Origin of the sequence: Litoribacter ruber (genome assembly GCF_018449405.1) — a bacterium.
Lineage (GTDB): Bacteria > Bacteroidota > Bacteroidia > Cytophagales > Cyclobacteriaceae > Litoribacter > Litoribacter ruber.
In genome coordinates this window covers 1-57,269 of sequence record NZ_JAHCMY010000003.1, presented here as the reverse complement: position 1 = coordinate 57,269, position 57,269 = coordinate 1, and the positions used below count along the sequence as shown (strand labels likewise).

Annotated in this window: 52 protein-coding genes and 5 tRNA genes (1 of these 57 running past the window's edge); 22 read left to right on the top strand and 35 right to left on the bottom strand. The window is 45.8% G+C overall.

The window, feature by feature from the left end:
• The 3 genes in view from KI659_RS07325 to KI659_RS07315 are tightly spaced (at most 55 nt apart) and all read left to right on the top strand, a layout consistent with a single transcriptional unit that may run on beyond the window.
• Positions 1–345 carry the 3' portion of a dihydrofolate reductase family protein gene (locus KI659_RS07325; protein WP_214162290.1) on the top strand. 183 nt of this gene lie to the left of the window's left edge, so the window shows 345 of its 528 coding nt (coding positions 184–528); its start codon lies off the left edge, out of view; its stop codon occupies positions 343–345.
• 49 nt (positions 346–394) lie between these two features.
• Entirely contained in the window at positions 395–1,249 is an 855-nt protein-coding gene (locus tag KI659_RS07320; protein WP_213944707.1) for a carboxypeptidase-like regulatory domain-containing protein, read from the top strand.
• Positions 1,250–1,304: 55 nt separating this feature from the next.
• The gene (locus KI659_RS07315; protein ID WP_213944706.1) at positions 1,305–3,233 is read left to right on the top strand and encodes a glycoside hydrolase family 13 protein; all 1,929 of its coding nucleotides are present in this window, start codon (positions 1,305–1,307) and stop codon (positions 3,231–3,233) included.
• A gap of 95 nt (positions 3,234–3,328) precedes the next feature.
• Here the strand turns inward: KI659_RS07315 and KI659_RS07310 are convergent, their stop codons facing one another.
• Entirely contained in the window at positions 3,329–4,636 is a 1,308-nt protein-coding gene (locus KI659_RS07310) for a M20/M25/M40 family metallo-hydrolase (RefSeq protein ID WP_246535319.1), read from the bottom strand.
• 82 nt (positions 4,637–4,718) lie between these two features.
• On the opposite strand from KI659_RS07310, the gene KI659_RS07305 reads away from it, so the two are divergent.
• Complete coding sequence (locus KI659_RS07305) at positions 4,719–5,531, top strand: cyclase family protein (protein ID WP_213944705.1); 813 nt, start codon at positions 4,719–4,721, stop codon at positions 5,529–5,531.
• Between the two features lie 228 nt (positions 5,532–5,759).
• On the opposite strand, the gene KI659_RS07300 is transcribed toward KI659_RS07305, so the two are convergent.
• Positions 5,760–5,951: a cold-shock protein gene (locus KI659_RS07300; RefSeq protein ID WP_213944704.1), complete on the bottom strand. Its 192-nt coding sequence runs from the start codon at positions 5,949–5,951 to the stop codon at positions 5,760–5,762.
• Positions 5,952–6,126: 175 nt separating this feature from the next.
• On the opposite strand from KI659_RS07300, the gene KI659_RS07295 reads away from it, so the two are divergent.
• The 3 genes from KI659_RS07295 to KI659_RS07285 all read left to right on the top strand — a co-directional run bounded on the left by KI659_RS07295 (position 6,127) and on the right by KI659_RS07285 (position 9,480).
• Positions 6,127–6,777 (top strand): DUF2306 domain-containing protein, encoded by a 651-nt coding sequence (locus KI659_RS07295; RefSeq protein ID WP_213944703.1) that lies wholly within the window; start codon positions 6,127–6,129, stop codon positions 6,775–6,777.
• Positions 6,778–6,854: 77 nt separating this feature from the next.
• Positions 6,855–8,663, top strand: a complete 1,809-nt coding sequence (locus KI659_RS07290) for a DUF885 domain-containing protein (protein WP_213944702.1) — start codon at positions 6,855–6,857, stop codon at positions 8,661–8,663.
• 43 nt (positions 8,664–8,706) lie between these two features.
• Complete coding sequence (locus KI659_RS07285; RefSeq protein WP_213944701.1) at positions 8,707–9,480, top strand: Ig-like domain-containing protein; 774 nt, start codon at positions 8,707–8,709, stop codon at positions 9,478–9,480.
• Positions 9,481–9,510: 30 nt separating this feature from the next.
• On the opposite strand, the gene KI659_RS07280 is transcribed toward KI659_RS07285, so the two are convergent.
• A complete protein-coding gene (locus KI659_RS07280) occupies positions 9,511–10,563 on the bottom strand; it encodes an MBL fold metallo-hydrolase (RefSeq protein WP_213944700.1) in 1,053 nt (350 codons plus the stop codon).
• A 169-nt stretch (positions 10,564–10,732) separates the two neighbouring features.
• On the opposite strand from KI659_RS07280, the gene KI659_RS07275 reads away from it, so the two are divergent.
• Positions 10,733–11,599 (top strand): SH3 domain-containing protein, encoded by an 867-nt coding sequence (locus KI659_RS07275; RefSeq protein ID WP_213944699.1) that lies wholly within the window; start codon positions 10,733–10,735, stop codon positions 11,597–11,599.
• Positions 11,600–11,926: 327 nt separating this feature from the next.
• Here KI659_RS07275 and KI659_RS07270 read toward each other — a convergent pair whose 3' ends face one another.
• Genes KI659_RS07270 through KI659_RS07260 form a run of 3 tightly spaced genes read right to left on the bottom strand, consistent with a single transcriptional unit; the run spans position 11,927 to position 17,716 of the window.
• Positions 11,927–13,156, bottom strand: coding sequence for a PepSY-associated TM helix domain-containing protein (locus tag KI659_RS07270; protein ID WP_213944698.1), 1,230 nt, complete (start codon positions 13,154–13,156; stop codon positions 11,927–11,929).
• Between the two features lie 5 nt (positions 13,157–13,161).
• Positions 13,162–14,649, bottom strand: a complete 1,488-nt coding sequence (locus tag KI659_RS07265; protein ID WP_213944697.1) for a SusD/RagB family nutrient-binding outer membrane lipoprotein — start codon at positions 14,647–14,649, stop codon at positions 13,162–13,164.
• A 10-nt stretch (positions 14,650–14,659) separates the two neighbouring features.
• Positions 14,660–17,716: a SusC/RagA family TonB-linked outer membrane protein gene (locus tag KI659_RS07260; RefSeq protein ID WP_213944696.1), complete on the bottom strand. Its 3,057-nt coding sequence runs from the start codon at positions 17,714–17,716 to the stop codon at positions 14,660–14,662.
• Between the two features lie 102 nt (positions 17,717–17,818).
• Here KI659_RS07260 and KI659_RS07255 point away from each other — a divergent pair, with 102 nt between their 5' ends.
• Positions 17,819–18,793 carry a helix-turn-helix domain-containing protein gene (locus KI659_RS07255; protein WP_213944695.1) on the top strand — a complete coding sequence of 325 codons (975 nt, stop codon included), beginning with the start codon at positions 17,819–17,821 and terminating at the stop codon, positions 18,791–18,793.
• A gap of 334 nt (positions 18,794–19,127) precedes the next feature.
• Here KI659_RS07255 and KI659_RS07250 read toward each other — a convergent pair whose 3' ends face one another.
• Complete coding sequence (locus KI659_RS07250) at positions 19,128–20,219, bottom strand: quinone-dependent dihydroorotate dehydrogenase (RefSeq protein WP_213944694.1); 1,092 nt, start codon at positions 20,217–20,219, stop codon at positions 19,128–19,130.
• A gap of 178 nt (positions 20,220–20,397) precedes the next feature.
• On the opposite strand from KI659_RS07250, the gene KI659_RS07245 reads away from it, so the two are divergent.
• A complete protein-coding gene (locus KI659_RS07245; protein ID WP_213944693.1) occupies positions 20,398–21,780 on the top strand; it encodes a hypothetical protein in 1,383 nt (460 codons plus the stop codon).
• Here the strand turns inward: KI659_RS07245 and KI659_RS07240 are convergent.
• Genes KI659_RS07240 through KI659_RS07225 form a run of 4 tightly spaced genes read right to left on the bottom strand, consistent with a single transcriptional unit; the run spans position 21,777 to position 25,243 of the window.
• On the bottom strand, positions 21,777–22,358 hold the full coding sequence (locus KI659_RS07240) for a uracil-DNA glycosylase family protein (RefSeq protein ID WP_213944692.1): 582 nt from the start codon (positions 22,356–22,358) through the stop codon (positions 21,777–21,779). The two genes, KI659_RS07245 and KI659_RS07240, sit on opposite strands and share 4 nt — an antisense overlap.
• Positions 22,359–22,401: 43 nt before the next feature.
• A complete protein-coding gene (locus KI659_RS07235; RefSeq protein ID WP_213944972.1) occupies positions 22,402–23,799 on the bottom strand; it encodes an NAD(P)(+) transhydrogenase (Re/Si-specific) subunit beta in 1,398 nt (465 codons plus the stop codon).
• Positions 23,799–24,116, bottom strand: a complete 318-nt coding sequence (locus tag KI659_RS07230; protein WP_213944691.1) for an NAD(P) transhydrogenase subunit alpha — start codon at positions 24,114–24,116, stop codon at positions 23,799–23,801. The genes KI659_RS07235 and KI659_RS07230 overlap by 1 nt, the downstream gene beginning before the upstream one ends.
• A 2-nt stretch (positions 24,117–24,118) precedes the next feature.
• Positions 24,119–25,243, bottom strand: coding sequence for a Re/Si-specific NAD(P)(+) transhydrogenase subunit alpha (locus tag KI659_RS07225; protein ID WP_213944690.1), 1,125 nt, complete (start codon positions 25,241–25,243; stop codon positions 24,119–24,121).
• Between the two features lie 218 nt (positions 25,244–25,461).
• On the opposite strand from KI659_RS07225, the gene KI659_RS07220 reads away from it, so the two are divergent.
• Positions 25,462–25,917: a ferritin-like domain-containing protein gene (locus tag KI659_RS07220; RefSeq protein WP_213944689.1), complete on the top strand. Its 456-nt coding sequence runs from the start codon at positions 25,462–25,464 to the stop codon at positions 25,915–25,917.
• Positions 25,918–25,990: 73 nt separating this feature from the next.
• On the opposite strand, the gene KI659_RS07215 is transcribed toward KI659_RS07220, so the two are convergent.
• The 3 genes from KI659_RS07215 to KI659_RS07205 form a co-directional block, all read right to left on the bottom strand.
• Positions 25,991–26,833, bottom strand: a complete 843-nt coding sequence (locus tag KI659_RS07215) for a hypothetical protein (protein ID WP_213944688.1) — start codon at positions 26,831–26,833, stop codon at positions 25,991–25,993.
• A 221-nt stretch (positions 26,834–27,054) separates the two neighbouring features.
• The gene (locus KI659_RS07210; RefSeq protein WP_213944687.1) at positions 27,055–27,867 is read right to left on the bottom strand and encodes a DnaB-like helicase C-terminal domain-containing protein; all 813 of its coding nucleotides are present in this window, start codon (positions 27,865–27,867) and stop codon (positions 27,055–27,057) included.
• Positions 27,868–27,998: 131 nt separating this feature from the next.
• Entirely contained in the window at positions 27,999–29,498 is a 1,500-nt protein-coding gene (locus tag KI659_RS07205) for a glycoside hydrolase family 32 protein (protein WP_213944686.1), read from the bottom strand.
• 172 nt (positions 29,499–29,670) lie between these two features.
• On the opposite strand from KI659_RS07205, the gene KI659_RS07200 reads away from it, so the two are divergent.
• Positions 29,671–31,215, top strand: coding sequence for a M20/M25/M40 family metallo-hydrolase (locus KI659_RS07200; protein WP_213944685.1), 1,545 nt, complete (start codon positions 29,671–29,673; stop codon positions 31,213–31,215).
• Here the strand turns inward: KI659_RS07200 and KI659_RS07195 are convergent.
• The 4 genes from KI659_RS07195 to KI659_RS07180 all read right to left on the bottom strand — a co-directional run bounded on the left by KI659_RS07195 (position 31,181) and on the right by KI659_RS07180 (position 33,303).
• A complete protein-coding gene (locus tag KI659_RS07195) occupies positions 31,181–31,936 on the bottom strand; it encodes a hypothetical protein (protein WP_213944684.1) in 756 nt (251 codons plus the stop codon). The two genes, KI659_RS07200 and KI659_RS07195, sit on opposite strands and share 35 nt — an antisense overlap.
• A gap of 77 nt (positions 31,937–32,013) precedes the next feature.
• A complete protein-coding gene (locus tag KI659_RS07190; RefSeq protein ID WP_213944683.1) occupies positions 32,014–32,385 on the bottom strand; it encodes a SpoIIAA family protein in 372 nt (123 codons plus the stop codon).
• A 101-nt stretch (positions 32,386–32,486) separates the two neighbouring features.
• A complete protein-coding gene (locus tag KI659_RS07185) occupies positions 32,487–32,906 on the bottom strand; it encodes a VOC family protein (RefSeq protein ID WP_213944682.1) in 420 nt (139 codons plus the stop codon).
• A gap of 1 nt (position 32,907) precedes the next feature.
• Positions 32,908–33,303, bottom strand: coding sequence for a nuclear transport factor 2 family protein (locus KI659_RS07180; protein ID WP_213944681.1), 396 nt, complete (start codon positions 33,301–33,303; stop codon positions 32,908–32,910).
• Positions 33,304–33,565: 262 nt separating this feature from the next.
• Here KI659_RS07180 and KI659_RS07175 point away from each other — a divergent pair, with 262 nt between their 5' ends.
• Complete coding sequence (locus KI659_RS07175; RefSeq protein ID WP_213944680.1) at positions 33,566–34,201, top strand: HAD family hydrolase; 636 nt, start codon at positions 33,566–33,568, stop codon at positions 34,199–34,201.
• 90 nt (positions 34,202–34,291) lie between these two features.
• Here KI659_RS07175 and KI659_RS07170 read toward each other — a convergent pair whose 3' ends face one another.
• On the bottom strand, positions 34,292–35,983 hold the full coding sequence (locus tag KI659_RS07170; RefSeq protein ID WP_213944679.1) for a DUF885 family protein: 1,692 nt from the start codon (positions 35,981–35,983) through the stop codon (positions 34,292–34,294).
• A 105-nt stretch (positions 35,984–36,088) separates the two neighbouring features.
• On the opposite strand from KI659_RS07170, the gene KI659_RS07165 reads away from it, so the two are divergent.
• The 3 genes from KI659_RS07165 (at position 36,089) to KI659_RS07155 (ending at position 39,423) form a co-directional block, all read left to right on the top strand.
• Positions 36,089–37,171 carry a Gfo/Idh/MocA family protein gene (locus tag KI659_RS07165; protein ID WP_213944678.1) on the top strand — a complete coding sequence of 361 codons (1,083 nt, stop codon included), beginning with the start codon at positions 36,089–36,091 and terminating at the stop codon, positions 37,169–37,171.
• Between the two features lie 170 nt (positions 37,172–37,341).
• Positions 37,342–38,301 carry a UDP-glucuronic acid decarboxylase family protein gene (locus KI659_RS07160; protein ID WP_213944677.1) on the top strand — a complete coding sequence of 320 codons (960 nt, stop codon included), beginning with the start codon at positions 37,342–37,344 and terminating at the stop codon, positions 38,299–38,301.
• A 6-nt stretch (positions 38,302–38,307) separates the two neighbouring features.
• Positions 38,308–39,423, top strand: a complete 1,116-nt coding sequence (locus KI659_RS07155; RefSeq protein ID WP_213944676.1) for a hypothetical protein — start codon at positions 38,308–38,310, stop codon at positions 39,421–39,423.
• Positions 39,424–39,451: 28 nt separating this feature from the next.
• Here the strand turns inward: KI659_RS07155 and KI659_RS07150 are convergent, their stop codons facing one another.
• Positions 39,452–39,865 carry a CBS domain-containing protein gene (locus KI659_RS07150; RefSeq protein WP_213944675.1) on the bottom strand — a complete coding sequence of 138 codons (414 nt, stop codon included), beginning with the start codon at positions 39,863–39,865 and terminating at the stop codon, positions 39,452–39,454.
• Between the two features lie 217 nt (positions 39,866–40,082).
• On the opposite strand from KI659_RS07150, the gene KI659_RS07145 reads away from it, so the two are divergent.
• Positions 40,083–41,072, top strand: a complete 990-nt coding sequence (locus tag KI659_RS07145) for a UDP-glucuronic acid decarboxylase family protein (RefSeq protein ID WP_213944674.1) — start codon at positions 40,083–40,085, stop codon at positions 41,070–41,072.
• A gap of 180 nt (positions 41,073–41,252) precedes the next feature.
• Here KI659_RS07145 and KI659_RS07140 read toward each other — a convergent pair whose 3' ends face one another.
• From KI659_RS07140 to KI659_RS07110, 7 genes are all read right to left on the bottom strand, one after another.
• A complete protein-coding gene (locus KI659_RS07140) occupies positions 41,253–41,498 on the bottom strand; it encodes a GIY-YIG nuclease family protein (protein WP_213944673.1) in 246 nt (81 codons plus the stop codon).
• 60 nt (positions 41,499–41,558) lie between these two features.
• Positions 41,559–41,631: transfer RNA gene (locus KI659_RS07135), tRNA-Lys, on the bottom strand.
• A 668-nt stretch (positions 41,632–42,299) separates the two neighbouring features.
• Positions 42,300–42,545, bottom strand: coding sequence for a GIY-YIG nuclease family protein (locus KI659_RS07130; RefSeq protein WP_213944672.1), 246 nt, complete (start codon positions 42,543–42,545; stop codon positions 42,300–42,302).
• 60 nt (positions 42,546–42,605) lie between these two features.
• Positions 42,606–42,678, bottom strand: a tRNA-Lys gene (locus KI659_RS07125).
• A gap of 56 nt (positions 42,679–42,734) precedes the next feature.
• Positions 42,735–42,808 (bottom strand) — tRNA-Arg (locus tag KI659_RS07120).
• Positions 42,809–42,898: 90 nt separating this feature from the next.
• Positions 42,899–42,972: transfer RNA gene (locus KI659_RS07115), tRNA-Pro, on the bottom strand.
• Between the two features lie 50 nt (positions 42,973–43,022).
• A tRNA-Lys gene (locus tag KI659_RS07110) sits at positions 43,023–43,095 on the bottom strand.
• A 222-nt stretch (positions 43,096–43,317) separates the two neighbouring features.
• Here KI659_RS07110 and KI659_RS07105 point away from each other — a divergent pair.
• Positions 43,318–43,935 (top strand): hypothetical protein, encoded by a 618-nt coding sequence (locus KI659_RS07105; protein WP_246535318.1) that lies wholly within the window; start codon positions 43,318–43,320, stop codon positions 43,933–43,935.
• Here KI659_RS07105 and KI659_RS07100 read toward each other — a convergent pair.
• Complete coding sequence (locus KI659_RS07100) at positions 43,932–44,558, bottom strand: LON peptidase substrate-binding domain-containing protein (protein WP_213944670.1); 627 nt, start codon at positions 44,556–44,558, stop codon at positions 43,932–43,934. The two genes, KI659_RS07105 and KI659_RS07100, sit on opposite strands and share 4 nt — an antisense overlap.
• A 73-nt stretch (positions 44,559–44,631) precedes the next feature.
• On the opposite strand from KI659_RS07100, the gene KI659_RS07095 reads away from it, so the two are divergent.
• A complete protein-coding gene (locus tag KI659_RS07095; RefSeq protein ID WP_213944669.1) occupies positions 44,632–45,423 on the top strand; it encodes a dienelactone hydrolase family protein in 792 nt (263 codons plus the stop codon).
• A 68-nt stretch (positions 45,424–45,491) separates the two neighbouring features.
• Here the strand turns inward: KI659_RS07095 and KI659_RS07090 are convergent, their stop codons facing one another.
• The 6 genes from KI659_RS07090 to KI659_RS07065 form a co-directional block, all read right to left on the bottom strand.
• Positions 45,492–46,175, bottom strand: a complete 684-nt coding sequence (locus tag KI659_RS07090; protein ID WP_246535317.1) for a hypothetical protein — start codon at positions 46,173–46,175, stop codon at positions 45,492–45,494.
• A gap of 137 nt (positions 46,176–46,312) precedes the next feature.
• Positions 46,313–47,200: a sugar phosphate isomerase/epimerase family protein gene (locus tag KI659_RS07085; protein WP_213944668.1), complete on the bottom strand. Its 888-nt coding sequence runs from the start codon at positions 47,198–47,200 to the stop codon at positions 46,313–46,315.
• An 11-nt stretch (positions 47,201–47,211) separates the two neighbouring features.
• On the bottom strand, positions 47,212–47,772 hold the full coding sequence (locus tag KI659_RS07080; RefSeq protein WP_213944667.1) for a gluconate 2-dehydrogenase subunit 3 family protein: 561 nt from the start codon (positions 47,770–47,772) through the stop codon (positions 47,212–47,214).
• Between the two features lie 12 nt (positions 47,773–47,784).
• Positions 47,785–49,464: a GMC oxidoreductase gene (locus KI659_RS07075; RefSeq protein ID WP_213944666.1), complete on the bottom strand. Its 1,680-nt coding sequence runs from the start codon at positions 49,462–49,464 to the stop codon at positions 47,785–47,787.
• A gap of 241 nt (positions 49,465–49,705) precedes the next feature.
• A complete protein-coding gene (locus KI659_RS07070; RefSeq protein ID WP_213944665.1) occupies positions 49,706–50,572 on the bottom strand; it encodes a hydroxypyruvate isomerase family protein in 867 nt (288 codons plus the stop codon).
• The gene (locus tag KI659_RS07065; protein ID WP_213944664.1) at positions 50,572–51,816 is read right to left on the bottom strand and encodes a nucleoside permease; all 1,245 of its coding nucleotides are present in this window, start codon (positions 51,814–51,816) and stop codon (positions 50,572–50,574) included. Before KI659_RS07065 ends, KI659_RS07070 begins: the two co-directional genes overlap by 1 nt.
• A 350-nt stretch (positions 51,817–52,166) precedes the next feature.
• Between KI659_RS07065 and KI659_RS07060 the strand changes: the two genes are divergently transcribed.
• From KI659_RS07060 to KI659_RS07050, 3 genes are all read left to right on the top strand, one after another.
• Positions 52,167–53,327, top strand: coding sequence for a Gfo/Idh/MocA family protein (locus KI659_RS07060; RefSeq protein ID WP_213944663.1), 1,161 nt, complete (start codon positions 52,167–52,169; stop codon positions 53,325–53,327).
• A gap of 148 nt (positions 53,328–53,475) precedes the next feature.
• Positions 53,476–53,904, top strand: a complete 429-nt coding sequence (locus tag KI659_RS07055) for a c-type cytochrome (protein ID WP_213944662.1) — start codon at positions 53,476–53,478, stop codon at positions 53,902–53,904.
• Position 53,905: 1 nt separating this feature from the next.
• Positions 53,906–54,634: a 3-keto-disaccharide hydrolase gene (locus KI659_RS07050; RefSeq protein WP_213944661.1), complete on the top strand. Its 729-nt coding sequence runs from the start codon at positions 53,906–53,908 to the stop codon at positions 54,632–54,634.
• A gap of 136 nt (positions 54,635–54,770) precedes the next feature.
• On the opposite strand, the gene KI659_RS07045 is transcribed toward KI659_RS07050, so the two are convergent.
• Positions 54,771–56,996, bottom strand: a complete 2,226-nt coding sequence (locus KI659_RS07045) for an NADP-dependent isocitrate dehydrogenase (RefSeq protein WP_213944660.1) — start codon at positions 56,994–56,996, stop codon at positions 54,771–54,773.
• Positions 56,997–57,269: the final 273 nt, after the last annotated feature.

Below are 57,269 nucleotides of genomic sequence, written 5' to 3'. Positions count from 1 at the left end.
GAGGGTAAGGTGCCGCATGTGGACAAAAAGATCTTTGTGGTTTCCAAGTCCGAAACGGGAAAGCGGGAGCATGCAGAATACCATCCCGACGCGGTCGGCCTGGTCCATTATCTCCAGAGCCAGCCCGGCAAGGATATCTATTGCGACGGGGGCGCACAGCTCGTGACCGAGCTACTCCGCCACCAACTCATCGACCGCCTCATCATCAGCATAATCCCCCACCTGCTCGGTGATGGCATCCGATTATTTAAAGAAGGCAATTTGGAGCAGAAGCTGATATTTAAAAGAAGTATAACCTATCCCTCTGGGTTGGTGCAGGTGTGGTATGATGTTAAAAAAGAATAATTAAACCCAGACTAATTTAACCTGGCTTTTATTATTTGTATGTTCAGGCATGAGATCTTGGATTACAATTGGCTTTTTGAGTTTTTTCACTTTTTCTGCATACTCACAAACTACGGAAATTGCGGGAATAATTTTTGACCGACATTCGGAAGAACCTATTCCTTTTGTGAACATTGCGCTACACAACTTCCTTCTTGGAACTGTCTCAGACTCTTCTGGCCAATTTACTTTAAACATTCAAAATGCTTCAGCATATGATTCCATTGAGGTCAGCAAACTTGGTTTTAAACCAAAAAAGGTTTTAATTCAGTCATTTTTGACCAATGAAGAAAGCGGAGTTACAGCTATCTTCTTGGACCAGCAAGCATTGGAAATGAATGAATTTGTAGTTACTGCCAAACCTGGAACCAAGCTTAGACAAATAGGTAGGCTCAAATCAAAATCCAGATTTGGATTCGCTTTTAACCCTATGAAAACAAATGCAACTGAGAATTTGGGAAGAGAGGCAGGAATCAAAGTGGATAGCAAAAACCTTCCCTTTACAATACGTCAAGTCAAGTTTAATCTAGCCAATAATCAATTAGATCATGTGGTTTTTAGACTGAATATCTATAGGGAAAGTTTAGAAGAAATGGGACTTCCTGGCGAAAAAGTATTTGAGAAATTATTTGATGTAATCAACCAGGAGAAAGGTGAAATTACCGTGAAACCCAATGACCTTCAGTTTTCAGAGACAATATGGGTAACCATTGAATTTGTAGGTTTTAATAATGATCAAAAAGCTGGCATCCTCACTATGCCAGTAGCCTTTCCATTTGGCAAGACAATCACTCGTCAAAATAGTCTAGGGGAATGGGCACTAATTAGTGGAGCTCCCAGTATAATGGTCGAAATTGAAGGCTAGATCGAGTTTTATTATAGAAATCTTTATCTTCACTTTTCAAACCAAACCTATTGACATGATAAAGATTTCCCGATTATTCCCCTTATTCCTAATCCCCTTGCTTGCGGCATGTGCTATTGACAGCAGCAAAAAGGAAATTGTAGAATCTCCCTCCACCCCCTTTGACGCGCCTCCCGCATGGGCCAAGGAAGTAGTCTGGTACCAGATTTTTGTGGAGCGATTTCGCAATGGGGATCCGGATAATGATCCCACTCCGGAGGATATGGAGGGGGCATATCCGGGGTTTGTGCCCGAAGGGTGGAAGATTACACCCTGGACGCAGGACTGGTTTAGGCCCGACGATTATTTTGCCAATATGGATGGCAAGCAGGGCATAGGGGGCCACCCCATCACCGGGTTTGACCAGAAACTTCAGGCGCGTAGATATGGCGGTGACCTTCAGGGAGTGCTCGACCAGATGGATTACCTGCAGGAGCTTGGGGTGACGGCCATATATTTCAACCCGCTAAATGACGCCCCTTCATTGCATAAGTATGATGCAAGGCATTGGAGACACATAGACCGCAACTTTGGCCCCAACCCAGCAAAGGACAGGGAAACAATGGCCAATGAAGACCCTACTGACCCCGATACCTGGGAATTTACGGAGGCCGATAAAATGTTTCTCAAAGTGATTGAAGAATTTCACAAAAGGGGCATCAAGGTCATTCTGGATTATTCCTGGAACCATACCGGCCACACTTTTTGGGCCTGGAAGGATGTGTTGAAAAACCAGGAGAAATCGCCTTTCGCCGAGTGGTATGAGGTCAAACAATTTGATGACCCAAATACACCTGAAGATGAATTTGAGTTCAGCGGCTGGGCGGGTGTTCCTGACCTGCCGGAAATCAAGAAAACACAGTACATGGACCATGCTGATGGTATCCGCGCCTATGAGGGCAATCTTTACAGCCAGGAAGTGAAGGAGCACATTTTTGCCATCACCCGCCGTTGGATGGACCCTAACGGTGACGGCGACCCGTCTGATGGGGTGGATGGTTTCCGGTTGGATGTGGCAGCCGAAGTTCCTTTGGGCTTTTGGAGGGAATATAGAAAAGTAGTGCGCGAGGTCAATCCGGATGCCTTGCTGCTCGGTGAGGTCTGGTGGGAACAGTGGCCAGAAACCATGATAGACCCGGAGCCTTTCCTGAGAGGGGACATCTTCGACTCCAACATGAATTACCGCTGGTACCGTGCGGCTAGGCATTTCTTCAACGCAGCGCCGGATGAACTACCTGCATCTGCATTTGTGGACAGTTTGGAGTTCTTTCGCCATAATTTACGGGAGGAAAGCAATTATGCCCTGATGAACCTGACAGCCAGCCATGATGTGCCCAGAACCCTGACTTCGCTTTTCAATAAAACCAAAAACAAGTACCAGGCAAAACCTGAAGACAATCCTGATTATAAAATCCACAAGCCGGATGAAGCCACCTATGCAACTTTGAGAATGCTGTTGGCACAACAGTTTACCTATATTGGTGCACCACACATTTACGCCGGGGATGAAATGGGCATGTGGGGCCCGGATGATCCTGGAAACAGGAAACCACTGATTTGGAAAGACTACGATTTTGAACCGGAATCCACCCATCCACTTGGTAAAGACAGGCCAACTGACGAAGTAAAGTTTGATGAGGAACTGTTTTCATATTATCAAAAACTGATCGGCATCCGGGCGGACAACCCTGCGTTGGTGCATGGCTCAATTGATTTCATTCTGACTGATGATGGCCACAAACTTTTGGCCTACAGCCGAAAGCATGACTCAGAGGAAGTCATTGCTGTATTCAATGCCGGCAATGAAACACAAATCATTAATCTCCCTACGAAAAATGAAGGTTCCTATGAAGATGTTCTTGGAGGTATAGAAGTTAGAAGGGAAGGAGAAAATCTTGTTTTGGAATTGCCCGGCAGGACCGCCGCGGTGCTAGTTGGAGAGTGATTTTTTAATACAGATTACACAGTTAAACACAGATTGGGATATACTTCTGTGGCCATCTGTGTAATCTGTTTTTATTTTTTATGCTCTTTTCCCCTCTAATTCTCTGTCAATCTATAGAGCAAAATTGCCGTGCGCTTCACGATATCTTCAACCGTACTCAAATCGACTGTCTCTCCCGGAGCGTGGGCTTTGGTGCCCATGACCCCCAGGCCATCCAGTCCGTCCACATATTCTGCAATGAAGGAAATATCCGCAGCTCCACGCCTTCCGGGATCGTAGGCCTTCACTTCCCCCTGTTCCAATTCTTGGCTTATTTGGCTCAGTGTGGCCAGCAAGGCCTTATTCCCCTCTGTAGGAGGCATGGCTGGGTAACCATCCTCAAATGTGATCTCCGCCTGGGTCTGAGGCAGGTTTTCTGCTACGATTGCTTTCATTTTCTCCCTAGCCCGCTCTTTTTGTTCTTCTGATAGAAACCTGAGATCACCTTTCACTATGGTGGTGTTGGCCACCAAATTGGTTTTCCCAGAAGCCACCCCGGCTGTCCCCCCATCTTTTAGCTCCACTTGGGTGCCGCCCAGAATAAGCCCTGGATTGTAGGTCAGGTTTTCCTCCTGCAGTTCCTCATAAAAACGGTTCAATATCCTTGAAGCTTCATAAACGGCTCCTGCCCCACTGCCTTCCCTAAAAATCCCCGAGGAATGGGCTTGTTGCCCTTTCACCTGAAGCTCCCAGCTACTGCTGCCCCTTCTGGCAACGGTAGCATAATTGAACCCAGTGCCGGTCTCAAAACCCAAGCCTATATCACTCCTTTGGGCCAGCTCTACAATATCCTTTCTAGTTATATCCAATGGCCGCCCAGGTGCTTCTTCATCTCCGTGAAAAATCACGATGATGTTGCGGTTTTTCAGTTCATCGGCCTCCTTCATGGCTTTTAGGGCATATAATATAACCATGTTTCCACCTTTCATATCGTTTACTCCGGGGCCAGTAGCCGTGTTTCCTTCCCTCGACCATTTCTGAAAGGGGCTATCAGGTTCAAATACTGTGTCGATATGGCCGATGAGAAGCAGGGTTTTCCCTTCTCCCCCCTTGATCTCACCTATCAAATGCCCTCCACGCTCAATCCCCTCCGGCATATCCACCCAGCGGGTTTCAAACCCAAGCTCATCCAGCATTTCCCTGTAAATGGCTCCCACCTCTTGAACTCCTGCGGGATTATAGGTGCCACTATTGATGTTGACTGTCTTTTCCAGAAAGTCAATGGAGGCCTCATGGTTTGCCTCCACCCGATCAAGAATCTTTCTTTCAGCAGTACTAATCTGTTGCCCTTGGCTCCAAATAGGCGAGAGACAGAAGATAGGCAAAAGCATCATTTTTAGGAAATCCAGCGGAAGTTTTATCATCGGGTTATGCGCTTTAATTTGTAAATTGAAGTACTTAATCTAGTCAAAGTTTCGATAAAGTAGAAATTAAACCCACAATTCTATGAGACAATGGTCCTACCTTTTCATACTGTTTCTTTTTTCCTGCATGCAAAACCAGCAGGAGTCCTTGACTTCCCTTACTTTCCCGGAAGAAGGTAAATGGGTGGACCTGAGCCATGATTTTTCCTCCGAAACCCTCTACTGGCCTGCAGAACCGGAAGGGTTTCGGATTGACACAGTGGCCGAGGGGATGACCGATGGGGGATACTATTACTCGGCTTTTTCCTTTTGTGCCCCTGAGCATGGTGGGACGCACCTGGATGCCCCGATCCACTTTGCCGAAGGCCGCAAAAGTGTGGATGAGTTGGACCTCGAGGATCTGACAGGACCAGCTGTAGTGGTTGATGTTTCCGAAAAAGCATTGGCGGACAGGGATTATCTGGTAACACAAGCTGACATTCAGGACTGGGAAAAAGTGCATGGCATCATGCCGGAAAATATAATTCTCCTGATAAAAACCGGGTTTGGGCAATTTTATCCGGATGCGGAAAAATACATGGGCACCGAAAAGAAGGGAGAAGAGGGGGTGGCCAACCTACATTTCCCGGGTCTGGACGGGGAGGCTGCGGCCTGGCTGGTGAAGGAAAGGAAAATCAAGGCTGTCGGCATTGATACCCCCAGTATAGATTATGGCCAATCGAAGGACTTTCTTGCCCATCGGAAGCTAATGGAGGAAAACATCCCGGCATTCGAAAACGTGGCCAATCTCGACCAGCTCCCGACAAAAGGAATCTACGTAGTGGCTTTACCCATGAAGATCAAAGGTGGCTCAGGGGCTCCACTGCGCATTATCGCACGAGTACCGGTGGACTGAAGAAAAGGGGCACAAGGGCATGAAGGAAAAAAGGCCACAAAATCGTCGCACTGAGACTCGACCATCCCAAAAAAAGGTTAAACAATCGAAAACAATTAAAATGGTAGCAAAGAGCGGTGGGTGCTGAAAGTACTTGGTACCTGGTACTTCGTACAAAGCATTTCCGGCACAAAGAAAAAGGCCATCTCCTAATGGAAATGGCCTTTTCAATTCTTGATAATTTATAAATTATACACGGCTTACATTTACCGCGTTTAATCCTTTTCTGCCTTCTTGAAGATCGTAAGTAACCTCATCATCTTCTCTAATCTCGTCGTTCAAACCTGATACGTGCACGAAGTACTCTTTGTTTGAATCTTCTTCAATAATGAATCCGAATCCCTTCGCATCATTAAAAAATTTTACTGTTCCTTTGTTCATAATATTTGTTATTTATACCCAAAGCTACATACTCTAACCCACATTAGTTCAACCATTTTGATATTTATTTTAAAACACGGCTCATAAACGTTTAAACGTACTTTATTTATAAATTAAATATTTTTGTGATTTCTAAAATTCGTAAATTTAGTATGAGTTTATACCTGCCATCGGAATGGAAAAGGTTTCAAAATATAGCCTGGTTCTATTGACCATTCTTTTGGTGGCCCTGTTAATGCATGCCTCCATTTCTGAATTAAAGCTCTTGGTTGCCGTCCAGTCCGATGAGGAGCTGAAAGCCTCGAAATCCTTTCAGTATCAATACCCACTTTTTCATGTTTTAGCCTTTCTCCATATCCCGGTAGGTTTGATATTCTTAGTGACTGGTGGGTATCAATTCATTCCTGTTTTCAGAAAAAGGTATCACCAGACACACAAAACGGTAGGGAGAATATTTTTGGTTTCCAGCCTAATTGTTTCCAGTACAGCTATAACAATGGGCATATTTTATCCCTATGGAAATTATCTGGAAAGCCTGACCTCAGCAGTTTTCGGCACCTATCTGCTTGCCGGCACCTACTGGGCCTATCTCCATGCGAGAAAGCGGAATTTCGTCCAGCATCAAAGGTGGGTAATCAGGGTTTACTTTATTTCCCTTTCGGTGGCCAGCATACGGATTATCGCCGCGATGGGCATAATCATGACCGGCAAAAGCCTGCAGGAGGTGCTGGGAGTATCTTTTGTTATGGCATTTCTGCTTCACTTTTTGGCCGTGGAAGTCTGGATCAAATATCAGGGGAGGGTCTTGAGAACTCCACTGGGATAAAAACGTGCCTTCACACTTAGCATATTTAAACAATATTCTGTAAATTTCTATTTGATAAAACAAAACCATAAAATCCTATGCAAAAATTTACTTTTCTATTTTTGGCAACCATGGTTTTTCTTGGACTGCAGGAAACCCATGCCTTTCAGGAGAAAGATGCCGCGCTCAACAAATGGCTTGACAAGCAATATGAGGAATTGGTCATGATGAGCCCCCTCCAATTGACATCGCAGGGTCGAAAGGAGCGATACGATGAAATAGACGACATGAGCGAACAGGCCGAGGAAGAGCGTCTTGCCTGGCTTGAAAAGAGCGTTCAGGAGATGGAGGCCAATTTCAGCAAAGACGAATTAAGCCCCGAAGCACAGGTGTCTTATGAGCTTTGGAAATATCAATACGAGATGGCCAAAGAGGATGTGGAGTTCCGGCGCTATCCCTACGTTTTTGAGCAGATGCGCGGCAGCCACACCTTTTTGCCCAACATGCTGATCAATTATCACCGGGTTGAGGATGTTTCCGATATGGAAGCGCTGATTTCCAGAATCAGGGCCTCAGGCAGGGCGATGAACCAGCTTTTGGAAAGAGCTATCCTGCAGGCCGACATGGGCATACGCCCGCCAAAATTTGCTTATGAAATTGTGATTAAAGAAGCCAAGGGCTTGATTGCCGGCCAGCCTTTCGAAGAGGATGGTGAAGAGTCACCGCTATATAAAGATGCAATTGGCAAAATCGAAGCTTTGGAAGAAAAGGGTGAAATCAACCGCGATAAAGCTTCGGAACTTCGGCAACAAACAGAGGCAGCTCTGAGAGAAGACTTCAAGCCTGTGTATGAGGAGATGATAGCCTGGCTAGAAAGTGAGTTGCCAAATTTGGAGGAAAAACCAACGGGCGTCAGCCGCCATCCAAATGGGGATGCCTATTACCAGCATCGGTTGCGAGCTTCTACCACCACTGATATGAGTGCGGATGAAATTCACCAGATCGGTCTTGATGAGGTGGCAAGAATCCAAGAGGAGATGAAGCAGATCATGGCCGACGTGGAGTTTGAGGGTGACCTCCACGAGTTTTTTGAGTTTATCAACACCGATGAGCAGTTTTTCTATCCGAATACGGATGAAGGCAGGCAGGGCTATATCGATGATTCGAAGGCATTTTTGGACGCACTTACGGAGAGACTTCCCAACTATTTCGGCATTCTGCCAAAGGCCGAGCTTGAGGTCAAAAGAGTGGAGCCGTTTCGTGAGCAGGATGGTGCCCCGCAGCATTACAGCCGTGGCACGCCCGATGGCAAGCGTCCAGGTACTTACTATGCCCACCTTTCTGATATGAAGGCTATGCCTAAATCCACCATGGAGGGAGTGGCCTATCACGAAGGGAACCCAGGCCACCATATGCAGATTTCCATTGCCCAGGAATTGGAGGACATTCCGAAATTCAGAACCCAAATGGGTTTCAATGCCTACGTGGAAGGCTGGGCGTTATATTCAGAAATCCTTGCCAAAGAGATGGGCGGATATGAAAACCCTTATTACGATTTTGGCCGTTTGGTCAATGAAATCTGGCGGGCCATTAGGTTGGTGGTAGACACCGGTTTGCATAGTAAAGGTTGGACGGAAGAGCAGGCCGTAGAGTACTTTAAAGAAAACAGCTCCATTTCTGACGGGGCGATTCGAGCGGAAGTTCGCCGCTACATGGTCATCCCCGGTCAGGCAACGGGCTATAAAATCGGTATGCTGAAAATCCAGGAGCTCCGCAAAATGGCCGAAGAAGAGCTTGGAGACGATTTTGACATCAAGGGCTTCCACGACACCGTCCTAGGCGGAGGCGCCATGCCCCTCGACCTCCTTGAAAGAGAGGTCAAAAGATGGGTGAAAGAGAAAAAGTAAAGACATTTTTCATTATATTGAAACACACTTTTAGCGCACAATCATGAAAAAATCACTTTACCTTCTTTCCTTCGGGCTCCTTTTTTTTGCCTGCGGGCCAAGAGAGGAGCCTCAAGACACCAATATCCGTCTCAGTGATCAAGAAATCACAATCGATTATGACGACACCTACCAGCTGAATGCCGAATTCCGCAGGGAAGGTTACAGTCCGGACGGTTTTGTCTGGGATTCCGATGATGAGGGAATTGCGAGCGTTGAGGATGGGATGGTGACCGGCAACCGCGCCGGAGTCACCCAGATCAACGTGAGCACCAATGACCAGCTTTTCACCTCCAGCGCGATGGTGACAGTGGTTCCCACGAATATGATGCTGATGGAACCTCTGCTGGACTTTAGGCAAACGCGACAATTTGTAAGGGACAATGAAACCCGGGAGTTTTCCATGGAACTTGACGAGTTCTTGGTTTTTGAGGGAGAAAATGAAAAAGTGGAATTTGTGGCTTACTATTTTGGCAACATTGGTTACCAAGAGTCCATCATTTCCATCACCCCTACCCAGCAGAACTTGGATGAGGCGGTTGAATTTTTAGTACAGCGCTATGAACCACTGGAAGCCACTGCCAATGCGATTTTGTTCGCTACAGATGATTATTATGTCATAATTGAAGTGACAGAGGATTCCCAGGTTTTCATTTTATATCTGGAAATACAGGGCACCAATATTAATGGGAAATTAGATCTCCATATCAGTGATAAATATGATGAAATCTTGAAATCAGGGCATAGTGGGAGTGACTTGGAAATAAAACTTAAGTAAAAAAAGACCTGCCAAACGGCAGGTCTTTTTTTACTCTTTAAGGGTAAACGTCTGCCCTTCTTGAAGGGCGAAAAACTCATTTTCCTCAATACCCAATTTTTTACGAGCCAGTCCTAGATCCTCAACCGGCTCGGCCTGTCCGTCATCAGCCATGGGAAAGGTGCCGAAATGCATGCCGATGCTTTGGGTAGCCCCGAGGTCTAGGTGGGCCATTACCGCTTCCTCGGGTGACATATGGATGGGTTGCATAAACCACTCCGGCTTGTAGGCCCCGATGGGCAAAAGGGCCAAATCCGGAGCTCCGATTCTTTCTTTAATCAATTTATAAAATGCCCCATAACCGGTATCTCCGGCAAAATAGATTTTCTTACCTGCAACCTCCACCACGTATCCAGCCCACAAGGTCTGATTGGTATCCCCTAGTCCCCTGCCGGAGAAATGCCTGGCCGGAGCGCAATGGATGATTCCTCCTTGGGGCAGATTGATGGTGTCAAACCAATCCATGGCAGCCACGTTGGTGATCCCGTTCTCTTTAAGGAGCAAATCCACCCCTAAAGGCACTAGGAAAAGCGGATCAAAATCGTCTTTTAACTTGGTTAATGTTTCCAAATCCAAGTGATCGTAATGATTGTGGCTGATCAGGACTTCATGGATGGCCGGAAGGTTTTGATATTTGACCCCAGGCTCACGGAGCCTTTCCGGCCCGGCAAAAGAAACCGGACTTGCCCTTTCGGACCAAATGGGATCAGTGATTACATTTACTCCCCCACCCTGAATTAGCAGGGAGGCATGGTTGACAAATGTCACCTCCACGCCGGTCTGTACAGTCGCCTTGGGCACAGTGGCATTCACCGCCTGTATTTCATCCGGCCAAGGGCCTTTATCCCTGTTCACCTGCCAGCTCAGCACTTCCGGAAAGCTTTTCATTTCTGTGGGCTCTAGGTTATGGAATTCTTTTCCATCAAAATGGTCTGATTTCGGCCCCTTATAGGCCGGCCCTGATAAAAATTTATATGCATATGCATAAAAACCGGCTCCACCCATCAAAAGGGCCCCGGCCAAATAGACTGCTGCTTTTTTCATAGTTAAAGAACCCCATGCCAGCAAGAAGGTTTGAATACTTTAGCCGGCTCTAACTCCATAAGGTTGATTTGCAATTTTATCTCCCTGAAAACCAAATCACAACCTATTTGCTACCCAAAAAAGATGACTACGCCTTTATGGTAGAAGGAAATTTTGCCGTTAGAAAAACATGAAAATACAGATTACCTTTCACAGACTGCTTCTGGCGGTCTTTTTAATGTTGAGTACCTCTGCAATAGCGCAGAACTACTATGTGAAATCCGGCAATGGCATCAACCTGAGAACGGGGCCAGGCACCCATTATCCGGTAGTATCCACAGTGCCTTATAACGGGGAAGTCAAGTACCTGTCCGATGCTGACGGAAATTGGATTAGGGTGGATTATCACGGCCAGCGGGGCTATGTCCATAGTTCAAACCTTTCAGAAGAAGAGAACAAAGCCCAGCAAAACAATACCGCACAAAGGCAGAACAACAGCACGCAATCTAGAAACAGCATTAATTATCAACGCAATGCCAGCGCACAGCAAAGGCAAAATACCCAGCGGAACTATGCCAGCAGGCGATATGGGTACACCACAGCTTTGGGATTAAGAGGTGGCTTTACTTCTGGGGTATCCCTCAAGCACTTTGTGAACAACAATGGCGCGCTGGAGTTTGTGGTAGGCTCCAGATGGCATGGGGTCTCCCTGACCGGCATGTATCAATGGCATTCTTCAAACGCCCTGGGCGTGCCGGGACTATCTTGGGAATATGGTTTGGGATTGAGGGCTGGTTTTTATGATGGCCGCTACTATTACCGGCATTATTACAAAAAGCCGTGCAACAACCCCAACAACCCCAATTGCTACACCTATTATTACAACCGTGATCCAGGCGTGAGGATGCTTGGGGTAGTTGGGATCGGTGGTCTAGAATACCAGTTCCCCAGCGTCCCATTGACCTTCAGCGTGGACCTCATGCCCCATTTTTACCTGCCTCATTATTGGGGAACATTCTGGGATGGAAGTGTGTCGTTGAGATACGTTTTCAAATAAAAATGACGGTTTGAACTAACCGCAAAGACTTTAAAGTAGCGCAAAGCTTTACAGAGTTTTTAAAAACCAAGGAGGACCAGAGGCACAGAGAGGTTATTATTTTCTCTGGTTTTCGGCGTCACTGTGGTTTTTACAACCTATTTTTTAACTCTTTTTTTGCGACCCTTGGTGTCCTTTGCGGTTAAAATAAATGACGTTTTTATTCAACCGCAAAGATTTCAAAGCAGCGCAAAGATTTTAGAAAGTTCATTAACCACAGAAGACCAGAGGCACGGAGGATTATTATTATCTCTGGTTCTCTGGTCCTCCGTGGTTTTTTTTAATATTTCATCTATTAAACCTCTGTACTTTTTTCGGTTTTTTCTTTTTCAGCTTGTTGATCCAAATAATCGTGCCCGTAATTGGTAGAGATGTCGCTACCAAGCAGGATAGAAAGTAGAGAAGTTTGGTAAACTGCCCATAGACATCCCCAATGTGAAGGGCTTTAATGGATCGGGACATCCTTTCATTCCAAGGCTTTTCCCTGAAGAGCTCCACCGAATGGACCATACCAGTAGACTGATCAAGTTCGATCCTATCTCCTGCCGAAGGAGCAAAAAAGCCCACCCTGTTTTTCTGAACGCTCACTGCCTGGCCAAGTGAAGATGGCAGGCTGATTCTATAATCCCCCCGATAATCCAAGACCTCATCAGCCCTTGCTATATACAATCGCAAAGGAAGTAGTTCAGCAGCTTCACTAGGGGCTCCGGCCTCCCTGCCAGGTCCCCCACCACCCCTTTGACTTGTATTTTCCTGATAGGTTCCCCAGAATTTCTGCCAGCCGTCCTTGTACCAAGGAAATGACCAAAAAGGCCCAGTGAGCCCCATGCATAATAAAAATATGAGTGAATAAAAGGCCAAGGTATTATGCAGGTCGAAATTAAGCCTTTTCCAATTGGCCTTCCATTTCACTTTCAGACCCTGCTTCCAGCCTTTTAATTTTTGGGGAAACCAAATTACCATTCCAGTCAACAGACCCAAAGTAAAAAGTATTGTAGCCGCACCTGTGATGTAACTTCCCAAAGTCCTGTTGGGGAGCTCATCAAAAATAGGAGCTTCGATTTTATCCAACAGCATCCACCGGTGAAGACTGAACATGTTACCCATAAACTCGTCTATCCAGTGCTTTTCTTTTGAAGTACCCAGTATTTGACCGGTGTAGGGGTTCAGAAAAAAAGTGGTTCCAAAACGGCTTTTGTCACCTTCCTCCCGCACCGTCACCTGCACACTTCGGGAAGGGTCATCAAAAAGCTGGATGGCATTTATGTTCCCCGCGGATTCCTGACCAACCGCCTGAAGTAATTCATCCGGAGAAATCGCCGGCATGCCTGATAGGTTCTCCACTTTGTATAGATGGGACTTGAAAGCCTCTCTAATCTCTGAATTGTAGGTATAAATAGTTCCTGTAAGGCAGACAGGAATGATAACCAACCCACCAATCAGGCCTAGCCACAGGTGGATTTCATTAAATTCCATCCTTACGGTCTTCCACGTTGTATTTTTTGCTTTTTTAGTCATAACCTTTACCTGCTCCACCAGATTTTTTCATTAATCATATCGTTTCCTTGAGCCAGAACTTGCTCCAGATTTGTCCCTCTTTCCGTTTCGGGGTACATGAGGCGGTTTGGTCTTCCCACTACACCTGAGGCAGCTGTGGCAGGATATTCCGGCCAGCCCAACCTTCGGTAATCATTCCAAGCCTCAATACTTGAAATACTGTTTAGGGCAAGCCACTTTTGCTCTATAATTCTCCTTATGGGATCTTCAGCCCTTTCTAATGCTACCTCCTGTTGGCTCAGATATGCGGTTGTCTCCATGGCAGGAACGGTCAATAGCTGAAAGGATTCTTGAATGGCTTGGTTGTACAAATCCGAGGCGGAACCTCCAATCCATCCCCGCTGGGCAGCCTCTGCCTGTAGGAAAAAGCTTTCAAAGGATGACATTACAATGCTTGGTTGATTAAAAGAGCGAAAAAGACCTGTCGGACCGCCGTTTTCTACTGCCCCCAAAAATGCAGAAGTATTGACCCTATCATACTTGGGATTCCCCGCATCTGAATTTCCAAAGACCACTCCTTTATATTCACCATCAATTGCTTGGTAAAGTCTGGAAAGCCTAGGGTCATTACGGTCCTGCATCTGCGAAATCAGAAACTCTGTAGGTCTGAGGTTTTGATAATTAGCGGTAGCGTTGCCCTGCACATCTCTGTAGTAAGTTTCCCAAAAGGGGTTCATCTTTCCAGTCGTGTTCAAGTATCCTGGGTTGACTTGTGCGTGGTGTTGTATAAACCCGCTTCCTTCCTGTGATATCAAGGCCAACTGCTCCTGAATATAAGCTTCATTTCCTAACTCGCTTTGACGGAGAAGCGCCCTCAGCTTTACAGTATTGGCAAACTTAATCCAGCTGTCCACATTGCCATTGAACATCACATCACCATTTGTGGCAGGTACCGGACCAGCCTGTTTGAGGTCTGCAATGCCAGAAGTAATCAGGTTGATAGCTTTTTGATAAACCACCTGCCCATCTTCATACCTGGGCTGAAGTTTTTCATTTCCCTGCCCTGCCTCATCAAAAGGGATATTCCCGTAAAAATCAACTAACCGCAGGAAAAGCCATCCCTGCATCACTTTGGAAGTGCCCACGTAAAAGTGATTGGAAGAAAGCTCGGCCTCCTCCTGTATGAGACTGAAAAACAGTATGTTGTTAAACCCGTTTTCCCACACCGGAATGCCTTCCCGCTGGCTTCGAAGGGAGGGGCCGTTGTATGTTTTCAGGTCAAAAAAGAGATTTGTACCATCATTATTGGTCCCCCAATATCCTCCCCAGAATCCCCCGATTTGGTTGATCTGTAAAGTTTCCTGATTTGAGGTGGACACCAGTGCCCCAGAAAGCTTGGCGCTTAGCGGCAAGTTAGAAGCAATGGGTGCATTGGGATTTTCATTGACATCCAGAAATCCTTCGCAGGATGCCAGGGTGAATAACAAATAGATAAAGCAGATATATCTTTTCATAATAGTTGGCTTAGAATTGCAGGTTGACATTGAATCCAAAGTTTCGCATAGGAGGCACCTGGCGGAAACTGTAATATCCGTCGGTGTTATTATAGAGGTATTCGGGATCGCCTATTTTATTGGAAGAATGGGTGATGATGAATAGGTTGTTGGCAACAAAAGCTATAGAGGCTTCCTTGATGGCTTTTTGTCTACCAAGAAGACTTGAGGGCAATGCATAAGCAATGTTCAGCTCCCTTAATTTAAAGAAATCTCCTCTTGCAGCTGTGTTGCTTTGCACAGCACCCTGCCGAGACCAGAATTCTTTTCCGCCACCGGAAGTCAATAAATAATCATTTTCCACAAACCCGCCACCTTCTGTAGCCACTACGGAATTCGGCCAAATAAAAGGTTCACGGCCGTATCTAGCAGTTTCAGGATGCGTCCCGTGCTCATACATCGGAGGCACGGTTTCGGAATAAAACCAACCACCCATTCTCCAGTCAAATTGAAGCCCGAAACTGAAACCTTTATATTCCACCAAGGAATTGATCCCGATCATATGGGGTGGCACCAGGGTCCCCAAAAGAGCATTGTCCGTTGCCACGATAGGATCCCCAGAATCGGCATCCACCACCACTCTTCCCTGCGGGTCACGTTCATAATCACTAAGCCACAAACTCGGAAACGCTTCTCCAACTATGGCATAAGATTGCCTGAAATTTTGTCTAAACTGCGCATCACCATATAGCTCCCTGACGATATTTTTGGTATGGGTGTAGTTGGCCCCCAGGTTCCATCTGCTATTCAACGTCCTGATCACATCTCCTTGAATGCTAAATTCCAACACTTCACTGGTCATCCTTCCAGCATTGACTAACATGGAATTATAACCCGTTGCCCGGGAAACATTTGCATTGGATATCTGACCGTCAGCATCGGAGAACACATAAGTTGCATCCAGGTAAACTCTGTGCTTGAAAAGGCCCACATTTAACCCTGCCTCATAGGAGGTCACAAACTCAGGCATAATGTTAGGATTGGGATTTGCCAAGCCAGGTAAGAATCCTATGCTGTTTCCAAAAGGAAACCCATTGTTTTGAGCATAGGGATTGTTTAACTGATAAGGGTTTAAAGTCACGTTTCCGGTTTGATTCCAGGAAGCATAAAACTTCGTATAGGAAATTTGAGACGAATGTTTCAGAAGGCTCCATGCATCACTCGCAATGAAAGAGGTGCTCACCCCGGGATAGAAATATGACCGGTTTTGGGGACTCAAGATTGAAACCCAGTCATTTCTTCCCGTAAGGTTTAGATACAGGTAATCTTTATATCCAAAAACTGCCTCCCCATACACAGCCAGTGCCCTCTGCTCCATGATAGAGGATCCTCCGGCGAGCTCTCCCACTCTACTGCTTTGGTTGAAAATATCAGAATAAAGCAAGTTGTTAGCCGCCAGGTTATGGTCCTTCCTGTAATCCGTCCTGAAATTTTGTCCTGCTAAAGCCTGAAGACTGAAATCCCCGAAATTTTCCCGGTACTGTAGGATCAAATCCCCATTCCAGCGGCTATAGTGATTGGTGAAATCATTTACCGAACCATTGGTATTCCTGGTCCCTTCTGCTTGGAACTTATTTACCGTATTTCGTCCATTGGTATTAGAGGTATAGTGGCCAAGTCGGTATATGACATTTACCTTTTCACTCAATTGATAAATGAAATCAACCTTGAAATTTAGTATCTGCTCCTCAGAAACGTTCCGGATGTTATCTATCAGAAAATAAGGATTTCGAAGCCAGCTTCCATTTGGGATAAAATAGTTGTTGGGGTTTCCAGGAGCATTGGGGTTTTGCCATTCCTTAACCATGTCGAAATCAAAATTTGCCGGATATCTGTAGGCCCCTATCCATGGTCCATCTGGAGTTACATCGTTTTTATTATTGATGTAATTGACATTGTAGGAAGTATGTAATTTCCCAAAACGTCTTGTGCCGTTAAACCTCAAGCCTAATCGGTTATTCACATCTTCGGGAATAATCCCCTGCTGGTGCACGTGCTGGGCAGACATGAAGTAGGTACTATTGTCATCTCCACCTGAAAAGCTGATATCATTTTGAGTATTCACCCCAGTTTGAAAAAGCCCCAGACGGTTATCTCTTTCAGGTGCCGCAAATCTCAACTGGGGCTGTGTACCATCAGGGAGTGGGGCTCCAAAGTCCCTCATGCTGCCATCAAAAGCCGGCCCCCAAGACTCAAAAGTGGTGGGACTGTAAATGCCGTTCATTCCCTGCCCATATTGGGTTTGAGCCTCAGGAAGCATATATACTTGCGAAAACATAGTGGTGTTACTGACCCTCACCGTTCCAGCCCCCTTTTTGCCAGTTTTGGTTGTGATCATCAGGGCACCATTGACACCTTCCGAACCATACAGAGCTGCGGCATTGGCGCCTTTTAGAACTGTGATGCTTTCGATATCATTGGGGTTAAGCCTGGAAATATTCGGAATGGGAACGCCGTCCACCACGTAAATGGGAGCATTTGGATTCCTACCATCGATCCCGCTGGTTCTCTGAAGCGATCGGGTACCCCGCAAAATGACCTGAACGTCTGGATCAACTTTGCTATCATACATGTTGATCCTTAACCCAGCGACTTTGCCACTTAGGCCAAGGATGGGATTCACGGGTTTCCCCTGGTTGAGGTTTTCATTTTCAACCACCTGGGCAGAGGCTCCCATTTCCCTTGCTGCCCTTTTGATTCCCAATGCCCCGGTAACGACCACCTCATTGAGCATGGTCGCATCTTCGCGTAAAATTATTTCAACCAGCTTTTCATCGGCTGGCGCTTGAAGCGTATGGGGCAAAAAACCCATAAACCTTATTTCCAGCAGCTGCTCGGGCTCAGCATACATTCTGAAAAGGCCATTGTGATCAGTTACGGAAGTTGTAGGTGTTCCTTTAATCTGGACTGTGGCACCAGGAAGGGCAAATCCGTCCTCATCTGTCACCCTTCCATTTACATGAACCCTCTGCGCATACGACAGTCCGAATTGGAAAAACAGGACCGTAAAGAGTAAAACATTTTTCATCTGACAACTACAATTATTATTTAGACTTAATCTAAAAAAGCGTACTTTTGATGCAAATGTAATAGGGAGGAGCCAAGGGCGATGACCCTAAACGGAATTGAAATGACGTCAAAAGGAAAAATTGAAAATCGGTTTTTAACCCTACTGGATGCAGAAGAGGGAAATGGGGAGGTAAACGGCTATACTATTAACCCTTTTTTTAAAGAAAGAAAAGAGGAAGGGTCTCATTTTTATGAATACCTTTCAGAGAAAATCTATTTCGCCCATTGGAATACAAGTAAGGGATTGGAAACCCCCATGCTCACCTACCCCCATCCTGATTATATACAATTAAATTTCTGCCTCAATGGGCATATAGTATATGCTGATGAAACTGGACTGGAAGTATTCAGCAACACCAAAGGTTTTCAAAACATCATTTATAAAGGTCTTGAAGAGCTCAATGTGAGGATTGTAGTTCCAACTGAATTGTTGATAATATACTTGAGAAAGGATTTTTTCCTTGACTATAGCCATTTGAACGATAACAATGGGGAAGCTTTTATGAAGAATGTTAGTTTGAAAAAGTACGCCACCCTATCCGGACCGAACTTACCCATAAGCAATAGGATGGCTTCTATTATTCAACTTTTGATTAATAGCCAGGAATGTGATGGGTTTAAAAAGAACCTGGTGGATGCTAGAATAATCGAATTGCTCACCCTTCAATTGGACTCTTTCCAGCGCAGCATGATTCAACAAGCGGGAACTCCTCTCAAAAATGAAGAAATGGCCCAGATGGAGGAAGCCAGGACTTACCTGATTTCACGATTGGATTCATCCATCACCTTGAAAGAACTTGCCCACCAAGTCGGCACCAATGAATTTAACCTGAAAAAGCATTTTAAAATGGTGTTTGGCAAAACCGTGTTTGCCTATTTATTTGAATATAAAATGGAGAAGGCCCACGATAAGCTCATTCAAACCTCTGCTCCCATCGCAGAAATTGCTTTGGAATTGGGTTATAAGCACGCTACGCATTTCTCGGCTGCTTTCAAAAGGCACTATGGTTATTTACCAAAAGAACTGAGGCTTTAAAATTAACCGCAAAGACCTCAAAGTAAACTTAACAGTATTAATAATTGGTACCAAGTACAACGTACCAAGTACCAGGTACACAGTACGACTATGCGCTTTGAGGAGCAATTTTGAGGCCTTTCGAATATACAAAGTTCTTACTTTCGTGTCCCTCCTTCAGAGCTACGCTCTTCAGATGGGGTGTATTAATTTGGCGATTTTTCGGCGAAGAAGAAACTCCGTGAAACTCTGTGAAAAACTCCGCGGAACTCAGTGTCCCTTTTCTTTCCGCGAAAAGTTTCCTATTTCTCGCCAAAACTCTCTTTGCCTCTGTACCTCTGCGGTAAATCCACACTCAGCCCGTAGCCGGGATGAATACCGAGGCGGATTTCTTCTCGGCCCTTGAGGCGTAAGCAGCGCAGATGTCCTTCATCAAATGTGGGCCTTCGAAAATCATCCCCGTGATCAGCTGGAGCAGATCGGCGCCTGCATCGAGTTTTTCCATGGCATCTTCCACGGTGAGTATCCCCCCGCAGCCTATGATCGTAAAGCGGTCGCCCCAGTAATTTTTGGTTTGACGGATCAAATCGGTGGACAATCTATGGCATAGCTTACCGCTCAAGCCGCCTCTGTATTCTGTAGGCGCTTCTTCGGGAAAGTCAGCATCAGCGTAGTTTTTATTCAGATTCCCTATCACCACGCCATGCACACCAGCCTTGTCCAGCACATGCAGCAGCTCATTGAATTCCTCCCAAGGTTGGTTGATGGGCATTTTTGCATATACGGGCTTGTCATGCTCCACTTCCATTAACCTGTTGAGCAACTTTTCCAGCCTTTGAGGTTCTGCAAAATTTTCACCTCCATGCACATTCGGGCAGGAGATGTTGATGGTATAAAAGTCGCCCATGTTTTCCTCCGCCAATCGGGAAAGACTGTAATGATAATCCTCAATCCCCCCTTCAAATGTGGATCCACCGGGATCATTGGTCTTGGCAATGCTGATACCCCAGACGAACCCTTCCGGCTTGGTGGTGTTTTTCAGCCTTGCGATGATCCTGTCTACCCCTTGGTTTTTGAGCCCTTTATAAACCACTAGTGACTTGGATTTGATCATCCTTTTAAGTCTGGGTTTGGGGTTGCCTTCACATGGTCTGGCCGTCACCGAACCTATTTCATCTCCTCCAAAGGACAGACAATCCAGCACATGGGCCAGCTGCCCGTTGTAGTCAAAGCCTGCTGCCAGCATCACGGGGGACTTATAAGTAATCCCATCCACGGTGATCTCAATGTCCTTTTCTGTATATTTATACATCAGGCCCAGCAAGATTCTTCCAGCCTGAAACTTCCCCATATTGGCTCCAAGAACCACAAAGGCATCGTGGACCACCTCGGGATCAATTTTAAAAAGAATTGGCTTTAGGACGTTTTTATAAAGAAATCTTATCATGGCTTTGTGGTATTTGGTGTAGCTAAATTTACAAAAAAGGGAAGGGGTTTGAAAATTCTTTCCCGTCAACTTTTCTCCTAAAATGATAATAAAAACATCACTATTAAAAAATAATTTATTATTATTACTTTTAGTTATAAATCCAGACTTTTTGTCTTTCAAATTTAATTCCTCCCTTATGAAAAGATTCTTACTTTTACCTACCGCCTTGATTGCCATAGGCTTTGCTTCCTGCGAACCTTCTGATGATAGACCAATTGTAAATGAAGGGATGGAATTAAAAATGGACAAACAGGCTGTTTGCTTAGACGACATCACAACCTTGACATTAACCTTGGGGGACTCTGTAGTCAGTCCTAGTAGGATAAAATATGAAATCAGCCCTCCAGTAGGATCCATAAATGAACAGGGCCAATATATCGCCCCCGGTGATCTTCCAAGTAACACGGAAGTAACAATCACCGCCCGACCAGACTTTGTGATAGGATCAACCTCCCAATCTATCTTAGTCGAAAATGCCCGTTTAGATGAATATATTACTACAATCGAGGCTTGGAGAGATGTTAAATATAGTTCTTACAATGTAATAAAGGAGAAAACAACTGATGGATATGTTATGCTCAAGGAGAACGATGAAGAATTTCAAATATTTAAATTCAACAACGAAGGACAGGTCGCCTGGGTGACAAGTTTTGGCGAAGGGTATCCTTATAGTATTAGCGTAAGAAACGATCAGATCTATGTAGCCGGCATTCAAGACAATTTAACCAAGGTATTTAAGCTGGACGGTGATGGCAACCAAATCTGGGAACACCAGACTTTAGTAGCCAGAGTACAAGCTTTAACGGTAAATGACAATGGAGAGGCCTATCTGTTTTTATATAAGGGGCAAACTGAATCTAACCACTTGGTCAAATTAGACAATCATGGAAATGAGATTGAGAATACCATTTTGGAAAAGAATATTCACCAGGCAAAATTTAACCATGAAAATGATCTATTAATTAAATACAGATCTGGTAACCAGCATATGGTAAGCAAGACTGATTTAAACCTCAATATAATCTGGGAAGTCCCATACATAGAAAATTATTCTCCCAGCATTATTGAGCTTTATCCAAACAACGACATGCTTATTGGCATTAGCAATAATAGTGGAAGAAGTTTTTCATTGAAGAAAATTTCAAATGATGGTAATTTGATTTTTGAAGGAGAATACCAGCTTTCTGAAGAAGATCAATTCGGAAATCATCCACTACTATGGATATCTGACATTACTGTTTTGGAAAATGGGGAGGTTCTTATTGCTGGTAATGAATCCAGACGCCCTGTTGCGGCTCTTGCTGACAATACCGGACATTTAAAATGGATCTGGAAAAGTGAAAATATTCTTACCGGACATCAATCAACTGGCTGGACCGTATTCCCAATTGAAACTGGTTATATGTATTTAGCTACTTACCCCCGTATAACAGAAAACAATATAGTATTTATGGATATGAAATCAATTTTAATGAGAGCTGACGGAACCTTAAACCCTTGTGCCCAGGCCAATTCCTAAATATTCTCGGAAAGTATCTGATAAACCTTTTCCCTCAACACTGGTACCACATCTGATTCAAACCAGGGGTTCTTTTTGCGCCAGATTAAATTTCTGGGGGAAGGATGGACCAAAGGGAAATATGTGGGCAAGTACTGCTCAAAGTTTATAACTGTAGCGGTGAGTGTTTTTTCGGCAGTTTTACCTAAATAGAATTTTTGAGCATAGGCACCTATCAAAAGGGTAAGCTTTATATGGGGAGTTTTTTCCAGCACCCTGCCATGCCATAACGGAGCACATTCAGGCCGGGGAGGCAAGTCTCCTCCCCGGCCCCTGCCCGGATAACATAAGCCCATGGGCAAGATCCCAAACTTTTTAGTATCATAAAACTCCTCTTCATTCACCCCTAGCCATCTCCTGAGCTCTTTTCCGCTGGCATCGTCCCAAGGCACTCCGGAAGCATGAACTTTTGTCCCGGGAGCTTGTCCCACGATCAGGATCCTGCTTTCAGGACTGATACTTAACACCGGCCGAGGCCCTAATGGGAGGTGACCTTCACAAATAGTGCACGACCTGATTTCGGTAAGAAGTCTTTTCATGGGATGGACGGATCATTGTTTCCATCCACATTACATTCAATTGTCACACCATTTTGACTTCACTCGCCAATTTCTGAAGACTGTCTTTGGCATCTCCAAAGAGCATACGGGTTTTGGGGTAGAAAAACAATTCATTTTCAATTCCAGCATATCCGGCCGCCATGCCTCTTTTGAGAATGACCACTGTTTTGGCCTTGTCGACTTCCAAAATGGGCATTCCATAAATGGGAGAAGTCGAATCATTTTTGGCTGCGGGATTGACCACATCATTGGCACCGATCACTACGACTACGTCGGTATTGGCTAGGCGGGGATTGATTTCATCCATTTCCTGAAGGCGCTCATATGGCACATCAGCCTCGGCAAGCAACACGTTCATGTGTCCAGGCATCCTTCCTGCTACGGGATGGATGGCGTAATTTACCTCCACGCCTTTTTCCTCAAGCAGTTTTTCAAGTTCATGACAGATATGCTGCGCCTGGGCCACGGCAAGACCATAGCCGGGTACAATAACAATGTTTTGGGAGTAAGATAACAGTACTGCCATATCGGAAATGCTGATCTCCCTTACCGTCTGGTCGCCTTCAGCAGATTTGGCTCCTGCTCCCCCAGCAGAACCAAATGCCCCGAGCAGCACATTGGTCAGAGAGCGGTTCATAGCCTTACACATCAAAATGGTCAGTATCGTACCTGCCGATCCCACGAGTATCCCGCCGGTAAGCATGGCTTTGTTGCCATACAGGAAACCACCGAATGCGGCTGCCATACCTGTAAAAGAGTTGAGCAAGGAAATTACCACCGGCATATCCGCACCCCCGATGGGCATTACAAACAGCACCCCGTAAACCAGTGCAATCACAAAAAGTCCATAAAACAAGACCGGATACGCCGCTCCAAACAGCTGGTATATAATCAAACCTACTATGACCAACAACAGCATCATGTTTGCCGCCTGATTGAACGGTAGCGTCTTATCCTTAATCTTACCTTCCAGCTTGCCATAGGCGATCATGGACCCACTAAAGGACACGCTACCTATCACCAGCCCTAGCAACATGACCAGTAGTGCCCCATCAAAACCTGCCGTGGCAATCGGATGTTGCTGGTATTCAATTATAGCAATCAGGGCCGCACAGGCTCCCCCCATCCCGTTGAAGAAAGAAACCATTTGGGGCATGGCTGTCATCTGTACTCTCTTGGCCATCACAGTACCTATTACAGTTCCCAAAGCCAACCCAAAAAGGATCAGCCCATAGTTGAAGAGCTTGTTTGGATCGTAGCTTTGGTAAAGACCCAGGGTCGCAATGATGGCCAGAAGCATTCCGGCTGCAGCAATCAGGTTTCCCCTACGGGCAGAATCCGGATGGCTCAACATTTTGAGACCAATCACAAAAGTCAGGGAGGCCACCAAATAGGTGATTTCCAGTATAGGTAGGCTCATCATGACTTCTTCGGTTTTTTCTTGAACATCTCCAACATCCTATCGGTGACCACAAATCCTCCCACCACATTCAGCATCCCCATCACCACGGCTAGAAAACCAATTGAAAGGGCTGCATAATTGTCAGGGGAAGCATGTAGCATCACGATAATGGCGCCTACTACCACTACGCCGTGGATGGCGTTGGCCCCTGACATAAGTGGAGTGTGTAAAATTGCCGGAACATTGGATATTACCTCCACCCCAAGCAGAATCGCCAGAAGGAGGAAATAGATCATTTCCATGTTGGCAGAAAGATAAAGTAAGATTTGGTCCATGGTTAGGTATTTATGAGTTGTGCGATTCTTGGGCTCACAGCCTCACCCTGATGGCACACGCAGGTGCCGGCCACGATATCGTCTTCAAAATTCAGGTTGAGCTGCCCATCTTTTATAATCAGTTTGAGGAAATTCAGGTAATTTTTGCCGTACATTTTGCTGGCATCCTGGGGAAGGGTTCCAGCAAGGTTATCCACCCCGACTACCCGCACGCCATTCACTTCGACCGTTTGCGCCGGCTGTGTGAGCGCACAGTTGCCGCCAGAAGATGCAGCCAAGTCGATGATGACCGAGCCCGGCTTCATCGCCAAGACAGTTCGCTCTTCTACCAGCAAAGGAGCCTTTCGGCCGGGAATCTGGGCTGTGGTGATGATAATATCGGATTTTGAAGCCTGCTCGTGGATGGCCTCTTTTTGGCGGTTGAGAAAATCCTCATCCTGTTCCACGGCATATCCTCCAGCGCCTTTGTCCTCTTTGGCCCCTTCTACTTCTACAAATTTTGCCCCCAGGGAAAGTACCTCCTCCTTGGCGGCAGCGCGTACATCAAATGCAAATACGGTAGCACCGAGCCTTCTGGAGGTGGCGATCGCCTGCAGACCAGCAACCCCTGCGCCCAAAATCAGCACCCTGGCCGGGGAGATGCTTCCCGCGGCCGTCATAAACATGGGAAAAAACCTGGGCAAAAGATTGGCAGCCATCAATACGGCCTTATAACCCATTACCGTAGCCATGGAGGACAGTACATCCATGGATTGGGCACGGGTGGTCCGCGGCACAAGCTCCATACTAAAGGCTGTCCTTTGATTTTGAATTAGGGACTGAGTGAATTCTTGATTGAAAAGCGCATTAAACTGCCCCAAAAAAACCGCCTCAGGCTTCATACGGCCTACCTCCTCCAAGGATGGCGGATTGATGGTCAGCACCATATCGGAAGCCTGCAAAATCTCGAGCCTACTTTTCATTTCAGCACCTGCTTCTTGATACAGCGGGTCCGGGGAATAGGATTTCGCCCCTGCCCCATACTCCACTAACACCGAAACGCCCCAAGAAATCACGTTTTTCACCGAGTCGGGCAAAAGTGCCACTCGCGATTCCCCAACCGGTTCTTTTAATATTCCAATTATCATAAACTATTTCACAGTTAAAAACGACCAATATCCTGTTATCATCACCTTAAAATATAAAATTATACGGAATAAAACTCGCTTCCGTATTGATAATATCAGTTTACAATGAATTCCCCAAACAAAATGAGTTTTAGCACACTTATATATAAGTATAGTCATGTAAACAACTGAAGTCTATCCGAGTTATACCTTGTACTACCAATTAAACTACTATTCAAATGCATAACCAGAATAACGAAATTTTGAAGCACCTGCATGAGCTCCTCCAGACGAATGAGGACTCCATTAAAGGTTACAAGGATGCTGCTGACCATTTGAAGGAAGGTGAGCTCAGCACCATTTTTTATAGGTTTTCCCAGCAAAGGGCTCTATTCAAGGAGGAGCTGAAAAAATGCATCCGGGAACTTGGAGGAGATGAAAGTGAACATACAGACTTTAGCCATGAAGTCCACCGGTTATGGATGGATTTTAAGTCGGGTCTGAACGGAAGTGACACCGAAAAAATCATTGAGGATTGCAAAAATGCAGACAAACAGGCCGCTAAGAGTTACGAAAAAGCCTTGAAGGCCGATCCTCCAGCTTATGTAAAAGAGATTATTGCCAACCAGCACCGCATGATCAAAGGCGCCGAAGTACAGCTGGATGAATTTAAAAAACACCCCGAAGGAAGATAAGTTTACTAAAAATAAAAAAGCCCTGGAGTAGTTATCCAGGGCTTTTTTATTTGCTTGAAGATGAATTACTGGCTCATCGAAGACCTTCAAAGGTAAACGTATGGGCGTAAGTGCGGTCCTCCTCAATGGTGATCATCACCTCATTGTCGCAAGTGCCGTTTCCATAGTCAATATTAGCCTCCAAGTGTCTGCCAATAGTCCTTTTCTTTCCTGAAGTTGGCGTATAGTTACCTGCCTGCAAGCACTCTCTTTCAAATAGCAAACCTTCTGTGATTACGGTATAATAACCTACGCCACTTCTACCGACGCCATTGGCATTCCCGTTCTGTATCCAGGTCACCGGATTTTCTGGGGCCCACGACAAGTCTTTGATCGCTTGGGAGTTTCTAGTAGCAAAGGTTCCATCAGGCCAAGTTACGCGTCCTGAGTATTCAACGTAAGAAAACAAAGTCTTCGCTTCCACGTCCACCTCATGTTCAGCCAACAAATTACCTTCGATACGGATCCCGTTGATGGAATAGTTTTCAATGGTCAACCTACCTGTGTTGTTGGAGTATTCTTCCAAGGTAGAAACTTCCAAGTGAAGCCTTCCCTTCCGGATGTTACCTTTAACATCAGCAGTGCCATCGCCGAAATCCACAATCACAATGGCTGGCGTGCTTGTCTCGGGAGTTTCTAAGTAAATGTTTGCATTAACCATTCTTGGGTCATCCAAAAGTACATCGACCCCGTTGCTGGCAATCGTGTTTTCGGAGAGAATTACCTCGATCATATCATCGATATCAAGAAAATAGGCCTCAATCTCAGTATCATCTGTCCCAACAATATTTGCACTTGGAGCAATATCGGGAAACTCTGTACAAGAAGAAATTAAAAAGGCAATCGCAAATAATGGGAGTAAGTAGAATTTTTTCATATAAAAATTGATTTATTCAAGCATCAAAATACAATTATTAGACCAAATCTAATATTTTTTTCCTCGACACAAAACAATTCTTACCATTATTAGTTGAGCGGTACCTATAATCAGATTCGCCATCAATAGCTAATCAGTTAAAAATAAAAGAGTTATACTATCTTTATAACGGATAAAAATTTTTATCACGAAACAAAGATTATTTAGAAAAATGAGAGGTTTTAGATGGATCTTTCTTCCCATCGGCCAGATGGGTGGATCTCGAAACTAAGCATGCCGGTTTTTCCGATGCTGTTTTTTTGAAGGTCAAGATTGACCAGGTTGTCAGTGGGTTCGCCTTCCATATTCCATTCAATCCCATAGGCCATGGGGCGATAAAGCTGTATAACTTTATGGGCGTATTGGCAGAGGATATCCGATCTGAATAAGTCCATAAGTTCGGGCATTCGGTCTCCCCCGCGCTTGTCAACCGAGCTGGTGCTCATCAAGCCTATAAATACCGGAATCTGGGTTTCCTTGGCAAAGCTATGGACCAGTTTTAAGGATTCATGATATAATTTGTAACCATATAAGAAATCAATCACTTGGAAAAAGTCGTCAAGCATCACATACGACGCCTTCCAGCTTTTGGCCATGGTCAGCACTTCTTTAAGGTTTGCAGGCCTGTGAAGTACTTTAAGGCGGTTTTTGAGCATATCCTTGAGGTCTGTCATCCCATCAAGGGCCACATCCTCTGGAAGCTCGCTTACCTCCTCCTCCCTGCCGGTAATCATGGAAAACATTTGGCGTGCAAAATACTCTTCATTGGCCATAGGCATGACCACAAACCCTTTCTGCTGCTGCATGTAGGAAAAGCGCAGGATCAGGTTTAACATCAGGGCCGTCTTGCCGTGGGTAGGCCTACCCCCGATGACCACCAATTCATCTTTGAACCCCCCAATGGCCAATTGGTCAAGTTTTCTATATCCGCTTGCCAAAATGGGGCTTTCCTGATCGGTGGCCAAAAAATGTTGAAATAGCTCTGAAAAATTCATAGCCTTTAATATCCACAATAAAGTGCAAAAATCCAATTTTATCGCCAAAAAATTGCAGTTTCAACCAGTTCTTTAATTTTCAAACCCCAATGGCGCAAAGAGCACAAAGAGAATTTATTTTTAAAAAGGCATTACTTTCTTGAACTCATCGCCGGAACTTCGTAAACACTGGCGGAATATTTTCCGGGTGCATCAGGCCTTTCCACCATCATTTTATCAAAAGGACATTTGTTAAATACCTGCGCAGTCATGGCATACAACCCATCATTAATAAACACTTCTATTGAGGATGCATCTACAACCAACTCAACATCCACCAAATTATTCCCCCTGTATGGCATTTCCTGAATTTTCCCAAACTCTGGATGAAAGCCTGTTTCCCCGCTGCTGCTTCTATCTAGGGAAATCTTATCTGCAGTCAGGTTAAGCAAAAGCTCTTCCCCATTCTCATTGAAAAGCTTTATCTTGATATCCCCTTTACTTTCCTGAAATCCCGACAACTTAACCACAAAACCGCTTTCGCTCCCAATTGCGAGTGCCTCATTGAAATTAACTTGTTTGGACTCAATCGAAGGCTTTAACTTTTGGTAAAATTCCCGGACCGGCTTTTGGGCTATATAGTCATCACCCTGATCCCGCACCAACACCAGTTCCCTGGCCAAAGTCATGGCGCCCCTCCAACCCTCCGTGGGCGTTCTATCCCCATAAAGCCAATTATTCATCCACCCCATGAAAAGAGTCCTGCCGTCTTCTTTAGGAACATTTGCCCAGGTAACTCCTGCGTAATTATCAGTTCCCCAGTCCAGCCATTTTTCATCTTGGTGATCCGCTGCAAAAGTTTTACCGTCAAACTCCCCCGTGAAATACTGGGTTCCGCTACCCCCATTGGGCGCCCCGGGGTTGATACTTACAAATAGCACCCATTTGCTCCGGCCATCTTCACCCTTTATCTCAAACAGGTCAGGACATTCCCAAACACCTCCTTTTGCACCAATGCCTTTCCCAAATTCACTCTCAAATGTCCAATCCTTGAGGTTCGGTGAAGAATAAAAATGGATGACATCTTTGGCGGCCAAAGACATGATCCACTGGCCACCTTCCTCATGCCACATTACCTTTGGATCACGGAAGTCCTGAATCCCCGGATTGGGCAACACGGGATTATTCTCATACTTCTCCCAAGTTCTTCCCCTGTCATTGCTAAAAGCCAGGCTCTGCACTTCCCCGTTTTCATCATGGTGGTGGGTAAAAATTGCCACTAAAGGAGTATGCTCACCAGACTTGAATCCGGCCGTGTTTTGGTGGTCAGCCACTGCACTGCCTGAAAATATATACCCGAGCTCATCGGGATAAAGAGCGATCCCCATTTCCTCCCAATCCACCAAATCCTTACTCACTGCATGCCCCCAGTGCATCGGTCCCCACACAGTGCTGTCTGGGTAGTATTGAAAAAAGAGGTGATACTCCCCTTCATAATACACCATCCCGTTGGGATCGTTCATCCAATTGGCCTCGGGTGAAAAATGGAATTTAGGCCTAAACTTTTCCTGTTCCACATCATTTAATTCAGAGGGACTGCAGGAAATCATAGCAGCACCAAGTGCCAATATTGAAAGTATAGCTTTTCTCATTACGCTTCTGTTTAAATAGTGTCAATAATTGACAAAAGGGACCAGCGGCATTAACACCTTGATAATTTTACATTAAAACAAATTATCAACAAATAATACTGTAATATAGTCAAAAAACTTATAAATTATAACTCGGAATTTCTGAAACTGCCAAAGAGCAAAACCCATTCATATGACTAGTCATTTTTACAAAAGCCTTTTGATTCTATTTCTCAGCATTTCTTCATCACTGGCACAAACCGTTAACCTAGATCAGATGACGGAGGAATCTTTGCTTGAGGGAATACACCTGTTGAACCACCTCGTCTCCATCCCAAACAACTCCCACCATCCCGACCAGCTTCACCAAAACCTTGATTGGTGTAAGGAGAATTTTGAGAAAAGGGGATGGGAGGTGGAAGAGCTAGACACGGAGGGGTTCCCTCTTCTGCTGACATCCTTTGAAGTTGAGGGGGCTGAAAAAACGGTTTTGATGTACTTCCATGTGGATGGGCAGGCCGTGGACCCTGCCAAGTGGAAGCAGGAAAATCCCTACAAGCCGGTACTTAAAGAACAAAATTCGGAAGGTGATTGGGAAGAGATCTCCTTCGACCGCTTAAAGGATGAATTCGACCCTGAATGGAGGATTTACGGAAGATCGACCTCCGATGACAAGGGACCTCTGGCCATGTTCCTCACCGCCTGGGATGCGCTGAATGACCGTGAAATAAACCCGGACTACAACATCAAAATTATTTTGGACTTTGAGGAAGAAATCGGCTCCCCCAACCTTCCCGAAGCGGTTAATAAGCATTCCGACCGCCTTCAGGCTGACATGATGCTCATCATGGATGGCCCCAGGCATTTAAGCAATGAACCCACCCTTAGTTTTGGGGCAAGAGGCATTGCCAGAGTAACGCTGACAACTTTCGGCCCGAAAAACCCGCAACACAGCGGACATTATGGCAACTATGCACCCAACCCGGCTCTCCATATGTCCAAATTGCTCGGAAGCATGAAGGATGAACAGGGCAGGGTTATCATCATGGGCTTTTATGATGGAATCACGCTTTCTCCCGAAGAAATGGAAATTTTGGAGCAAGTGCCCGACGATGAGGAGGCCATCAAAACTCAGCTGGAAATTGCTGCTCCTGACCAGGTAGGCAGCACCTATCAAGAAGCCCTGCAATATCCCTCACTCAACATCCGCGGACTTTCCTCGGGATGGGTGGGCAATGAGGCCCGGACGATAGTGCCATCGGAAGCGGTCGCGGAAATGGACATCCGGTTAGTGCCCGAAAGCGATCCTGAAAAGCTTTTTGCCTTGCTCAAAAGCCACATACAGAATCAGGGATTTTTTATAACAGAAGAAAATCCCACAACCGATCAGCGATTGGAGCACCCAAAGATTGTCAAGTGGGAAGGGGAAATCTCTTACCAGGCATTCCGGACACCTTTTGATTCCGAACCAGGGACCTGGTTGAGAAAGGCCTATCAGAGGGCTTTTGCAAAAGAGCCCCTCATGATCCGCATGGGCGGAGGATCCATTCCTATCAGTCCCTTTATCGAGGCTTTGGACATCCCTGCCGTCATTGTCCCGACAGTCAACCCGGACAACAACCAGCACAGCCCGAATGAAAACATCAGGCTGGGGAACTACAAAGAAGGTATCAAAACCATGTTATCTATCTTAACGGAGCCGCTTACAGCAGAAGAGAAAACCCAAAATGAACAATAGGCCGGTTAATGACCGTAGAAAAACCATTGCCCTGCTGTTCAATTGGCCGGTAGGACGCCCGGTCGGGATTTAGCTGCTGCCCTCTTGGGAAGAAGGATTCAAAGGTCTCAAACTGGAACAGGTTCAGACTGGTCTGAAGTGAAACACTTGGAGTGAGCAAATACGAAACGCCAAAATCAACACCTGTATAAAAATTCCTTTCTCTAAGCTCTCTTTCGAAGCGGCTACCAAGGGTAAAATTCCTGTTTTGTCCCCCTGGAGAAAAGCACGCGGAACAATTGTAGCCCAGCAGCTCCACATCGTAATCACCACGCCCCTGCTCATAGGTACCATAAAGCGTGGATTGCAGTTTCCACCGTGGGGAAAGTGAGAAAAACCTTGTTAAAAACACCCCCCCTTGCCATAAAGTATTTTCTACCTTGGCAAGATAATCAGATGAATAATTGCTATCCACCACATTCACGGTTTCGCTTATGGAGTATGTCCTCAAGCCGGCCGACAGCCCTACCACCAGATTCGGTGTAATAAATTTACCAAATTGATTGCGCCACTCCCAATTGGAGTCGCTTTGGGCTTGGGGAAGCTTCTTGTAAGCATTGGTCCTGGAAGTCGGGCTTATTTCTGAAGATATCAGCCAGTTTTTGCCTGTGGGGGTCTGTCCCAGTACCACAGGCAAATTAAGAAGCCACATCAAAATCATTAAAAATAAAACTCTTTTCATCTCGCTTTTTCACGTCCGTTTGATCTCAGGACGTCAAGAAGATGAAAAATGCCACAAGCCTCGTAAAATAATCGGCCTTATATCCCTATCCAGTCTTTAGCGGTGGATTTGTCAGAAACTGAAAAAGACTTAAAGTTGATGTTGCCAATGATGGAATAAATGCCGTCAGATATCTTTTGCATCCATTCCTTATCGGTGACCAAGGCTATTTTATTGATCTTGAGAAGAAGGATCTTGAAATCTGGCACCAGCTGTCGAACTTCCTCCCAAATGGCCCCCATGGTCATGGAGGGAAACTTTTCCATTTCCACATAAATATTAACCGTGTGGCCTTGCTCTACCCTGGCTTTTATGAGCGTATACATTTGCTGCATTTCAGTTTGGGTGATTTTATCCCCGACTTTGAACATCAGGGTGTTTTCATTTGGGGAAGGAATCTGCTCAATCATAGCTCATTCTATTAGGTTAAAGTAGTTCCTCTGTTAACCTTGACTATGCACATTTGTTATGATAAAAAAACAGCTGGCCTTTCGGCCAGCTGTCAAGCTTTTTATTCCTGATAATCATAATTGACCATCCATTTAATGCCATAGGGATCTTTCAACATACCAAAATATGCATTCCAAAAGGTCCGCTGCATGGGCATCTCTACCTCTCCGCCAGCCGACAGCCCATCGAAGAATCTATTGGCTTCCTCTTCGCTTTTGGCATCGATGGAAATGTAAAAGTTGTTACCTGAAGTCAATTGCTGGTTTTGAGAGCTGAGCACATCGGAGGCCATCAAGGTGCAGTCTCCGATGGGAAAGGAAATGTGCATGGCTTTTTCACCGTCCTCATCAGAAAGGTTTTCCATATCAGGAATTTCCTTGAATCTTTGAATCATGTAGTCTCCGCCGAACACCGAACGGTAAAAGCTGAATGCCTCTTCGGCATTGCCGGGAAAGTTAAGGTAAGGGTTTAAAGTCGCCATATTAGCCGGGGTTTTGATTGATGTCGTCTTTTAAGGTGGTCACATAGGAGGTCAGCACCTTTATTTTGCCATTATTGATCAAATAGCTGTCTACATAAGCGGCTCTAAAAATCTTCCCCTCTCTATCCAGGGCCTTCATGGTGCCCTCGGCAACAATCCGGTCTCCTTCGGCGACTTTGGTGCTTGGCCAGATCTCCGGCAAACCCATGCCCTCCATGGATTTGAACATTTCTTGGATCTCGCCTTTCCCCTTCAGGTGAAACTCACCCACCATTTTCCATTCTACATCCTCAGCCATAAGGTCTGCGATCGCCTTGTAATCCCCCCTACTGAATGCTTCATCAAAGGCCTCCACCAGCGCTTTGTTTAGCTGCTGGGTATTGTTAATTGTTTCCATGGTTTTTGTGGTTAAAGGTTGTATCACAAAATTACACATTATATTAATTTCCAGCCGTTTACATAAGCATTAAATATTCATGCAATTTTGGCCAGGCCATTAACTGCCCCTTTCAGCTTTTACACTTCTTTTTTATCGAAATAATAGCAATTCATTTACCTTATCAGACCTCTTCAGATGTAATATCCATTTGCACTTTTCCTGTCCAGAAAAAGTTTTCGTATATTAAAGGATTAAACCATAACCTATCTGAAACGACTATATGGATTTTCATTTCAAAAAAGCCATGATATATGACCTCGACAACACCCTTTATCCAGTAAAGGCCATCGGGGACAAACTATTTGCACCAGTGCTGGAGGTGATAGCGCAGGATGAGAAGCAGCAGGCAAACATGGACGGCATCCGAAAGGATATCATGCGGATCCCCTTCCAGGATATGGCTAAAAAGTATGACTTTGGACCTGCCCTCACACAGAAGGGCGAAGAAATCCTGCAGGAAACCACCTATGATGAAAAAATCCCCCTACACGAGGATTACCCCGCTATTCTGGAGATGCCCGGACACCGGTTTTTGGTCACCACTGGATTTTATAACATGCAGAAAAGCAAGATCGACCTAATGGAACTGGAAAAGGACTTTCAGGCCTGCTATATCATCGACCCCATGAAATCCGACCAGACTAAAAAAGAAATCTTCCTACAGATCATAAAAGACGGCAACTTCGAGCTCAAAGACGTCATGGTCATTGGCGATGATCCGGAATCCGAAATAGCGGCTGGAAATGAAATCGGGGTGGAGACCGTCCTATACGACAAACACGACCAATACCAAACCCACCCTGCCAACCATAAAATCAGGGATTTCCGCGAGCTAGTGACTATCTTGATTAATTAAAACAAAAGCGGCAAGACCAAGGGCGAAACCAAGTTTCGGTCCTCGGTCTTCCGTCTCCCGCCTCCGGTCTCCGGTCTTCCGTTTTCCGTCTTATTCATAAAACCTCCACTTCACCTCCTCGTCTCTGCTCAAAGGCTCCTCCTTTAATATCGCTCTCACAAGTGCTACAGGTATGCTGTTTTCCTGCATGATCCGGTCGTGAAACTCTTTCTCTCCCATTTGGCCATTATCGACCAATTCTTTCTTCAAGTGGTAAAACTGCAACCCTCCAGTCATATAGGCGATCTGGTACAAGGGACCATACCTACCCTCAAAAGACCTTCTTACTTCAGCTTCTGCATTGGCCCGCTCATGCCCCACCCTTTCAACCAAGAAATCAATACTTTCCTGAGGGGTCATTTTCTCCATGTGATAATTAAGAGAGAATATGATCCTGGCACTTCTGTGCATTCTCCAAAACATCATCCCTATCCTGTCTTCGGCATTTCTGGGAAAATCCTTGTCCCAAAGGTTGAATTCCCAATACAGTGCCCAGCCTTCGGTCCAAAATGGCGTATAAAACAACCTCCTGTGGGTCTTATGGCGCTGATTCATGAACTGTTGCAAATGGTGGCCAGGAATGAGTTCATGGTGGACCACCGCTCTTGAAAAGTGGGGATTGTTCCCCCTTAAACTCATCATTTTTTCCTCATGGCTCATTTCGTCTGTCGGATAGGCGATCTGGATCACTTCCCCACCCAAGAAAAATGGCGCAAAACGCTGCTCGGCCGGGCTCATCATCCTCATTCTCCAAGTCTCCTTGGCCATCTCGGGAATAGTGATCACATCCCGCTCCTCCAAAAACTCCACGGCCTCTTCTGCCATTCTGTTAATCTCAGCAGGCCATTCTCCTACGGGAAAATAAGTTCCCTTCACGTGCTCCAGGGCTGCCTTCCAGTCATCACCAAAACCAAGCTCCCTAGAAGCATACAGCATTTGCTTTTCACTCCAGGCAAATTCCTTTTCCGCAATTTCCACCAGCTCCTCCGGGGTATACGGAATAAACTCATGGCCCAGACTTTCAATGATGGCCTCCCTTCCTATGGGCCGGCCGATTATGCCGCTCCCATCATCCTTTACCGCCTCGGTGCTGTAATAATCCTTCAAAAACTCAGCGTAAACCTCAAGGTCCTTTTTGAGATTTTCATAGGGTTGGGTTACCCACCAGCTGAATTCAGGATCATAGCCGTCATAGAATTTGAAAGCCTCCTCCAGGTTCTTTCCCAATTCGGCAACCATCCCGGAGGCCTTTTCGGCAAGCTGCCAGCGTTCCAGCTTTTGTTCATTGCTTTCCAGTCCTTTCCTTTGCTGGGCAAGCTCCTTGCGTTGGGCCTGAAAAACCTCGGCAATCTTTTCCGATTCCGGATGGTTTCCCCTTCTCCGATCAACTATGAATATCCTGAGAGGCTCCAAAAATTCACCAAAGGACTTTACCTTTTCAAAATCCCCCCTGTCCAACTTCAATTGATATAGTTCTTTGTCCAAATGGTTTTTCAGAAGAATGAAATCAACCTGTGCACTATGGGACAAAGAGGCAAAGTCAACCTCCGAAAGGCTGGTATGGTAATCCGCATATAGCTTTTCAAACCTGTCGTAAAACTCCTCGGATTCTTTCAGGGTATACTTTCTGCTCAAGGCGGATTTGTCAGCCTGAAACTGCCAGATGAGGGTAGGGATATCTGTAGCGAAAGCTTGAAGGGAAAGAAATATGGCTATTATCGTAACGGTAAAACATTTAATCATTTCACATGGAGTTATTTTGCTGGCCTAAAATGCAAAAAGAGAGGCATTTCTCAAAGGATTATTACACTACTCCCAATTTACCTATCTTTATCAAAAATGATTTATATGAAATTCTTCCTACTTGTTGCCATCCTTTTCTCCCAATCCATTTCCCTTGCATTTTCCCAAAACAAAGAGACTGCAAGGCTTGCGGTAGCCGGTCTTGCCCATGGGCATTCCCATTGGATTTTCAATGATCTGGGTGATGAGGCAAGGCTCGTAGGGATTTTTGAACCCGATGAGGATTTGAAAAATCAATTCCAGGAGCAAAATGATCTAAAGGATGATTTGTTCTTCGATTCACTGGAAGAGCTTCTGGAGAAGTCCGATGCTGAAGGGGTGTTGGCATTTGGACCGATAGCCGGTCACATGGAAGTAGTCAAAGCCGCTGCTCCCTTAGGCATCCATGTGATGGTTGAAAAACCTTTGGCTTTAAATATTGAAGAGGCTATGGAAATGGCGGACTTGGCCAACAAACATGGCATCCACTTGCTCACTAATTATGAAACTTCATGGTATCCAAGCACACGGGAAAGTATTAAGCTTTTGCGGGATCAACAGGAGGAACTGGGCCAAATTCGCAAGACGGTATTTCATCACGGCCACCAAGGCCCGAAGGAGATTGGGGTTGGAGAGGAATTTCTTGCCTGGCTGACCGACCCTACAAAAAGTGGCGGAGGGGCATTGATGGATTTTGGTTGCTATGGGGCCAACATCATGACCGTGTTGATGAACGGTGAAAGGCCCACCTCGGTCACTGCGATTACCCAAACCTTTAAACCTGAAACATATGAGCAGGTGGAGGATGAAGCAACGATCATACTGACCTACCCCAGCAGCCAAGCGATCATTCAGGCATCCTGGAATTGGCCCATCAGCAGAAAAGATATGGAAATCTACACCCAAAAAAGCCAATTGATCATCCCTGGCCCAAATCAGCTTATCCTGCAGAGCAGCTCTATGGACGAGACCATAATTCTGGACAACGAGTCCGAAAATCCCTTCTCCTATTTTGCAAAAGTGATCCGAAAGGAAATCACCCCCGCCCCCTTCAGCCTTTACTCTATCGAAAACAATCTGATTGTTATGGAAATATTAAGCGCTGCAAGGGAGTCTGCCGAAAAAGGCACCACGATCCAAATGAAATAACCCCAATATTAAATTTTAAAACATTTAAAGTAAACTACCTTGGAAGTTAAATGCACATTTGCTATATTCCAACTATAATTAAGCACTTGACCTTCAGCCTCTCGTTTCGGATTTTTTGAAAATAGGACAGGTCATTTTTCCAGCAACAAATTTTTAAAACTTTAATTTTTATGAAAAGGATTCTAGTAACGGGAGGGTCCGGCTTTTTGGGCTCCCACCTCTGTGAAAAACTGCTTGCCGAAGGAAATGAAGTCTTATGTGTGGACAACCTTTTTACAGGCAGAAAGGTCAACATTCAACACCTTCTGCAAATGGACAATTTTGAGTTCCATAGGCACGACATCACCTTTCCCCTCTACGTAGAGGTCGATGAAATCTACAACTTGGCATGCCCGGCAAGCCCCATTCACTATCAATTTGACCCCGTGCAAACGATCAAAACCAGTGTGATGGGAAGCATTAACATGCTTGGCTTGGCAAAAAGGCTTAAAGTCAAAATCCTCCAGGCCAGTACTTCGGAAATCTATGGGGACCCAGAAATCCACCCGCAGCCAGAAAGCTACAGAGGCTGTGTAAACACTACAGGTATCCGCGCCTGCTACGACGAGGGCAAGCGCTGTGCAGAAACCCTCTTTTTTGATTACCATAGGCAGCATCAGGTAGCCATCAAGGTAATGCGGATATTCAACACCTATGGCCCGCGCATGCATCCCAATGATGGCCGGGTAGTCAGCAATTTCATTGTCCAGGCCCTGCGGGGAAAAGATATCACCATCTTTGGTACCGGTCAACAAACACGTAGTTTTTGCTATGTAGACGACCTCATTGACGGCATGTACAAGCTTATGAATTCCAGAGATGATTTCCAGGGCCCGGTAAATATTGGCAACCCCTGTGAATTTACAATGCTGGAACTAGCCGAGATGATTATCGACCTCACTGGCAGCAGCAGCAGGCTAATATTCCTGCCCCTGCCACAAGATGATCCACTGCAGCGGAAGCCCCAGATTGATCTGGCCCAGAAAGAACTTGGCTGGGAGCCAAAAATCCAATTGGCAGAGGGTTTGACCAAGACCATTAATTACTTCGAAAAAACATTGACCAAGCAAGGCGTAGCCATAACTGTGTAGATTACCGTGAAGAGCAACAAGATTACTATTTTATATAACCCGAAAAAGATTACCCTGCTGTATAGCCTGTATCCGTTTTGGAAATCCAGGAATGCGGAAGGCTTGCAGTTTACCACTAACCTTAAGTGGGTTAAGGAGCAGGACAAAAATGAGGTGCTTTTGATAGTTGGTTGGTTTTGGGGGCAAGACAAAGACGGCTCCCAAATCAACCTTATCAAATCGCTGAAGGCCAAATACCGCCGGTTGGCGTATTTTGATGACAGCGATGGGTCAGAGTCTAGTTTTCTGGACCTTTTGCCCCACGTCGACCTCTTTTACAAGAAACAGTTGTTTAAGGACAAAAGTCTTTACATGAAGGACTTCTATGGACGCAGGATATTTTCTGATTATTACCATCAGAATTTTGGCATAGAGGAAAACCCAAGTCCCCCACCCCTTCCCAAACCGGAAAATGAATCCGATCTGGACAAAATGAATTTGGCCTGGAATATCGCTATTGGCCAATATCCATCTTCCAAAGCGAGGGAAAGACTGGCGGGGAAGCTTCATGCCTGGATAGGCCAAGCAGGGATGTCGCTTTTACTCGATCATTCCCATATCAAAAACACCCCGCCCCGGCCAAGCTTGGCCAAATGTCAGGCCAGATTTGATGCTACTTGCTATAGAGATACAGTAGGATATCAAAGAGAGCATTTTCAAAAGTTGATTGAAAAACACCCCTCATTTATAACGGGAAGGATCCCATTGAGGCAATACAACAAGGAGCTGAGCCAAGTACATGCTATTTTGAGCCCCTATGGCTGGGGCGAAATATGCTTTAGGGACATTGAGGCCATTCTGAATGGTTCTGTCCTGATAAAGCCAGACATGGGACACCTGGATACTTGGCCAAACCTATATAAGGCGAACCAAACTTATGAAAGCGTCTCTTGGGATGGGACCGACCTGCTCGAAAAAACCGAAATGCTGCTGTCAAACCCGAAAAGGATGGAGCTGTTAAGCAAAAATGCCTTCCAGGAATTACAATATGCATATGCTGGTCTTGATATGAGAGTAAAAAAGGTACTAGACGAAATAAGGGGCGTTTCCTCCAAACCAAAAAAAGTGGCTACAATGAAGTAGCCACTACTGTTAAACCCTAATCTAAAAATCACTTTTGCAACATATACCGAATCACATCGGTAGTAGTCACTATGCCGTAAAGCTCCCCATCATCCACCACAGGTAGGGCATGGAAATCTTCGCTCGTAAATATCTTGGCAACTTCCTCAACTGTCTGGGATTTACTCACAACCCTAGGTTTGGATGACATCACCTGGGGCACGGTCAGCATATCCAAAATGGTATCGTCAGCATCCTCCTGATTATCCATCAACACTCCGAAAGTCAACCTGTTTATATCAGTCCGGCTTATTATTCCCACTATCCTATTCCCGTTGATTACAGGGAGATGTCTGATTTTATGCTTTCGCAACAGGGACACTGCCTCTTTTAAAGATGCCTTCTCATCCAATGTGATCACCTGTGCAGTCATTATCTCCGCAACCGTCTCTTTCATATCCATAACCCTATGATTTTTAACACCCTACAAAGATACAGAATTTCCACCTTTAAAAAGCTGACCTAGGTCAGGTGGGGGGATGATTCGAACATATAAATGGAAGCTTTCAGCGAAGGAAAAACCCCTTCTATAGATTTATTTAAAAAATCCCATCAAATCTTCATTTTTTTGAAGTATAAAACAGCATTCATAAATTTTTAATCCTTAAAAAAATCTGATTATGAAAAGAGTATTGGTAAGCGGAGGTTCAGGCTTTTTAGGATCACACCTGTGTGAAAAATTGCTAAACGAGGGGAACGAGGTGCTTTGTGTTGACAATCTTTTTACTGGAAGGAAAGACAACATTCACCATTTACTGGATCATAAGAATTTTGAATTCATGAGGCACGATATCACTTTTCCCTTATATGTGGAAGTTGATGAAATTTATAATTTAGCATGTCCGGCAAGCCCGATCCACTATCAGTTCGACCCGGTTCAGACTATAAAAACAAGCGTTCTCGGTGCCATAAACATGCTGGGCCTTGCCAAAAGACTTAAGGTAAAAATCTTACAGGCCAGCACTTCCGAGATTTATGGGGACCCGGAGGTCCATCCGCAGCCAGAAAATTACAAGGGCTGTGTTAACACCATCGGGATAAGGGCCTGCTATGACGAAGGAAAAAGATGTGCGGAGACATTATTCTTTGATTACAACAGACAGCACAAACTCACCATCAAGGTGATGCGCATATTCAATACCTACGGCCCCCGAATGCATCCGAATGACGGCAGAGTTGTCAGCAATTTCATCATACAGGCGCTAATGGGAAGGGATATCACCATCTTCGGGACTGGCCAGCAAACCAGAAGCTTCTGTTACGTGGATGATAACATTGAAGGAATGTATAAGCTTATGAACTCCAGAGATGGATTTGCAGGCCCTGTTAATATCGGAAACCCCTGTGAATTCACCATGCTTGATCTGGCTGAAAAAATCATAGACTTAACTGGAAGCAACAGCAAGCTTGTATTTATGCCGTTACCTCAAGATGATCCCATGCAGAGGAAGCCATGCATTGAACTGGCTAAGAAAGAATTAAACTGGGAGCCAAAAATCAATATTGATGAAGGACTTATTAAGACAGTCAGCTATTTTGAAAGGATATTATCCAAGAATAAAATAATAATTAATGACTCCTATCAAACAGAATTGATAAAGCAAGCTTGAAACAACTTCCTTCTGTGGGAAAAAGTCTATTTTTTTCATGGTCACCAAGGCCAGAAGTCTTGGTGACCTAAACGGACCAGGATTCGAATGCCGCAAAATGGCGGCACAGGCTCTACGACCTTCCCGTCCGCATGCGGACGGGACGCGATACCGGGCTACGCTACACTCAAGTTCAATAAATCAGCCTCCGCTTATCAATCTTTCTATATATCGCTTTGATTTCTTCCTTTTAACGGACAACTCCCGCTGTTTTGCAAACTTAAGATCCGGGTAACTTTCCGTATAAACCAAAGCCCAAGGCATTCCCAGTGATGTGAATTTAGACTGACTCGTATTATGCTCATTAAGCCTTCTGTCTAGGTCAGTACAGGCTCCGATATAATACTTCTGAAGCTTTTCGGAATATAAAACATAGAAATATGCCATAACATAAAAATTTCAGCATGGATAAAAAGTAAAAAAGGCCTCCCGATAGAGAGGCCTTCGTGATCCCGCTGGGGCTCGAACCCAGGACCCATACATTAAAAGTGTATTGCTCTACCAGCTGAGCTACGGAATCGGTAATCTTAATAAAATTGTCACGTCCTAAATTTACTTGACACTTTTTTCTCAAACTTTTAAATTTTTCTCCGCGAAGTGGCCTTTGTGAAACTTCGTGAAAACTTGGTGGCCTTTGTGGCCCATTTACAAATTCTTCGTACTTCGTCCATCTGACTTCGTACTTCCCAATGTGATTCGCCGCGGCGAACTCCCCCGATGGCTATCGGGGCTGAAACCTTCCCGTCCGTAGACGGACGGGATGCTCTATCCAGTTGAGCTACGGGACCTAAGTCAAATTTCCAACCTGCCGTTTGCAGGACTTTTCCCGGACCCTTAACCAGACTAAAGTCCAGCAAGCTTCGGAAAAGGAAATTTTGTCGGGGTGGCAGGATTCGAATGCCGCAAAAAGGCGGCACAGGCTCTACGAACTTCCAGTCCGCATGCGGACGGGACGCGATACCGGGCTACGCTACACTCAAGTTCAATAAATCAGCCTCCGCTTATCAATCTTTCTATATATCGCTTTGATTTCTTCCTTTTAACGGACAACTCCCGCTGTTTTGCAAACTTAAGTTCCGGGTAACTTTCCGTATAAACCAAAGCCCAAGGCATTCCCAGTGATGTGNCTTCCCGTCCGCATGCGGACGGGACGCGATACCGGGCTACGCTACACTCAAGTTCAATAAATCAGCCTCCGCTTATCAATCTTTCTATATATCGCTTTGATTTCTTCCTTTTAACGGACAACTCCCGCTGTTTTGCAAACTTAAGATCCGGGTAACTTTCCGTATAAACCAAAGCCCAAGGCATTCCCAGTGATGTGAATTTAGACTGACTCGTATTATGCTCATTAAGCCTTCTGTCTAGGTCAGTACAGGCTCCGAGATAATACTTCTGAAGCTTTTCGGAATATAAAACATAGAAATATGCCATAACATAAAAATATCAGCATGGATAAAAAGTAAAAAAGGCCTCCCGATAGAGAGGCCTTCGTGATCCCGCTGGGGCTCGAACCCAGGACCCATACATTAAAAGTGTATTGCTCTACCAGCTGAGCTACGGAATCGGTAATCTTAATAAAATTCTTCGTACTTCGTCCATCTGACTTCGTACTTCCCAATGTGATCCCGTCAGGACTCGAACCTGAAACCTACTGCTTAGAAGGCAGTTGCTCTATCCAGTTGAGCTACGGGACCTAAGTCAAATTTCCAACCTGCCGTTTGCAGGACTTTTCCCGGACCCTTAACCAGACTAAAGTCCAGCAAGCTTCGGAAAAGGAAATTTTGTCGGGGTGGCAGGATTCGAACCTACGACCTCCTCGTCCCAAACGAGGCGCGATACCGGGCTACGCTACACCCCGAAACTTTAATCCAAACATCGGACTTCTGTCATCCGACATCGGACAAATCGTGATCCCGCTGGGGCTCGAACCCAGGACCCATACATTAAAAGTGTATTGCTCTACCAGCTGAGCTACGGAATCATTTTTTATGCCTTTAAAGCCCTTGCAGCTTTAAATTTTTACGATTTGAGACTTGCTTTTTGCTATATCTTTGTCGTAATTGGACTGCAAATTTAAGCGGACTATTTTAAAATGCCAAACTTACAGCGAATCTTTCTTGCAAAATTATTAATATTTTTGATCACCCTCACACAAAGTATTAATTGTCAAGCCGATACAAACAATCAAAATTTAGCAGATTCTTTGTTTAATTCTCAAAACTACAAAGAAGCTCTTGCAGTCTACGAAAATCTCTACTTTGAACAGCAAACCTATTCGCCGGCCATGCTCCTGAAGATGGCATTTATCAGCGAAGGAATGGGTGATTTCCCCAAAACCACTTTATACCTCAGCAAATATTACGAATACAATCCTAGCCAACGGGTAACCTCAAAAATCCGGAACCTTACAGAGCAACCCCAACTCTACGGCTACGAAGTCTCCGATCAGGAGCAGTTTTTCAAGATCCTAATCGACAATAGAATAGAAATCACTTCTTTTCTTACCCTATGCCTGTTGATCTGTTTGATTCTTTATGTGAAAAATAGAGAAAGCGCTTCCAAGCCGGCTTTTTTCATTCCAAGCTTCATTCTAATTGTAATGATTTTCCTCAGCAACAATTTTCTGCAACCTCCCACTAGAGCGATCATCACCGGTAGCCCGACGTTAATCATGGATCAGCCTACCGCAGGCGGAAACCTCATCAGCAAGGTCGATGTGGGACACCGAGTAAGGGTCAACTCCACCAAGGACACTTGGTATGAAATCACCTGGAACGACCGTAAGGCCTATATCAAAACCCAGAACGCCACCAAACTTTAAAAATCCAAAGGATCCAGGTATTTGAAGTGACCATTCATCCGGATTTTCTCCTTCGAATGTTCAAGATCTTTCATGATGGGAATCATTTTCTTGAAATGCTGGGTCAAATACTCCTGCCTTTCAGACTCTTTCTGCATCAAAAGCAGCTCAAACTCCTGCTCCAGCTTCAGCCCAACCACGTGGGCAAAAGTGAAGGAAGTGACCTGAAAGCTTGCCAAATCGGCCTCATACTGCATCAGCCTTAGCATTTCCTTGAGATAAAACAAAAACTGCTGATAGGTCACCGATGTCACCCGGGGGTCGTTTTCCAAGTATTCAACCTCCCCACCTGGGTACAGCCTCCCTTCTTGAGGATTTTCAAAATTCAAAATATGAAAAGGCCGAATTGCCTTGGTCTTGATGTCCATCCGCCCATCTTCATAAGTATAGACGATCTCCTTCAACTCCACCTCGGTACCATACTTGGTTAATTCCTTCAAATATACCCCCACCCCAAAATTGCTCCCCGATTCTTTGCAGTCATTGACCAGCTGCTTATATCTTGGCTCAAAGATGTGAAGATTGAGTTCCTCCCCAGGGAAGGCTACAATTTTTAGAGGAAATAAGGGCAGATAAGCGTCCATATTGAATTAACCCATCTTTCTGGATTTAGTTGTAAATTGGCAAACAGTTTAATTAACAACCAGTTTGAACCCTATGAAAAAACTATTCTTATTCTATGCGGCATTTTTCCTTGCCGCTGTGCTCTACGCCCAAGACAGGGACTTGGAGAGGCTCGAAAATTCCCCAAGACACCATGAGTGGATCAATATGGATCAGGACGGCAGGAACATCCGCGGATTTCTGGTCTACCCAGAAAAATCCGACAATGCCAAATCCATTATCGTCATTCATGAAAACAGGGGGCTTACTGATTGGGTAAGATCAATGGCCGATCAACTGGCCGAAATGGGTTATATCGCCTTGGCCCCGGACCTCCTCTCCGATTTTGACGACAGCAAGAAGTCCACAAGGGATTTTGCCAGCCAGGATGACGCCAGAGAGGGAATTTATGCCCTAGACAACCGGCAAGTGATGAAAGACCTTGACACGGCCTTTGAATACCTTAAAACAGTCGATGGTGGCAATGGCGAGGTGTCAGTTATTGGATTCTGCTGGGGAGGCTCCCAGACCTTCAATTATGCCACACACCAATCGGGCATCAGCGAGGCATTGGTCTTCTACGGCACCGGCCCTAAAGATATCGAACAGATAGCAAGAATTGAAGCTCCGGTCTACGGGTTTTACGGAGGCAACGACCAGCGTGTAAACGCCACCATTGAAAACTCCGCTGAGATGATGGAAGAAAAAGGAAAAACCTTCGAGTATGAAATTTACGAGGAAGCCGGACATGCCTACATGCGCAGCGGGGAAGGACCGGAAGCCAGCGAAGGCAACAGGGTAGCCAGAGAAAAGTCTTTGGAAAGGATTAAGGCTATTTTGGAGTAAAAAACCTGCCTGATTCGGCAGAGGCAGGACAGGAGACCAGAGGATGACGTAAAAAAAAAAGAGGATGATTATGTATCATCCTCTTCTTCTTCCACTTCCACTAAGGTCATGATCTCACCGGGAGACATGTACAATTCCCTTATTTTGTTCCTATAATCTTCAGGGAGACGGTCGTTGCTCAAGATAAAGTTTTTGGTATCTACCAGATAATTACCCAGTCCGCTGGCGATGGCGTGACTATCGGCGGTTATCTCTGCCTTGGTCACAAAGTTATTGGAAGTCACATACCTGACCCCAAACACAATCATGCCAAACCTGCTTCTATCAATGTAATCCATCACATGGCCCAATTCATGGCCTATCCAGCCCAACAAGACGTTATCAGGCACCTCTTCAATGGGTAACCATTCATCGTCCAATTCAAGTTGTCTACTGATTTTGATCCTGTATTTCCTGTTGGCCTTGCTGTTGAAAAGCAAAGACCCAAATTTGGGCTGGGCCTGCATCACATTGCCTTTGATGTTATCCAAAAGCTCAAAGTGAATTTCCACATCCTCCAATTCAGGATAATGGGCCAGTGCCCTTAGGGTGACTTCTTTTATTTCTTCGGGAATAACCTTGTTCTCGGCCAGCTTTTCTACATCCACTGTATCAGCTTTCTTGATTTCATCTGATTTCTTGATTTCAACAGTGTCTGATTTTGACATGGGGATAGCCATTACGGCTTCCATGACGGGGGTTTCGTATTGCATAAAACTGATAACGGAGAAAATAGGTATTATAGTATAAACAACGCCTGCGATCCAATTCATACTAAAAACAACAGCCTGACTCGTAAAAAGTTCAGGCTGTCAAAGATTTAGGTTCTTACTACCAATATTTAGCAACTTTACGCCAACCGGAGATTCCGTAGATATTCGGCATTCTTTTCGGCGCTCCGCATGGGGGTAGAAGCATCATAACGTTCCTGTTCAGCGAAGAAATATTCCAGCCCATTCTCCTTACCCACTCTAAGGATTGAAGAAAAATCTATTGAACCCTCGCCGATATCGGTGGAAGCGTCAGCCTCCCCTTGAGGAGCGTCTTTCATCCGGTCCTTTACGTGGCACAACTTGAACCTGTCGGGATACTTTTCAAAATACACTTTTGGATCAGCACCAGGTGTTTTCACCCAATAAATATCCATTTCATAGTCAACCAAATCCGGATCCGTATTTTCCAACAAATAATCCTGTGGCATCTGTCCTTCAAGTTCCTCAAACGTGTAGCCATGATTGTGGTAGGCAAACCTAACCCCTTCCTCTTTGCACACTTTTCCGATTCTGTTAAACTCATCGGCGAGTCGCTTAAATTCGTCCATGCTTTCCTGCGGACCTACCCACGGACAGATCAGGTATTTCATCCCGATCTCACCGGCCTGCTTGGCCTGCTCCTCCAGATTTTGGAACACATTGGCATGTGAGGCTACAAATTCCATCCCCTGGTCTTCCACGAGCTTTTTAAACTCCGTGTTCTTCATGCCCCAAAAGATTCCTTTGCCACCATCAAATCCTTCCAGATAATGATAACCATAGGATCCAAGTTGGGAAATGGTGTCCTGAACATTGGCAAACATTTCATCCTTCACAGAGTAAAGCTGAATACCAAACCTGTCCAACCCTTCCTCAGAGCGGTCATCACCTACCACCGTGTCAGGTCTTCCGCAAAACTGCAATGGCAAAAATGCTCCTGCTGCCATCAGGGAACTTAACTTAATAAAATCTCGACGGTTGCTCATTGATTATCAAATTATAGTGCAAATGCTTTATCACCCTTCTTATAGTCCATGCAGCCATCATAGCGGCCAGGAGTCTCCACATACCTTAATGCCTGGGTGGCTCCGATTTCTGAGGTGAAATAACCCAGCACGGTAAGATCCTTTAACATGCTGATGTATTTGGGGCCGCTTTCATTATTCCCGCTTCTCAACTCCTCATTCAATGCGTTGAGAAAGTTTAACCTTTGCTCATGGGAAGCGTCCATAAATTCCACCCCTACCTCAGACTTGAAGTTCTTTTTAATATCATTCAACCCATTGATAAAGGTTTCCTGCTGCTCCTTGTTGTAAGTTTCCCTCACCATCACGGTCATAAATGACCCCACACCAGCTTCTTTGGCCCCAGGCGTATCCGTAGCTGGGATGATGGTCTCGGCTATCTCATCCATGAAGGCTATTTCGCTTTCTGAAAAATCCAGCCCTTCAATTCTGTCTTCGGGCGCACAGCCCGTAAGTATCACATTGGCCCCGATCATGGTTCCACCCATCATCAACACCATGCTCTTCAGTGCTTCTCTTCTATTAATACCCATTTTGATCTGGTTTTAGAGGTTTCTTTTTTTCAATTCCTTCACTGCAAAATCCGCTGCTCTTGCCGTCAACGCCATATAGGTCAGGGAGGGGTTCTGTGCCGCCGCTGAGGTCATACAGGCCCCATCGGTTACAAACACATTCTTGGCATCCCACACCTGGTTGTTGCCATTCAATACGGATGATTTCGGATCTCTACCCATTCTGGCCGTACCCATCTCGTGAATACCCTGTCCAAAAGTATAGCCCGCATCATATTTGTTGACGTTTCGAAGACCGGCAGCCTCAAGCATTTCAGCGGCGTCATCCATCATGTCCTTCCGCATTTTGATCTCATTATCTTTGAGCTCTGCGTCCATTTCAAGCACTTCCAGACCCCATTTGTCCTTGGTGTCCTTGCTTAGCTTGATGGTGTTTTCATGATAGGGGAGGATCTCCCCAAAGGCGGTAATCCCCATACTCCACGGTCCCGGCTCACTTAAAGCCTCCTTAAGCGGCGCCCCAAAATTCAACTCGGCAATCTCACGGCTCCAGCCACTTCTGCTGGCCGCCCCCTGGTAGCCAAAGCCCCTCAGGTAATCCCGCTTGTCACCGTCAATATTTTGGAATCTTGGAATGTAGATCCCATTAGGCCTACGGCCAAAATAATACTTGTCATCATAACCGTCCACGATCCCGTTGGCTCCCGCCCGGAAATGGTGATCCATCACATTGTGGCCCAGCTCTCCAGAACTGCTTCCCAATCCCTCATCCCACACATCCGTGGCGCTTCTCATGAGGATAGCGGTGGAATTGAATGCCGAAGCGCAAAGAAAAATAATCTTAGCCTTGTATTCGTAAGTTTGGTTGTTTTCAGCATCCAACACCTCCACACCTGTGGCCTTTTGGGCATCCTTGTCGTAAAGCAGCTTGGTCACAATTGACCATGGCCTCAAGGTCAGGTTGCCGGTCTTCATCGCTGCCGGCAACGTCGAGGACTGTGTACTGAAATAGCCTCCAAATGGACAGCCCAACCAACATTTATTTCTGTATTGACAATTGGTTCTTCCTTCCAAAGGCTGGGTGATGTTGGCCACCCTACCCATGGTGATCAACCTTTTGCCGTTAAAGTGGTTTTTTACCCGTTCTGCCACATCCTTTTCCACGCAATTCATCTCCATGGCGGGCTGGAACTCACCGTCAGGCAAAATATCCAAGCCATCCCTGCTTCCGGAAATCCCGGCAAACTTTTCCACATGGCTATACCACGGCGCCAGGTCCTTATATCGGATCGGCCAATCCACGGCTATCCCTTCTTTGGCGTTGGCTTCAAAGTCAATATCCCCCAAGCGGTAGCTTTGGCGGCCCCACAGCAAGGAACGTCCCCCCACCTGGTATCCTCGAAACCAGTTGAAAGGCTTTTTCTCCACATAAGGCGACTCCGATTCCTGCGCCCACCAGTCAACATTCAACTCATTCAGCACATAATCCCTTCTTAGCACAGGATGGTTTTCGATCATCTCTATAGATCTACGGCCTCTATAATTGGTCTCCCAAGGCGCCTGAGTCGCAGTTTTGTAATCCTTTACATGTTCCACATTCTGGCCTCTTTCCAGCATCAATACCTTCAGACCTTTTTCCGTCAATTCTTTTGCAGCCCATCCTCCACTGATTCCGGACCCTACGACAATTGCATCGTATTCTTGATTTGCCATAATATTATTAGAAATCTTATATCTTATTTACTTATTTTTTTTTCTCTCCTCCATCACTCCGCACTCACGTGACTGATATTAATTCTACTTGTCTGTTACTCAAGCATTTAATATTTCTCCGCAATGAAGAAACTCTGTGAAACTCCATTAAAACTCAGCGGAACCCTGCCTGCGCAGGCAGGTCTGTGTCCCTTTTCTTTCCGCGAAGAAGTCTCCCGTCTTCGGTCTTCCGTCTTCAATCTCAAACATCACATATCTCAATCGCCTCCTTCAAAGACTCCCTCCTATTCTCCCGGGTAATGATAAACTCCTGCGCCACATATCCCTCAAAGCCCGTCTCCACAATCGCTTTCATGATTGCGCGGTAATTGAGTTCCTGGGTTTCATTTATCTCATTTCTCCCGGGATTGCCGGCCGTGTGGTAGTGACCGAAATATTGATGATTGTCCCGAATCGTACGGATCACATCACCCTCATTTATCTGCATGTGGTAAATGTCATACAAAAGCTTGAAGTTATCAGAATCCAGTCTTTTGGCCAACTCCACCCCCCAGGGCGAGTTGTCGGCCATGTAACCTGGATGGTCCACTTTGCTGTTGAGAAGCTCCATCTGGAGCACCACGCCATGTTTTTCGGCCAGGGGCAGCAATTTTTCCAGCCCTTTCACCGAGTTCTCCAGCCCCTCTTCATCGGCGATTCCATCCCGATTGCCAGAAAAGCAGATCAGGTTTTTAAACCCGGCCTTGGAGACCAGCAGAATCATTTCTTGGTAGTTTTTCCAAAGTTGGGAGTGGTAATCGGTATTGTTGAAGCCTTGGACCAAATTGATTTCGGCGCCATTGCACATGGAGCTGTCCACGCCTTTTTCCTGCAGCACCGGCCAGTCGGCAGGGCCAACTAAATCGATTGCGTTGAAACCCAAAGATTTTACCAAATCGCAGAAATCAGCTATGGGCAGGTCATTCATCACCCAGCGGCATACCGAATGGTTGATGTTTCCCCGAAGTGATGCCGAGCCCTCCTGCCCAAATACCTTGCCCCCAAGGGGCAAAGCACCCATTAGAGCTGTTCCCGCAAGCTTTTTCAACATTGTTCTCCTAGAATCCATCAGGCCACCTTTTCCAATACTTCCTCTTTCACTATCTTTTCCTCTTTAAACAGCACCAAGAAAAGTAATGTCACCACTACCGCGATTCCAGAAGGAATCAGCCAGATGGTTTGCCAATCCTTGGTCTGATCTGCATTTACAAAATGGTCGGTAACCAAACCGGCTACCCAGAAACCGATCAGCATCCCCACCCCGTAGGTGGCCAGGGTGATCATCCCCTGAGCGGCACTTTTATAGCGCTCGCCGGCCTTGGAATCTGTATAGATCTGGCCTGACACAAAAAAGAAATCATAACAAATGCCGTGAAGCGCAATCCCGATCAGCAACATGTAGGCACCGGATCCCGCATCCCCAAAGGCAAACAAGGCATACCTCACCACCCAGGCAACCATTCCCACCAGGAGGGTTTTCTTGAAACCGTACTTAGTGAAAAAAACGGGAAGCAGCAACAGAAAGAGTGCCTCGGAAATCTGGCCTATGGTCATCTTTCCGGTAGGATTTGGCATTCCCACATCAATTAGAAACGGATTGGCATTTTGGTAATAAAACGCCAATGGAATACATATCAGGATAGATGAAATGAAAAATATGAGAAAATTACGGTTTTTTAACAGGCGCAAGGCATCCAAACCCAACACATCTGAAATCCGAAGTTTCTCCCCCTTAGGGATTTTCGGAGGGGTTTTGGGCAGGGTAAAACTATAAAAGCCCAAAACGGCAGAAGCTATTCCGGAGAGCATAAAAGTATTCCTTAGAAGACCGTCCTGCAGTCCCGCAGTGCTGTCCCAGGCGAAATAACTGATAAGCCAACCGGCTATAATCCATCCTATGGTACCCCATACACGGATGACCGCAAATTCCTTGGTTGGGTCTTTCATTTGGTTGAAGGACACGGAATTGACAAGAGCCAAAGTGGGCATATAGGCCACCATGTAGGCGAAAACGTAAGGATAGAATTCGGCAAAATTATCTGCCCTGAACATCAAAAACATCAGAGCCGCCCCGATAAGGTGCAACACCCCGAGGATGCGTTCTGCGTTGAAGTATTTATCCGCAATCAGCCCAATGATAAAAGGGGCTATGATGGCACCGAATGACTGGGTGGAAAAAGCCGCGGCAGTCTGGGTGCCAGAGGCTTGCAAATTTTGAGGCAAAAAGGCCCCCAAGGTCACGAACCATCCTCCCCAGATGAAAAATTCCAGGAACATCATGAAGGATAATCGAGCTTTGGTTTCGATTTTCATAAATAATAAAGGTTATAATAGGCTGTATTAATCAGGCAAACCCAATTAATTTTTAACATTAATCACTTAAATTAGTAAATCCAAATGAAAAAGTAATTAAGCCAATCTTGAATAATTCATCCTTACCACTCATATAATTAATAGTGGCTCTACAATTTAATGAATTTGGCACAACCTTTAAGAGGCTGAATAAAACTTTTTCATCAGAATTTTTCACCAAACAAAAACAGCACATCTATGCACATCCAACATATTATTGGCACATCACCCGTAGATTGTAAATTATACGCTTATCTAAACTAACATCGGACATCCGACATCGGACATCCGACATCAAACCAAACAAACCTATGAGCAAAAGAAAGTTAAAAATGGGAATGATCGGGGGCGGACCCGGAAGTTTCATCGGCGCGATTCACCGCATTGCTGCCAATATGGACGGCCAAATTGAGCTGGTGGCCGGGGCATTCAGCAGTGATCCGGCCAAAAGCAAGCAGGCCGGAGAGGAGCTTTTTCTGGCCGCCGACCGCGTCTACAATTCCTATGATGAGATGTTCGAAAAGGAAAAAGCCTTGCCTGAGGGCGAAAGGATTGACTTTGTGAGCATCGTCACCCCAAACCACGTGCATTTTGACCCTGCCATGAAAGCATTGGACCACGGCTTCCATTTGGTCTTGGACAAACCCATGACATTGACACTGGATGAGGCCAAGCAGCTTCATGCGAAAGTCAAGGAGAGCGGAAAGCTATTCTGCCTTACCCACACCTACACCGGTTACCCCATGGTCAAGGAAGCCAAGCAGCTAATAGCCAAAGGCGAGCTGGGACGGATTAGACAAGTGTATGTGGAGTATCCGCAGGGCTGGCTGGCAGAAATGCTGGAAAGCGAAAACAACAAACAGGCCTCTTGGCGGACAGACCCTTCCAAGAGCGGAAAAGCAGGGGCCATGGGCGACATTGGAACCCACGCCTTCAATCTGGCGGAATACATCACAGGTTTGAAGATCACCAAACTCTGTGCTGACATCAACATACAGGTGGAAGGCAGAAAGCTGGATGATGACGGCAACGTATTGCTCAAATTCGACAACGGCGCCTCAGGAGTTTTGATCGCCACACAGACGGCCACGGGTGCCGAAAACAACATCAACATCAAGGTATACGGGGAAAAAGGCGGTCTGGAATGGCAGCAGGAAGATGCCAACAGCCTGGTGATCCGCAACCACAACAAACCTGACCACATTCTGAGGGCGGGGACTCCCTACCTTCATGATTATGCACAAGCCAACACCAGGACGCCAGCCGGCCACCCGGAAGGCTATTTGGAGGCTTTTGCCAACCTCTACCGCAACTTTGCCCGAACCCTGCATGCCCAAATGAACGGACAGCAGGCAGAAGAGGCATGGAAAGACTTCCCGGGAGCTGAAGATGGCTTGAGGGGCATGGCATTTGTACACCATGTGATAGAAAGTGGTAAATCCGACCAGAAGTGGACTGATTTCACCGTTTAAAAAACCATAACCACGAGCATCCCCTCCGGTTATGGAATATTATTTTATATTCTTAAATTGTATCAACAGATTTCGGACCCCGGTCCCGTCTCCCGTCTTTCGGTCTTCGGTCCCCGGTCTTCCGTCTAAAACCTTTTAACCTAAAAACATGAAACTACTCAAACCTTCCACCTTCGGTATCATGGCTCTTGCAGCGGTGATGTACGCCTGTGGTGATGGCGGCGGGGACAGTGCCCGCAAGGAAACCACTTCCTCCATCCCCCAAAACGAACCCAAAAAAGCGGCCTCTTTTGAAGAGCAACACGGGGAAAACCCAGACTATGTGAAGGGCCTAGCCCTGATCAAGGACTCCGACTGCCCGAGCTGCCACATGGCCGAACGCAAAATCGTGGGCCCTTCATATGCCGAAGTAGCGGAGCGCTATGAAAACAATGAAGAAAATATAAATCTGCTTGCCTCCCGCGTGATCAAAGGCGCGGTAGGAGAATGGGGGGATGTACCTATGCCTGCCCACCCTGGCCTATCCGAAGAGGATGCCCGACAAATGATCAAATATGTATTATTATTGAGAAGATAAGATGAAAAAGACATTATTATGCCTCACCTTGGCCGGCGCACTTTCCGCATGTGACACTGGTGAGCGCAATACAGAAACAACCGATACCACCGCCACTGAAACCAACGATATGGACCAAGATTCCCAATGGATCAGCCTTTTTGACGGGCAAACCCTAAACGGATGGACAACTTACGGTAAAAATACCGTGGGCGCTGCCTGGAAAGTGCAGGATGGTGTATTGTTCTTCGACTCCTCGGAAGAGGAAGGGGGCGATATAGTCACAGATGAGGTGTTTGACAACTTCCACCTCGAACTGGAGTGGAAAATCTCCAAAGACGGCAACAGCGGCATCATGTTCTATGTGCAGGAATCTGACGAATACAGATATCCTTGGCAGACAGGTCCGGAGATGCAAATCCTGGACAACGACGGCCACCCTGATGCCAAAATCAGAACCCACCGCGCAGGTGATCTGTATGACTTGATCGAGTCGAGCGAAGAAACCGTAAAGCCAGTAGGCGAGTGGAACAAAGCCGAAATCATCTCCAACAACGGTCAATTGGACTTCTACCTCAACGGTGTAAACACCGTATCCACCACCATGTGGGATGAGCAGTGGGACGAAATGGTAGCCAACAGCAAGTTTAAGGGAATGCCGGGCTTTGGCCGCTACCAAGAAGGCAAAATCGCCCTGCAGGATCATGATGATGATGTGTGGTTCAGAAATATCAGAATCAAAAGACTTTAACTATTGTACTATGTACTAGGTACTATGTACTAAGTAAAAAAACTAGAGCCCTACTTAGTACATAGTACTTTGTACCTAGTACAACAAAAAAGCCTCCCTATTCCTAGGAAGGCTTTTTTTATTAGAGCTTCAATCCTTAAATCTCCGCCAAAATCGCATTAAGCGTCTCACTTGGCCTCATGGCCTTGCTGGTTTTTTCCTCATCTGGCTTGTAGTAACCTCCGATGTCAACAGGGCTTCCCTGGGCATCGTTTAGCTCCTGAACAATTTTCTCCTCATTATCCTGAAGCTGCTTGGCTACTTTGCCAAACACCTCTTTCAAAGCGCCATCCTTATCCTGGTTTGCCAAAGCTTCAGCCCAGTACATGGCCAGATAGAAATGGCTTCCACGGTTATCCAGTTCCTTCACCTTTCTGGAAGGAGACTTGCCGTTTTCAAGGAATTTCCCTGTGGCCTTATCCAAGGTTTCTCCCAACACGATCGCTCGCTCATTCGAGAAAGTGTTGCCCAAGTGCTCTAGGGAGACGGCCAAAGCCAAAAACTCACCCAAAGAATCCCATCTCAGGTGGCCTTCTTCCACAAACTGCTGCACGTGTTTAGGTGCAGATCCACCGGCACCTGTTTCAAACAGCCCACCGCCATTCATCAAAGGCACAATGGAAAGCATTTTGGCACTGGTACCCAATTCCAAAATAGGAAAAAGGTCCGTCAAATAATCTCTCAACACGTTTCCGGTTACCGAGATGGTGTCCTTTCCTTCTTTTGTCCTTTGCAGGGTATATTGAGTGGCCTCTTTCGGAGACATGATCAGCAATTCAAGGCCTTCCGTATCGTGGTTAGGCAAGTAGTTTTTCACCTTGGCGATCAACTGGGCATCATGGGCTCTGTTTTCGTCCAACCAGAAAACTGCAGGTACTCCTGTTGCTTTGGCACGGTTGACGGCAAGCTTCACCCAATCCTGTATCGGGGCATCCTTAGTCTGGCACATTCTCCAGATATCGCCTTTCTCCACAGGGTGTTCAAAAATCACCTCGCCCGCCGAGTTGATTACTTTGACATTCCCCTTAGCCGGGATTTCAAAAGTCTTGTCGTGGGAACCGTATTCCTCGGCTTTTTGGGCCATAAGGCCTACGTTAGGCACGCTACCCATGGTGCGCGGGTCAAAGGCTCCATTTTTCTTGCAGAAATCGATAGTCTCCTGATACACACCGGCGTAAGACCTGTCCGGGATTATAGCTACGGTATCCTGCAACTCGTTATTCTTGTTCCACATCTGGCCGGAAGTCCTGATCATTGCGGGCATGGAGGCGTCAATAATCACGTCGCTTGGCACGTGAAGGTTGGTGATACCCTTGTCGGAATTCACCATAGCCAAATCAGGGCAGTGGGTATAGCAGCCTTCAATATCTTCCTCAATTTCGCTTCGCTTCTCTGCCGGCAATTTTTCCAAGGCGCTCAATAGGTCACCGAAACCGTTTCGGACATTCACTCCAAGCTCACGCAGGGTCCCTTCATGCTTCTCGAATACCGGAGCAAAAAACACGCTTACCGCATGCCCAAAGATGATTGGGTCGGATACCTTCATCATGGTAGCCTTCATATGAAGGGAAAACAGAATGTTTTCCTTTTTGGCGACTTCTTTTTGCTCGGCAAGGAATTTCCTCAAGGCACCCACACTCATCACCGCAGCGTCAATCACTTCACCTTCCTGTAGGGAAAGCTTGTCTTTCAACACTTCATTCTCACCGATACTGGTTTCCAACACAATTTTCACCATATCGGCTTTGGCCATGGTGTGTGATTTTTCACTTCCGTAGAAGTCTCCATCCGTCATGCTGGCCACATGGGATTTGGAATCAGCGCTCCACTTACCCATGCTGTGGGGGTTGTTTCGGGCAAACTGCTTGACCGCCTGGGGAGCCCTCCTATCCGAGTTGCCCTCCCTCAAGACCGGGTTTACGGCTGAGCCTTTGATTTTATCGTATTTCGCTTTGATTTCTTTCTCCTCCCCGTTTTTTGGCTCATCAGGGTAGTTAGGCAGCTTGTAGCCCTTCTCCTGAAGTTCCTTGATGGCGGCCTTCAGTTGGGGCACAGAGGCACTGATGTTGGGAAGCTTGACGATATTGGCCTCCGGGGTTTTGGCTATTTCGCCAAGTTCTGCCAGGGCATCACCGATCTGCTGGTCTGCGGAAAGGAATTCCGGGAAGTTGGCGATGATCCTGCCTGACAGGGAGATGTCGCGGGTTTCCACGGCTACTTCGGCAGAGTTGGTAAAAGCCTTGATGATAGGCAGAAGGCTGTAGGTGGCCAATGCCGGCGCCTCATCGGTGAGGGTATAAAGAATCTTTGCTGTTTTTGTCATGTGTACTATGTTTTGCCTTTCGGAAAAGGAGAGGCATAAAGATGAATCGGTTTAGGCGATCATGGTCAAAAAGCATCCGCAGGACCCGACCAAAAATCCGGGCTAAATTAAGGAAAATATCGGGGAAATATAAATATGGCCGTTAAAGAGTGGTTTTAAAAAATGGGTTTGCGTTGTTTAAAGCTTATGGCTCCTGCGGAGCGTTTAGGGTTTATGAATCAGGATCAACCTTAAACCATAAGCCTTAAACTTCAAACCTTAAACCATAAACCT

Bases quoted from the DNA above. Each gene is read 5' to 3' on its own strand.
- KI659_RS07260 (WP_213944696.1), bottom strand. From the start codon at position 17,716: ATGAAAAATGTTTTACTCTTTACGGTCCTGTTTTTCCAATTCGGACTG.
- KI659_RS07075 (WP_213944666.1), bottom strand. From the start codon at position 49,464: ATGGCAAATCAAGAATACGATGCAATTGTCGTAGGGTCCGGAATCAGT.
- KI659_RS07185 (WP_213944682.1), bottom strand. From the start codon at position 32,906: ATGGCGACTTTAAACCCTTACCTTAACTTTCCCGGCAATGCCGAAGAG.
- KI659_RS07210 (WP_213944687.1), bottom strand. From the start codon at position 27,867: ATGAATTTTTCAGAGCTATTTCAACATTTTTTGGCCACCGATCAGGAA.
- KI659_RS07055 (WP_213944662.1), top strand. From the start codon at position 53,476: ATGAAACTACTCAAACCTTCCACCTTCGGTATCATGGCTCTTGCAGCG.
- KI659_RS07225 (WP_213944690.1), bottom strand. From the start codon at position 25,243: ATGATAATTGGAATATTAAAAGAACCGGTTGGGGAATCGCGAGTGGCA.
- KI659_RS07130 (WP_213944672.1), bottom strand. From the start codon at position 42,545: ATGGCATATTTCTATGTTTTATATTCCGAAAAGCTTCAGAAGTATTAT.
- KI659_RS07275 (WP_213944699.1), top strand. From the start codon at position 10,733: ATGAAAATACAGATTACCTTTCACAGACTGCTTCTGGCGGTCTTTTTA.
- KI659_RS07285 (WP_213944701.1), top strand. From the start codon at position 8,707: ATGAAAAAATCACTTTACCTTCTTTCCTTCGGGCTCCTTTTTTTTGCC.
- KI659_RS07085 (WP_213944668.1), bottom strand. From the start codon at position 47,200: ATGAGCAACCGTCGAGATTTTATTAAGTTAAGTTCCCTGATGGCAGCA.
- KI659_RS07305 (WP_213944705.1), top strand. From the start codon at position 4,719: ATGAGACAATGGTCCTACCTTTTCATACTGTTTCTTTTTTCCTGCATG.
- KI659_RS07320 (WP_213944707.1), top strand. From the start codon at position 395: ATGAGATCTTGGATTACAATTGGCTTTTTGAGTTTTTTCACTTTTTCT.
- KI659_RS07300 (WP_213944704.1), bottom strand. From the start codon at position 5,951: ATGAACAAAGGAACAGTAAAATTTTTTAATGATGCGAAGGGATTCGGA.
- KI659_RS07045 (WP_213944660.1), bottom strand. From the start codon at position 56,996: ATGACAAAAACAGCAAAGATTCTTTATACCCTCACCGATGAGGCGCCG.
- KI659_RS07315 (WP_213944706.1), top strand. From the start codon at position 1,305: ATGATAAAGATTTCCCGATTATTCCCCTTATTCCTAATCCCCTTGCTT.
- KI659_RS07090 (WP_246535317.1), bottom strand. From the start codon at position 46,175: ATGCAATACGAAACCCCCGTCATGGAAGCCGTAATGGCTATCCCCATG.
- KI659_RS07170 (WP_213944679.1), bottom strand. From the start codon at position 35,983: ATGATTAAATGTTTTACCGTTACGATAATAGCCATATTTCTTTCCCTT.
- KI659_RS07235 (WP_213944972.1), bottom strand. From the start codon at position 23,799: ATGAGCCTACCTATACTGGAAATCACCTATTTGGTGGCCTCCCTGACT.
- KI659_RS07145 (WP_213944674.1), top strand. From the start codon at position 40,083: ATGAAAAGAGTATTGGTAAGCGGAGGTTCAGGCTTTTTAGGATCACAC.
- KI659_RS07195 (WP_213944684.1), bottom strand. From the start codon at position 31,936: ATGAAAAGAGTTTTATTTTTAATGATTTTGATGTGGCTTCTTAATTTG.
- KI659_RS07050 (WP_213944661.1), top strand. From the start codon at position 53,906: ATGAAAAAGACATTATTATGCCTCACCTTGGCCGGCGCACTTTCCGCA.
- KI659_RS07215 (WP_213944688.1), bottom strand. From the start codon at position 26,833: ATGAAAAAATTCTACTTACTCCCATTATTTGCGATTGCCTTTTTAATT.
- KI659_RS07200 (WP_213944685.1), top strand. From the start codon at position 29,671: ATGACTAGTCATTTTTACAAAAGCCTTTTGATTCTATTTCTCAGCATT.
- KI659_RS07160 (WP_213944677.1), top strand. From the start codon at position 37,342: ATGAAAAGGATTCTAGTAACGGGAGGGTCCGGCTTTTTGGGCTCCCAC.
- KI659_RS07220 (WP_213944689.1), top strand. From the start codon at position 25,462: ATGCATAACCAGAATAACGAAATTTTGAAGCACCTGCATGAGCTCCTC.
- KI659_RS07205 (WP_213944686.1), bottom strand. From the start codon at position 29,498: ATGAGAAAAGCTATACTTTCAATATTGGCACTTGGTGCTGCTATGATT.
- KI659_RS07290 (WP_213944702.1), top strand. From the start codon at position 6,855: ATGCAAAAATTTACTTTTCTATTTTTGGCAACCATGGTTTTTCTTGGA.
- KI659_RS07095 (WP_213944669.1), top strand. From the start codon at position 44,632: ATGAAAAAACTATTCTTATTCTATGCGGCATTTTTCCTTGCCGCTGTG.
- KI659_RS07265 (WP_213944697.1), bottom strand. From the start codon at position 14,649: ATGAAAAGATATATCTGCTTTATCTATTTGTTATTCACCCTGGCATCC.
- KI659_RS07140 (WP_213944673.1), bottom strand. From the start codon at position 41,498: ATGGCATATTTCTATGTTTTATATTCCGAAAAGCTTCAGAAGTATTAT.
- KI659_RS07255 (WP_213944695.1), top strand. From the start codon at position 17,819: ATGACGTCAAAAGGAAAAATTGAAAATCGGTTTTTAACCCTACTGGAT.
- KI659_RS07150 (WP_213944675.1), bottom strand. From the start codon at position 39,865: ATGGATATGAAAGAGACGGTTGCGGAGATAATGACTGCACAGGTGATC.
- KI659_RS07180 (WP_213944681.1), bottom strand. From the start codon at position 33,303: ATGGAAACAATTAACAATACCCAGCAGCTAAACAAAGCGCTGGTGGAG.
- KI659_RS07310 (WP_246535319.1), bottom strand. From the start codon at position 4,636: ATGATAAAACTTCCGCTGGATTTCCTAAAAATGATGCTTTTGCCTATC.
- KI659_RS07175 (WP_213944680.1), top strand. From the start codon at position 33,566: ATGGATTTTCATTTCAAAAAAGCCATGATATATGACCTCGACAACACC.
- KI659_RS07100 (WP_213944670.1), bottom strand. From the start codon at position 44,558: ATGGACGCTTATCTGCCCTTATTTCCTCTAAAAATTGTAGCCTTCCCT.
- KI659_RS07190 (WP_213944683.1), bottom strand. From the start codon at position 32,385: ATGATTGAGCAGATTCCTTCCCCAAATGAAAACACCCTGATGTTCAAA.
- KI659_RS07270 (WP_213944698.1), bottom strand. From the start codon at position 13,156: ATGACTAAAAAAGCAAAAAATACAACGTGGAAGACCGTAAGGATGGAA.
- KI659_RS07065 (WP_213944664.1), bottom strand. From the start codon at position 51,816: ATGAAAATCGAAACCAAAGCTCGATTATCCTTCATGATGTTCCTGGAA.
- KI659_RS07165 (WP_213944678.1), top strand. From the start codon at position 36,089: ATGAAATTCTTCCTACTTGTTGCCATCCTTTTCTCCCAATCCATTTCC.
- KI659_RS07230 (WP_213944691.1), bottom strand. From the start codon at position 24,116: ATGGACCAAATCTTACTTTATCTTTCTGCCAACATGGAAATGATCTAT.
- KI659_RS07245 (WP_213944693.1), top strand. From the start codon at position 20,398: ATGAAAAGATTCTTACTTTTACCTACCGCCTTGATTGCCATAGGCTTT.
- KI659_RS07295 (WP_213944703.1), top strand. From the start codon at position 6,127: ATGGAAAAGGTTTCAAAATATAGCCTGGTTCTATTGACCATTCTTTTG.
- KI659_RS07070 (WP_213944665.1), bottom strand. From the start codon at position 50,572: ATGGATTCTAGGAGAACAATGTTGAAAAAGCTTGCGGGAACAGCTCTA.
- KI659_RS07080 (WP_213944667.1), bottom strand. From the start codon at position 47,772: ATGGGTATTAATAGAAGAGAAGCACTGAAGAGCATGGTGTTGATGATG.
- KI659_RS07240 (WP_213944692.1), bottom strand. From the start codon at position 22,358: ATGAAAAGACTTCTTACCGAAATCAGGTCGTGCACTATTTGTGAAGGT.
- KI659_RS07280 (WP_213944700.1), bottom strand. From the start codon at position 10,563: ATGAAAAAAGCAGCAGTCTATTTGGCCGGGGCCCTTTTGATGGGTGGA.
- KI659_RS07060 (WP_213944663.1), top strand. From the start codon at position 52,167: ATGAGCAAAAGAAAGTTAAAAATGGGAATGATCGGGGGCGGACCCGGA.
- KI659_RS07250 (WP_213944694.1), bottom strand. From the start codon at position 20,219: ATGATAAGATTTCTTTATAAAAACGTCCTAAAGCCAATTCTTTTTAAA.